Genomic DNA, 56,914 nt, shown 5'->3' on the forward strand with positions numbered 1-56,914 from the left:
GGTGGGAAAGCACCGATGATTGGAATCGATCTCAATGATCCAGTGAACGCTGAGTTTCTCAACAACCCTGAGAAGATGGCGCAGGTGGAGAATACTTTGCAGCCAAGTCAGGTCGATCCATCGGCATATGATGCAATTTTCTATGCGGGTGGACATGGCACCATGTGGGATTTTGCCGACAATAAGGAGTTGGCTAGCATTGCAGCCAGCATCTACGAACGAGGTGGTGTAGTTGCCGCAGTGTGTCATGGCCCGGCTGGGTTGGTCGATATCCGACTTTCAAACAATGATTATTTAGTAGCGGGAAAAACAGTGTCTGTCTTCACTAACGAAGAAGAAGCAGCAGCGGGCTTGACCGACATTGTGCCCTTTCTGTTAGAAGCGAAGTTGATTGAGCGGGGTGCAAAAGTAGACAAAGCACCGAACTTTCAGGCGAAAAGTGTGGTGAGCGATCGCTTAGTCACTGGACAAAACCCAGCCTCAGCCAAGGGTGTTGCGGAAAAGATCGTGGAACTGCTGAAACAGCAAAGTCCTAGCCTTGCTTCAACCGGAGGTTCGGCCGGCTAGAAGATTTCTCAGTAATCATAGGGAAGAATAATCATTATGGTGAGAAAGGGGTTACCGTCGGTAACCCCTTTCTCACCATAATTTTCTCTGAAAAAATAGAAATATTTTTGTAACATTTTGGTGTTGCTTACGATCGAGGGAAAGCGGATGATCCCATTGAGTTTGACTATTTTGCTGCCAAAGAAAATTAAGATTTAGGAGCGATCAAAGCGCCGTGAGAGCTAGTCTCGAAGCTGGAGAAAGTCCTTTTTCTTGCACGCTCTTGACAAATGTGCGATTACCTTAATTTCTCATGAATGACGCCACTCCTACTTTTATAAGTACATTGAGAAACCACATCGAAGTTCTATATAAAACGACCTTAGGACAGAAGTATTTTTAGAGACTTATGTCGTAAATAATATATCAATCAAGTTGATTCATGTAATCTTTTTAACTTGGAAAAATTCCTCAAATACTATAAATTGATTATCAGGCTAATAAACTGTCGTATTAGTTGAATAAATTTAGTGTTTTTTATTAAAAAAAACATGGGAATTATACCTTTGATCGTTCTAGTAATAATAGTTACTAGTTTACCTATCTATTTTCTACTCACTTCCAAGAGTAGATGGCGAAAAAAACAGAGAATTGATTCTCTGCTATCTAAACCACTGGTATCGAGGTTTCACAAAGCGATGATAATTGGGGCGATAATAGCGATCGCCATCATCGCTGGAAACACTGTATCAGCGCAAGTTGCACGACCTCTAGCTCCCCTGAAAACAGTCAAAGTTCAAGAACCTGACAATCTGACAGACTTCGTGAAGAACAAAGCTGCCGCAATCAAGTTAGGAAAAGCCCTGTTTTGGGATATGCAGATCGGTAGCGACGGCGTGACCGCTTGTGCAAGTTGTCACTTCCATGCTGGTGCTGACAATAGATCCAAAAATCAGATTTCTCCTGGACTATTGCGAGTTAACGCCGATAAAACAGCAAATCCAGATACAGTTTTTGATGTTGGAGGCGCACCCAACTATCAACTTAATCGGCAAAATTTTCCCTTTCACCAGCTATCAAACCCGAATGACCCCACGACCGTTATCTCCGATCGTAATGATGTTGTTTCTTCCCAAGGTGTCTTCAATAGCGAGTTTGTGGATGTTACGCCCGGTAATGCCGTAGACCAAGTAAAGTATTTGCCAGATCCAGTATTTAACGTTGGCGGTAAAAATGTGCGCCGTGTTGAACCACGTAACACACCAACTGTAATCAACTCCGTATTTAACTTCCGTAACTTCTGGGACGGTAGAGCGCAGGAAATCTTCAATGGAGTGAATGAATTTGGGTTGAGAGACCCGAATGCTTATGTTGTTAAAGCAACTACTCCTAGCTATCTGGAATCTGTGAAAGTTAGTATCAACCATGCGTCTTTAGCTTCTCAGGCTGTTGGTCCACCAATCAGTTCTTTTGAGATGTCTGCTGATGGTCGCACCTTTGCAGAAATTGGTGATAAGTTCGGGGCAGTCGATCCAAAAACTCACAGTGTTAGCAAGGGTAAGAAACTACCCAGAAAAATGGGGAAAAAGTTACTTCCCCTTAGACCACTAGGTAAACAGATAGTAGATCCCCAAGATAGTGTATTAGGCACAGATAGTAGGTCACCCCAAACGGGACTGCATACTTTAACCTATCAACAACTAATTGCCCAAGCATTTAAACCTGAATGGTGGGCATCCAATCGCATTATCCAAGTGAATCCCGACGGTAGCAGAACTTTCGTCAAAAAGCCAGACCGTTCTGTACAAACCAATGAGTACACACTCATGGAGTACAACTTCCCGCTGTTCTTTGGACTCGCGGTGCAGATGTACGAGTCTACACTCATTGCTAGCGATACACCTCTGGATCGCTTTTTAGATGGAAAGGCCGATGCTCTCAGTGACCAACAGAAACTAGGAAAAGAATTATTTGAAGGGAAAGCTGCATGTACTACTTGTCATAATGGAGCAGAACTCACGAGAGCTTCAGTTAGTGCTGTACAGGAACAACGTATCGGGATACTTACCGTCCCGAACTTTCCCAGAATTATTTTTGACAATGGCTTCTTCAATATTGGTGTCAGACCCACTCTCGAAGACCTTGCTGTCGGTGGTAATGACCCCTTTGGTAATCCACTGTCAGAATCACGATTATCTCTGTTAGGTACTTTTAGGCAATTGCTTGGTTCTGATGCGAATACTACTGTTACTTCCAATGACTTGTTAATTGCGGACGGTAGTTTCAAGACACCAGGACTACGCAACATTGAACTTACAGCCCCTTACTTCCACAATGGTGGCTACTTGACTTTGCAACAAGTTGTGGACTTTTACAATCGTGGCGGAGACTTTCGCCAGCAAAGCGCCCTCGCCCCATTAAATCTAACGGAAGAGGAGAAAGCAAATTTAGTGACATTTCTCCAAGCCCTCACTGATGAGCGAGTTCGCTATGAAAAAGCTCCCTTTGACCACCCACAATTGTTTGTTCCCAATGGTCATCCGGTTAACTCTAACTCCTCTGTGACCGACGATGGTACGGGTAAAGCTACAGATAACTTCCTAGAAATTCCCGCTGTTGGTAAGTTTGGTGGCAATGGTACACCTAATTTCTTGGCAAATCAGTAAATTACCGAAGTTTTTTAAATAGCTAATATCTTAGTACTAACCCAATACTTTTCGGTTAAACCCAATAATCTCTCTTTTGGTCTGGGGAAAGGTTAAAGGGTAATGGGGAAAGGGAAATTCAAACCCTTTCCCTTTCCCCCTTAACCGAAAAGTATTGAGTACTAACCCTGTATTTAACAGGGTTTTTCTGTAGAAATTATGCTACCCCCTCAGAACCAGACTGTTTTGATTAAAACTCAGTACGGTTCAGTTAAGGTTAAAACTTTTTATCAAAGTTATTTTTTTAACGAACCACAAAGGACGCAAAGGACACGAAGAAAGAAATGCTTAACTGAACTGTATTGGATTAAAACTGTATTCATTTAGGGATTACCAAGAAATAAATTATCCAATCTTGTGGGGTGGGCGTCTCGCCCGCCCTTGGCACCCCACAAGAAAAATTGGATGTTTTTTTATTTGTCAGTCCCTTATCTTTTAAACCAATACTTATGGTTATTCAGTATGTGTTATGCCATATTAATTAAAACTCAAAATCTACTAATCCATTAGGCTTTAAGCCTCTAAACCGTATAAAGGCTCTTTAAATTGAGTTAGTTAAAAACTGATATTTTTTGTCTGGCATGGGTTTCGAGTTTTTTAGAACGTAGATTTAGCATCCCAAGTACTGAAGAACCATACTTATTATCTAATTGTAGAGAATTAATGCTAAATTCTTAATGCTCAATTCTTCCTCCTAAATCATAATTTTTTATCTCTATTAAATCTTTTATCAATCAGCCTCAAAATTCAACTGTCTCTACTGCTAATATCTCACGTATAGGAATGCTAAATGAGTTACGAACAAAAAGACCCCTGATTTCTTGCATCAGCCGGGGATCTCAGCCTCTCATAGTGTTAGCGCGAAACAAAAAATTATAATTAACTGTCTGTGTATACAGAGGTATGAATGAGGAAATCCGCAACGAAGCTGGAAGTTAGTGTTATTGCTATTCCTGAAACTTTGTGCAACTAATTCATAGTTAATTAGGTGAAATATTATATATTATGAAAATTTCTGCTACTGCAATTTTTACTTTAGCTACTTTGGCTGCTGCCAATGTTACTCAGCAAGCAACGGCTGCACCTGCTAAAGCCGTTACTCCAACTACAAAAACTGATAATTTAGTAGTGCCAGTAATTGAAGATACTCCGACGCAGATAGAAACAATTGCTGCCCCAGAAACTATAGTTGCACAACAATTTTCCCCAAATCCCGCCCCAGTGCTAACAGTTCTTAACAACAACTCCGCAGTAGTCTTAAAACCAGTAGACAAGGCAACATTGAAACAAAAAGACAAGAATTCTTCAGTAATAATCCCCCTCATCTCCTCATCCCCTACTACAAACAACGATTTAGTAGTCACAGCTACAGATGTACAGATAGTGGGAAGTAATCAAGAATTGCAGCAAATCATTCGCAAAGTAATTAAAACACAGGCGGGTGGAGAAACCAGCCAAAGCCAGCTACAAAGAGATATTGGAGCAATTTTAGATACAGGTTTATTTAGCAGTGCCAGTGTAAATAGCCGCAGTACCCCTGCTGGATTAAATGTAGTTTACCAAGTGCAACCGGTGATTGTGCGATCGCTACAATTATCTGGTGCAAAAGTACTCACCTACCAAATAGCCCAAGAACGTTTGCAATCTCAAATCGGAAACACCATTAGTCCCACTGGACTCCAGCAAGCAGTGGCACAAATTAACAAGTGGTACGCTGACAATGGTTATAACTTGGCACGGGTGCTATCACTTAAGCCAAGTCCTCAAGGCATTCTGACTGTGAATGTTGCTGAAGGTTTGGTGAGTGATATCAAGTTTCGCTTTGTCAATGACGAAGGTAAAACCGTTGATAGTAAAGGTAACCCTGTGGTAGGACGCACTAAACCAGATTTTCTGCAACAGCAACTCAAGCTTAAACCTGGTCAAATCTTCCAAGAAAATGTCGTCAAACAAGACATACAACAGTTATATGCCACTGGCTTATTTCAAAGTGTAAATGTTGCCTTAGAAGGAGATGCGACAAAACTTGATTTAGTCTATCAACTGAAAGAAACTGGGGCGCGTGGTGTTAACTTGGGTGGTAGTTACAATGCCGATCAGGGGTTGATAGGCACTATCAGCTATCAAGATCGAAATGTTGGCGGTATTAATGATAATTTAGCGGTGAATGTTGGCGTCAGTAGCCGAGATTTACAGTTTAATACTAAATATATCAGTCCCTATCGAACAACAAACCCCGATCGCTTGGGCTACACTGCGAACGTTTTTCGTAATCAGGAACTTTCGGAAACCTTTGATGACAAAATTAATTTAGCTAATGGCGATCGAGTGCGAGAAAGTCAGATTGGCGGTGGTGTCAGCTTCCAACGACCGATTGATGACTGGAATACCTCTTTAGGATTTAACTATACCCGAACTAGCATCCGCGATCGCCAAGGTAATATTACCCCAACCGATGCTCAAGGCAATCCCCTATCTGCTAGTGGAACTGGCATTGACGACCTAACTACTGTATCCTTCACCGCCACCAAAGACCAACGAGATAACTCCATCAATCCAACTAAGGGTTCTGTTTTGAGTCTGAGTACAGAACAATCTATACCCCTTGGTGAAGGTAATATTTCCCTCAATCGCCTGAAAGCCAACTACAGCCAATATTTACCAGTGCAGTTATTTAACAGCAAACAACCACAAGTATTTGCAGTCAATCTCCAAGCTGGGACAGTTATTGGCAATTTACCGCCCTACGAAACCTTTAACTTGGGTGGTTCCAATTCAGTGCGCGGTTACGATTCTGGAGATGTTGGGAGTGGTCGCAGTTACGTTTTAGCTTCCGCAGAATATCGTTTTCCCGTTTTACCAATCGTCGGCGGTGTCTTATTTGCTGACTTCGCTTCCGATTTAGGTTCTGGCGATACCGTATTGGGAAATCCCGCAGGTGTACGAGATAAACCAGGTTATGGTTTTGGTTATGGGGCTGGAGTGCGAGTAGATTCACCTTTGGGTTTAATCCGCGCTGACTACGGCATTAACGACCAGGGAGAAAGCAAAATACATCTAGGTATTGGTCAGCGATTTTAACACAGATATTCAACTAGCCTTGGCTTCATCCCCAGAAGCTTCAGCCACAGCAGCCAATCTATCTGCCGCAGCTTGGACGATTTGAGCCACTTGGCCTAAAGGCATATGCTGAATTTGTCTCAGAATCAGACTCAAATCTGAGGTTTCTGGAATTGGTTTACCATCTATGCAGCTGATTAACTCTTCCATTGTGTAGCCTGCTTTGGATGCAATTTGAGCCAAATTTTCTGTATCTGGCACCTTCACACCTTTTTCCCACATCTGAACAGCAGTAGCAGATACTCCCAAAAGCTTACCAAATGCTCGCTGACTCATTGAACCGCGAGCTAGTTTAATAATTTCAATCAGTTTTTGTTTGGTTTCGATGTTCACTGCTTGTATAGCTAGCCAACTGTATTTACAAGTTTACTTTCAATATTACAAGTTTACTTTTATATTGACAGCCTTGTATTTTAGTACTAAACTATATCTCTGGTTGTAAATCGGCAACTACAGGCATCAAGCTAGTAGAATAATCCATCTATCTTTGAATCAACCCTAAAAACTTAGTTTGCTACGGCAGTTCGGCTAGTAGCTCAACTTTGCTGCGAAGAAATAATATCGAAGGTGCATCATGTTTCCCAAGCCACGCAAAATTAATCAATATCGCCGCAAAGGTAAAAACCTGATAGCCACTAATAAAATTAAACCAGAAAAGTGGAATATTTCCGAGGCTGAAACCAAAGAAGCTTTAAGAGTTAAAGGCTATGATGTGAAGAAAATCAAAAAAATCTGCTGTTTGAAGCATCAGGCGTGTATTTCCTACTGGGATGCAAAAGGAAATATATGCAGCAGCTTTTTTAGTTACCGAATTTTTGCGCGTTGGCAAGAAGAAGCAGAAAAGTTAATTTATACTTGCCAAACGCTAAAAGAATGGGCAAAGCTAAATTACGTAATGAAATACGAATTTGCTTATTACCATTATCCCAGTGAAATGGAAGATGCACTCCAGGGGACATTAGAAAACCACCTGACTGTGCTAAAAGAGACATTACAGCAAGTGGTTTTACAGTAATTTTAATAGCAAAAATTAGTTAGCGGCAGCAGTCGCTAACTCCGCGAGACGTTCTTGCTGGTCTAGAGAGATACAAGATTGGATAAGGGTCTCTAAATCACCTTCCAAAACCGGGGTCAGAGAATAATTTTGACCTAACCGATGATCGGTAGCCCGGTTATCTTTATAATTATAGGTACGAATTTTTTCCGATCGCGATCCAGTACCAACTTGCGATCGCCGCATAGAAGTTACAGCCGCTTGTTGTTCGCTTAACTTGATGTCATACAACTTCGCCCGCAGAATTTGCATCGCCCGTTCTTTGTTTTGTAACTGGCTGCGTTCTTCTGTACAAAAAATACGTATTCCTGTCGGTTTGTGCATTAAGTCAACGGCTGTTTCCACTTTGTTGACGTTTTGTCCGCCAGCACCGCCAGAACGAGCTGTAGTCATTTCAATATCTTTCGGGTCAATGTGAATTTCTACATCATCCACCTCTGGCATAATCGCCACGGTAGCTGTAGAAGTATGAACCCGTCCCCCAGATTCAGTTGCAGGCACCCGCTGCACGCGATGTACTCCAGCCTCAAATTTTAACTGGCTATAAACGTCATTACCTTTAATTTCGAGAATGACCTCTTTCCAGCCACCCATTTCTCCACGAGATTCGCTCACTAGAGAAACTTTCCAACCTTGAGTTTGGGCATAGCGGGTGTACATCTGCATCAAATCGCCAGCCCAAATACTTGCTTCATCGCCACCAGTACCAGCGCGAATTTCCAACATGATATTCTTTTCATCATTGGGGTCGCGTGGTAGCAGTAAGACTTTCAAGCGAGACTCTAAATGTTCTATTTTTTCTTCAAGTTCTTTTACTTCCAGTGATGCCATTTCTTGCAACTCTGGGTCACTTGCAGATTCTTTGTAAACCTGACGCGCTCCAATCAAGTCTTCTTGGGCTGTTTTCCAAATTTCGTAGGTATCAACTACTTCTTCCAAAGAAGAACGAGACTTAGCAATTTCTTGATACTCATCAGGATTGCTAGCGGTATCGGGGTCGCCAAGACGACGTGTTAATTCATTAAAGGTTTGTTCAACGGATTTTAGTTTGTCCAGTAAGTATGATTCAGCCATGACGAGTGCGATCGCTCCTTAAAAAATAACAAATTGGCTCGAGCATATAAATGAAAATCGACCCAGCTGATGCAGGGCCGTCGTTAACAGCAGAGCCAACCCGCTACTTTTTGTTTTGATCGTCGCCAGATGTTTGAGTGCTGCTCATGCCATACTTACGCAGGAAGCGCTCTACTCGACCCTCAGTGTCAATAATCTTCTGAGTGCCCGTGTAAAAAGGGTGATTTCCAGACCAAACATCTACATGCAATTCTGGCTTAGTAGAGCCAATGGTCATAACAACTTGACCGTTGCAGTAAACTTTAGCATCTGGATACCACTTGGGATGAATATCAGATTTAGCCATTGTTCCTTTTGTGGTGAATCTATATTAATTATAACTTTCAGCGTTCAATTGGGGCTAGGCATTGGGGACTGGGGACTAGGGATTGGGGACTGGGAAAGAGATAAAAAACTGACTTTTCTTAATGCCCAATCCCCAATACCCAGTACCCAGTCGCTTACCGCTTAGAGTACTGAGGAGCTTTCCGAGCTTTATGTAAACCATATTTTTTCCGCTCTTTTGCTCTTGGATCGCGAGTTAGGTAACCTTCGGTTTTCAAAGGTGGACGGTTGTCGGGGTCTAGTTGGCACAAAGCACGAGCAACTCCCAAGCGAACAGAATCAGCCTGTCCGGTCAAGCCGCCGCCTTCTGCTTTCACCAAAATGTCATATTCGTTTTCTAGTCCCAGAGTTTCTAGGGGTGCTTTGATCACTCCCAAATAATTGGCATTGAATTGGAAATACAAGTTTCCATCTTTACCATTAACAGTCAGTTGACCGCTGCCTGGTACTAGACGGACTCTGGCGACTGCGGACTTGCGACGACCAGTACCCCAGTACACGGCGCGACCGCTATTGGCTTCTGCTACTACCATTAGATTTCTTCTCCAGGAATTGTACTAATTTTTAGTTCTTTGGGTTTTTGAGCATCGTGAGGATGGGTAGGTCCAGCGTAAACTTTCAGCTTGGTGAACAAGTGCTTACCTAGACTATTTTTAGGTAGCATACCTTTGACAGCATGTTCTAAAATCCGCTCTGGTAAACGCTGTTGCAGTTTAGCGAAGGTTTCTGTTTTCATCCCACCAGGACGCCCAGAATGGCGACGGTAAAGCTTTTGAGTGCGCTTTTTGCCTGTGACTGCTACTTTCTCAGCATTGATGACAATTACGAAATCACCTGTATCTATGTGGGGTGTATATTCGGGTTTATTCTTGCCTCTGAGGATTTGAGCGATTTCACTAGCGAGGCGTCCGAGACGTTTATCGGTGGCATCTACTAAGTACCACTCATGCTCAAGGGATGCTTGAGAAGGAAGGTATGTTTTAACTGTTGTCATTTGCTATTTGTCCTTTGTCATTTGTTATTTGTCATTTGTCAGTTGTCATTTGTTATTTGTCCTTTGTCATTTGTTATTCACTAATGACCAATGACTAATGACCAATGACTAATGACTAATGACCAATTTTGGCAGGGTGTCGTACCAAATCTCTGGCGGAAAGGGAAAATCCGGATAGCCAACTCGCAACAAGCACAAACCTTGGGCTGGTGCGGAGTGTTTGACTTCTTCGCGGCGTTGTTCTTTCCAAAGTTCGGTGAAGTTAGAAAGTGTCCGTTGCCCAGAACCCACTTGTACCAACATCCCTACCAATAGCCGTACCATGCCATACAAAAATCCATCTGCCTGTATTTCAATATGGATAAATGGCCCACTGCGATGACACTCTACTGCTTGTACCTCTACCCAGGAATGCGATCGCTTTGATCCGGCTCGTTGAAAAGCAGCTAAGTGATGCTTTCCCAAGAGAGGTTTCAAGGCAGCTTGAATTAAGGATTCATCCAGGGGTGCATAATAATAATGCCAACTGAAGGGTCTCACGAACAAGTTAAGTCGATCTTCAGTGTATATTGTGTAGCGATACCGTCGATAGGCTGCACTAAAGCGAGCGTGCCAACGGTCATCTACACTAGCTGAAGCCCTGATTAATATATCTGGCGGCAGATAGCTGTTGAGGATTGTTGCCCACTTCTGAGGCGGAATGAAACCTGTTGCTTCAAAATGGGCTACTTGAGCAGCAGCATGAACTCCAGAATCGGTTCGCCCAGCACCATGTAATGTCACATGATGCCCAAGAATAGTAGCGATCGCAATTTCGATCTCTTCTTGGACTGTCCGCTGGTTTTTTTGCCTTTGCCAGCCGTGAAAATGAGTGCCCAGGTATTGAATTACCAAGGCTACTCGATGAGTTTGTGTAGGCTGGTGGCTTTCTAACATAGAGATTTTGTCCTTTGTCCTTTGTCATTTGTCCTTTGTTATTTGTGAATAACCAATGACTTAATGACTAATGACTAATGACTTAAACCAATTCCAGTATTGCCATCTCGGCATTATCACCCCGACGAGGTACAGTATGCAGGATACGGGTATAACCGCCCTGACGATTACCATATCGAGTGGGAGCTTGCTCAAATAAAGCGTGAACGAGTTGTTTATCGAAGATGTAGCCCAAGGCTTCACGGCGTGCTGGCAAGGAGCCGTTTTTAGCTAGGGTAATCATTTTATCGACTTCACGTCGCACTACTTTAGCGCGAACTAAAGTGGTGGTAATCTTACCATGACGGATCACCTCGGTGGCGAGCGATCGCAGTAAAGCACGGCGTTGATCGGCTGGTTTACTAAGTTGTTTGACGCGACAACGGTGACGCATAATTAGGCACTTATGAACTACAAACGGTTTTGATAATCATGTCCGCTAATCACTTACCAAAAAAAACTCTCCCCATCAGAGTGTCTGTCTAAATGATAAGTAATCAACCAGACTTGATATGATTTAAGGGTGTTTAGAGCCTCTTTCCTGAGGCAAGGTAATGCCCAAACGTCGCTGTAAAGCTTCCACAACTTCTTCTGCCGACTTTTGACCAAAGTTTTTAATCTCTAGGAGGTCTTCTTGGGTATAATCCAACAAGTCGGCCACAGAGTTAACTTGTGCGCGTTTGAGACAGTTATATGCCCGAACAGAAAGTTGCAATTCTTCGATGGGTATTTGGGCGGTTGGATCGTCTGGAATATCCGAACCTGTGTCTGTTGGTTCTAGGGAGATATCTTTCAATGGGTTGAATAAATCTACCAAGATCCCAGCAGCGGAAGATAGTGCTTCTTGGGGAGAAATACTACCATTCGTCCAAACTTCCAACAGTAGTCGGTCTTTTGGAATCAAGCCTTCCCCACGAGATTCTTCAACACTATAGTTGACTTTTCGCACTGGCATAAATATCGAGTCGATTTGCAGAAAGTCCAATGATGTGGCTTCCTCACGTCCTCGCTCTACGGTGCGATAACCTTTACCTTTCTCGATCCGAAATTCCATTTCCAGCTTTCCACCTTCGGCGATGGTAGCTACATACTGGGTCGGATCGATGACTTCTACTTCACTAGGCAAATCAAAATGCGCCGCCGTGATTGTTGCTGGCCCGCTAACAAGTAATCTACCGATTTGGGGTTGCGAGGAATAGTTTTTCAGGATAACTTCCTTCATTTTCATGAGGATTTCCAGCACGTCTTCCCGCACACCCGGAACTGTAGCAAACTCGTGTGAAACGCCCGCAATCCGCACCGCTGTAACTGCTGTACCCTCTAGATTCGACAGTAAAACCCGCCGCAGCGCGTTACCAACCGTTGTTCCTTGACCGCGCTCTAGAGGTTCCAGAACAAATTTACTGTAATGGTTGCGGCTTTCGTCAGTATTAGACTCTACACATTCAATTTGAAACTGCGCCACCGATTAGCCTCCCTTTTTTTAAGGTGCTGCTAGCAGACAAACCAATTGCCTCCCGAATTGAGTGCCAATTTTCGATTTTTGATTTTTGATTCTACTTTTTCGGTTTAAACCAAGCCTTTTGTAGGCGGAAAAAATCTCAAATCGCAAATTTCAAATCTAAAATTGATTAATAGTGTTTTGGGTTCCCGGAAGTTTAACAGCTTTCCATAAGAGAAAATCTGAGGCACTCCCGATCGTCCAAAGTGTCCAAAGTTTATCAGTCTTAAATAAATGAAGTTTGGACAACTAGATGTCTAAGCTTCATTGAAAGTGACTTGATTTTACTTTGACTGTAAATGCTCGTCCTCACTGCCCAAGTTTTGGTATTTAAACTCGACGGCGCTTGGGGGGACGGCAACCATTATGAGGAATCGGTGTAATATCCCGAATCAGGGTAATTTCTAGTCCTGCTCCTTGGAGTGCCCGAATAGCAGTTTCTCTACCCGCTCCTGGACCACTGACCATTACCTCAATTTGCCGCATTCCTTGATCGATCGCTCGACGAGCTGCACTTTCAGCAGCGGTTTGTGCTGCAAAGGGAGTTCCCTTTTTTGCTCCCTTAAAACCGCTAGAACCCGCACTAGCCCAGGAGATGACATCTCCATTTTGATCGGTAATGGTGACAATGCTATTGTTGAAAGTAGACTGGATGTAGGCCATCCCATTAGGGACATTCCGCTTCTGCTTCTTGCTCCCGGATTTTTTAGTTGGTTGTCTCGCCATACTTGTTTAGTTGATTTAAGGTAAAACTTGCTCTGTTTGGCAAGCATCGTGAAATTATTTCCCTGGTGCCTTCTTCTTCCCAGCCACTGTCTGCCTTCTGCCTCGACGGGTTCTGGCGTTGGTGCGAGTTCTTTGTCCTCTTACGGGCAAGCCCATACGATGACGACGCCCTCTGTAAGTGCCAATATCAACTAAGCGCTTGATGTTCATAGACTCCAAGCGCCGCAAGTCCCCTTCAACTTGATAGTTGGTTTCTATCTCTCCTCTGAGGGCTGTTACATCGGCGTCACTTAAGTCTTTAACGCGGGTGTCTGGGTTCACACCCGTAGCCGCTATAATTTCTTGCGCCCGCGATAATCCAATTCCGTAAATGTAAGTCAGACCAATTTCGACGCGCTTATCGCGTGGAAGGTCTACTCCGGCAATCCGTGCCACAATGAACTCTCCCTATTGTTCTCGCAATTATTGGTAGTTAGAAAAACGTGATTAATCGCGTCTTTTCGTTTTAATAATCATATGCGTGTTGCAACCGACTCTGTAGGACTCTGTTGGGAAGAGTGTTATCCTTGACGTTGCTTGTGCTTGGGGTTCACGCAAATTACCATAACGCGACCACGGCGTTTGATCACATTACATTTTTCACAGATTTTCTTGACTGAGGCTCTGACTTTCATGCCTTTTTTACTTTGACTCCAAATATTAAATTATAGCATTTCTAGGGAAATTAATCCAGTTAAATGACTAAAAAACAGTCAAAAAGATGGGTTTATGGTAATATTCTCTACATATACTTACTTTTTACGCAAGCGATAGGTAATTCTGCCTTTGGTCAAGTCGTAGGGAGTTAACTCCACCTTGACGCGATCGCCAGGCAAAATCTTGATATAATTACGGCGAATCTTACCGGAAATGTGTGCTAGCACGTTAAATCCATTGTCCAAGTCAACCCGAAACATCGCATTGGGCAAGGACTCTGTAACCGTGCCTTCCATTTCAATCAAATCTTGCTTAGACAATTTGTTTTTTCCTCAACTCAACAATTTCGTGTTCAGTTGCAGCGGTTCACCTGCAAAGACACACATTTTAAGAAATATATCAATAGTTTATTAATATATCTTAGCTAAAATTGATCTGTTTATTGGTAGGGGGCATTGGGCGTTATCAGTGCTGTTAGCGATAGCGGGGCGTTTAGCCCGTGCTGAGTTAGAAGTTAAGAGTTAGGAGTTTTGTTTATCTCCTTGTTCCCTCATGCCGCTAATCTTAAGCAATGACCTTTTGCAGTTCAACAGTGACTTCTTCTTGGGACTGATTGCCATTGACTGTTAGGAGTTTTTGGCGATCGCGGTAATAATCAATTAGAGGTTCAGTTTCAGCGCGGTAAACTTCTAAACGACGACGAATTACTTCTTCGTTATCATCTTTTCGTCCCCGTCCAAGCAAACGCCCGACTACTACCTCATCTGGTACTTCCAGACTGATTACTCTCTCACCAGACTGGTCTAGTTGTTCTAGTAATTCCTCAAGAAAAACTGCTTGTTTTACAGTTCGAGGAAAACCGTCGAGAATCCAACCTAGCTTCGCATCTAGCTGATTCAGTCGTTCCTGTACCATTTCCTGTACTAGAATGTCTGGCACTAGTTCCCCTTTATCCATATAACTTTGAGCTTTAATGCCCAAACGGGTTTGCTTTTCTAATGCTTGGCGCAATATATCACCCGTAGAAACATGGGGAACATGCCAATGGTCAGCTAGTGTTTTAGCTTGTGTTCCTTTACCAGCTCCAGGCGGTCCCAAGAAGATTAGTCGCGTCACTATTGTTTCACCATTCCTTCATAACGCTGAGAGATCACGTAAGTTTGGATTTGTCTTGCCGTATCGATCGCCACACCAACTAGAATTAACAAAGAGGTAGCACCCAGTCCCTTAAAAGTGGGTACTCCTAAAGCACTTTCTACACCGGTTGGGATAATCGCAACTAAGCCCAAAAATATCGCACCCAAAAAAGTCAGTCGGTTCGACACTCGTTCGATATATTCGCTAGTTGCCTTACCAGGACGAATACCAGGAATACTAGAACCCATTTTCTTCAAGTTTTGCGCTACATCAACTGGGTTGAGAATCAACGAAGAATAGAAATAGCTGAAGAAAACGATCGAGACCATGTAAACCAAAGCATAGACCCAGGAACTAGAACCGCTGGGACTGAGATAAGTGTTAACTATATTGGCCAATTCGGCATTTTTGGTGAAATTGGCAATTAACAGTGGCAAACTGAGGATAGCAGCGGCAAAAATAATTGGCATAACGCCGCCCTGATTTAGCCGCAAGGGTAGAAAGCTACGTTGCTCTGCCAAAACTCGCCGACCTACTTGGCGACGAGCCGAAATAATTGGGATGCGACGCATTCCTTCTTGCACAACAACAATACCAACAATTGTTGCCAGGAAAACTAAGATTAGCACGATCACGCGGCCTACTGTTTCCCGACCGCCTACTTGCACTAAATCGATGGTATCGCCTAAAGCTTTTGGTAATGACGCGACAATATTGACAAAAATCAACAATGATGCACCATTGCCAATACCTCGTTCTGTAATTAGTTCTGATGCCCACATGACGAACATCGAACCCGCTGTCAGGGCGATCGCGGTTTCAGCTACGAAGAATGGACCTGGCTTTAAGGCAAATTGCTGGAGGAATAATGCTGAAAAAGCTGTACTTTGGATAATTGCCCAACCTACAGTGACATAGCGGGTAATTTGGGAAATTTTCCGCCGCCCCGCTTCGCCTTCATTTTTCTGTAAATTTTCTAAAGATGGTATTGCAGCGGTGAGCAATTGGATGATAATGGACGCATTAATAAAGGGCAAAATTCCTAAAGCAAAGACTCCCAAAGTCGAAAGTCCTCGCCCGGAAAATATATCCAATAAACCGAATATGGAATTATTGCCCGATATGGCATCGTGAAACCGCCCTCTATCAATCCCTGGTACTGGCAAGAAGATACCAAGACGAACCAAAATTAAAATACCCACAGTGACAAGCAGCCTACCTCTCAGCCCGGCTGCTTGTGCCATCTGCATAAAAGTTTCTTGAGCCGTTGGGGCTTTGTCTCGACTGATCATAGAGTGTTACCTTTATAGTGAACCAGGCGCTGGCAGCGAGTTGGCTTGCATTTAAGTGCGCTGTTCCGGCTCACTCATAAGACTTCACAACTACCACCAGCTGCTTCAATTTTGCTACGAGCTGTACCTGTGAAAGCTGCCGCTTGTACTTTCAGCGGAATGCTCAATTCCCCGTTACCCAAAATTTTCAATTGACCTTTACCACCAGTGATGATACCTGCTGCTTGCAAGGAGGCCAAAGTTACTTCTGTATTGGCGGGAAGGGAGGCTAGCTTTTCTACATTAATCGTAGTGTAAATCTTCCGATTCACAATCGGAAAGCCCTTGAGTTTGGGTAGGCGGCGGTACAATGGCTGTTGACCACCTTCAAAACCTGGTCGAGTTCCGCTACCAGAACGAGATTTTTGACCCCGCATACCTAGACCAGCACTAGCACCTTGACCGGCAGAAATACCTCTAGCTACACGCTTCTTGCGTTTCTTTGAGCCTTTTTGCGGCTTAACATCATGGAGTCTCATAAGCTAAAAATGTCATTTGTCATTTGTCGTTTGTCATTTGTCATTTGCCATTTGTCATTTGTTCAGAACAAAGGACTGTTGACTTGGGACAAATGACTAGTTAGATGTAGAGATTTTGAATAGGAATACCACGATCTTCGGCGACTTCAGAAAGGGTACGCAGTGTAGATAAGGCGTTAACTGCGGCTCTAGCATTATTGAGCGGATTGTTGGAGCCAAGTTGCTTAGCTAGGACGTTGCGAACTCCAGCCAATTCCAATACAGTCCGTACAGCACCACCGGCAATTACCCCAGTACCAGGCGCGGCTGGGCGCATAATTACCTTTGCCCCACCACCGACACCGTCAATGGGATGAGGGATGGAGTTAGATTTGGTGATTGGGATATCAATCAGGTGTTTTTTGCCATCGGCTACACCCTTTTTAACCGCACCAATTACATCTGAGGCTTTCCCTACGCCGACACCAACTTGACCGCGTTCGTTACCTACAACAACGATCGCTCGGAAGCTGAGTTTTTTACCTCCTTTAACGACCTTGCTGACGCGTCGGATCTGAATTACCCGCTCTTGCCAAGTAGTTTCTTCTTTTTTGGCACGCTTTGTTCTACTTTTACGCTCTGTTGCCATAATCAATGCTCTGTTAATGTCATTTGTCAGTTGTCATTTGTCAGTTGTCATTTGTCTTTTGTCATTTGTCCAATAACTAATGACCAATGACTAATGACTAATGACTTTAGAAATCTAAACCAGCTTCGCGGGCTGCATCAGCTAGGGCTTTGACACGACCATGATATAAGTTGCCGCCGCGATCAAACACTACTTTTGTAATGCCTTTTTCTAGCGATCGCACTGCGATCAACTTGCCAACTTGCACTGATGCATCGCGGTTGGCGCATGAAGCTAAACTAGATTTCAACTCTGGTTCTACAGTCGATGCTGCCACGATGGTTTCATGCTTGGTATCATCAATTACCTGGGCATAAATATGCTCATTAGAACGAAATATCGCTAAACGCGGACGTTCTGGCGAGCCAATAACTTTGCCACGAACGCGTCGATGACGACGTTGTTTTGATTCTCTACGAGTAAGTTTCATTTTTACTTCTTACCACTCTTACCAGTCTTACCAGCTTTCCGTCTTACCACTTCACCCGCATAGCGAATACCTTTACCTTTGTAAGGTTCAGGTGGACGAACGGCACGAATTTTCGCTGCTGTGTTGCCGACAATTTCTTTGTCATAGCCACTGACAATGACGTTAGTGGTACCTTCCACTGCAAACTGAATTCCTTCTGGTGGTTCAATTTGCACTTGGTGGCTGTAACCCATATTTAAAACTAGGTTACGACCTTGAAGTTGTGCCCGGTAACCAACCCCTTGAATTTCCAAACGCCGTTGAAAACCTTGGGAAACTCCCTCAACCATGTTGGCGACTAAAGTCCGGCTCAAGCCGTGCAGTTGCCTTGATGTCCGGGTTTCATCCCGACGGGTTACATGTAATATTTCTCCTTCTTGGGAGACTGAAACATTCGCGGCTAAAGTGCGAGAAAGTTCTCCTTTCGGGCCTTTCACCACAAGCTTAGTGCCATCGATCGCCACTTGTACTTTCGCGGGAATAGTAATTGGACGTTTACCAATACGAGACATGACTTTTTGTCCTTTGTTATTTGTCCTTTGTCCTTTGTCTTTTGCCTTTCACTAATGACTAATGACAAATGACTAATGACCAATGACTACCAAACGTAACAAAGCACTTCGCCACCCAAGTTCTGACGCCGCGCTTCGCGGTCAGTCATAATTCCACTGGATGTAGAAATAATGGCAATGCCGATGCCGCCTAGTACTCTTGGTAATTCTTTTCTGTTGGAGTAAACACGCAAACCAGGTTTACTGACCCGCTTTAAGGCGGTGATCAGAGGTTGGCGATTTTTACCTTTGTATTTCAGGGAAATCACTAGGTTGTGTTTTACCCCTTCTTCTGCTTCTTCGATTTCAGCAATAAAGCCTTCCTCCCGTAGCACTTTGGCAATGCTTCGAGTCATTTTTGTCGCTGGCACTTGTGTAGTTTGATGCCGCGCCAGGTTGGCATTGCGGATGCGCGTCAGCATATCTGCAATTGTGTCGTTAGCCGCCATCGTTCCCTCTATAGATGAACTTATTGATCGCGAAAGGGCATTCCTAATTCTTTAAGTAAGGCGCGACCCTCTTCGTCGTTTTTTGCTGTGGTGATGATGGAAATATCCATCCCACGCACTTGATCGATGCTGTCGTATTCGACTTCTGGAAAAATTAGCTGTTCTCTCACACCCAGAGTATAGTTACCCCGTCCGTCAAAGCTTTTAGGGCTAACGCCACGAAAATCTCGAATTCTGGGCAGTGATAGGCTAACCAGTCGGTCATAAAAGGCATACATCCGTTCGGCTCTGAGAGTCACCATGATCCCTACAGGCATCCCTTGGCGAATCTTAAAGCCAGCGATCGCCTTTTTCGCCCGTGTCACCACTGGTTTTTGACCAGTGACTAAGGCAATTTCGTTGATCGACGCCTCTAATGCCTTGGCATTTTGAGCAGCTTCACCCAAACCTCGGTTAATAGTAATTTTTACCAACTTCGGGACTTGATGAACGTTGGTATACTGAAACTGATTGGTCAGCTTGGGGACGATTGTCTCTTGATATAAGGTTTTGAGTCTTGTTGTCGCCATAGTTTTTTGTGCTGATGTCCCTGGGCTTGGTCAGGGAACAAAGTTATGAGTTATGAGTTATGAGTTATGAGTTATGAGTTAAATTTAATTCCTAACTCTTAATTCCTAACTTCTAACTATTTATCTAGAATTTCGCCAGTCTTCTTGAGTTTTCTGACTTTCTTACCTTCTGAGGTAAAGGTATAACAAACACGACTAGCAACGTTTTGCTTGGTGGAATAAAGCATGACGTTGGAGCTATGAATTGGGAATTCTTGGGTGACAATGCGCCCTGATTCCCCTTCTTGCTGGGGTTTAACGTGCTTGGTTTTCAGATTTACACCTTTAACGATTACTTTACTCAGTTGGGGAAGTGCCTGAGTAATTTCGCCAACTTTTCCTTTGTCTTTGCCAGCAATCACTTGTACGGTGTCGCCAGTTTTGACGTGCATTTTGTGGAATACTTTGGGCGTACCCTGTTTGGTTGCCATTACTACAGCACCTCCGGAGCCAGAGAAACAATTTTAGTAAAGTTTTTATCGCGCAGTTCCCGAGCAACCGGACCAAAAACCCGTGTACCTCTGGGATTACCGTCTTTGTTAATGATTACAGCGGCGTTATCGTCAAAGCGAATACTCATACCACTGTCACGATTTACAGCTTTCCGAGTCCGGACAATTACTGCTTCGACTACATCCGACTTTTTGACAGCCATGTTGGGTGTAGCATCTTTGACAACAGCAATAATCTTGTCGCCGATAAAACCATAACGGCGGTTGCCTCCACCTAAGATGCGGATGCACATTAGCTTTCGGGCGCCGCTATTATCTGCAACATTTAAGTAAGTCTGGGATTGAATCACGATTTGTCTTCCTTAGGATGTTGTTAGAAAACTAACATTAAGTAGGTTTGACGTTGAGGACTTCTGTTACTTTCCAGCGCTTGGTTTTACTCAGAGGTCTAGTTTCTTGAATGCGGACGCGATCGCCAACTTTGCAAGTATTTTCTTCGTCGTGAACTTTATAACGCTGGGTGTTGACTACAATCTTGCCGTACTTGGGATGAGGAGCGCGGTTTTCGACGGCAACTACTACCGTTTTTTGCATTTTGTCGCTCACTACCAAGCCAACTCGTTCTTTGACTGCCATAATCTCCTATTTCTCTGCTTGTGGCGGTTGATTTGCTGCTCGTTTGCGTTCTCCCTCTACCGTCAGCAATTGGGATAGGCGGTGCTTAGCGTGTCGAAACTGGTGAGGTTTCTCTAGCTGTCTTGTGGCTTTTTGCAAGCGCAACTGAAATAATTGCCTTTTAACAGCGAGAATTTCGTCAGAAATTTTCTCGTCACTTAATTCTCTAGCTTCTGAAATTTTGGGAAGAGGCATAACCTACTCCTGCTCCTGTGGTTGAGAGCGCACAATAAATTTGGTTTTGATTGGCAACTTAAATGCAGCCAAACGCATAGCTTCACGGGCGATTTCTTCGGAAACCCCGGCGATTTCAAACATAATTCGCCCTGGCTTGACTACAGCCACCCAAAACTCTGGCGAACCCTTACCAGAACCCATCCGGGTTTCAGCGGGACGCATGGTTACAGGTTTATCAGGGAAAATCCGAATCCAGATTTGTCCACCCCGGCGAATATAACGGGTCATTGCTCGACGAGAAGCTTCAATTTGCCGGGAGGTAATCCACGCAGGTTCTTGAGCTTGGAGGGCAAAATCACCGAAATTAAGGGTACTGCCACGGGTGGCTAGTCCTTCCATCCGTCCGCGCTGTTGTTTGCGGAATTTAGTTCTTCTTGGGCTTAACATGATTGGCTACTGGGTACTAGGTACTGGTGATTAGGGATTGGGGATTAGGGATTGGGGATTGAGAATTCTTACCCAGTCCCCAGTTCCCAGCCCCCAGTCTCCATTTACCCTTCATTTGAGCGGTCTTCAAATTGTTGGCGACGACGTTGTTGTTGACGGCGACGAGGTTCTTGATCGCGATCGCCACGTTCGCGATCGCGTTCCCGAGCTGCGGGTGGTGGTGGAGTTTGTTCCTGTCCAGGAATAATTTCTCCCTTAAATACCCATACTTTAATGCCCAAAATGCCGTAAACAGTTTTGGCTGTGCAATAAGAGTAGTCAATGTCAGCCCGTAAGGTATGTAGAGGTACTCTACCTTCACGAGTCCATTCTGTCCGGGCAATTTCTGCACCGTTGAGTCGGCCACTGACTTGGATTTTAATCCCTTGGACACCAGCGCGTTGGGCACGCTGAATGGCTTGTCGCACTACCCGCCGAAAGGAAACCCGGCGTTCTAATTGTTGAGCAATGTATTCGGCAATTAGGTAGGCATCAGCATCAACTCGTTGGACTTCAACGACGTTAATGCGAATTTGGCGATTACTACCCAATAGTCCTTGGAGTCCGGTACGTAAGGATTCGATACCTTGTCCACCACGACCGACTACCACCCCTGGTCTAGCTGTGCGTACTTCTAAGTCGATTTGGTCGGCTTTGCGCTCAATCCGCACTTCGGAAATTCCGGCGTTGTTTTGAGCAAGTCTACCCAGCTTTAGTTCTATGTATTTACGGAGTTTGTGGTCTTCTTGGAGAAGTTCTGGATAGCGTTCAGGAACAGCAAACCAACGGGATTGATGTTCATGTGTGATACCCAGGCGAAAACCAACTGGATGAATTTTCTGTCCCACGAATGCTTCCTCTAAAATTTCTTACTTTACGCAATTTTTCGTCGTGTCTAAAAATTATTTTTCTGGGGCGGCTCCAACAGCCACAGTAATATGACACGTCGGCTTGCGAATTTGGTAAGCTCGACCTTGCGCTCTTGGTTGGAACCGTTTCAATACTGGTCCTTGATCGGCGTATGCCTGAGTAATCACTAGTTGAGTCCGATCTAACCCAGCGTTGTGTTCAGCATTCGCAGCAGCACTTCTGAGAACCTTCAATATGGGTTCTGTGGCGCGATAAGGCATGAATTCCAAGATAATTAGCGCTTCTCGATACGATCGCCCCCGGATTTGATCGAGTACACGACGTACTTTAAAGGGAGAAATGCGTATAAAACGCGCGATCGCTTTCACTTCATTAGTATCAGTAGCCATAACCTTCTCCATTTTTGTCATTTGTCATTTGTCCTCTGTCATTTGTCCTTTGTCGAAAGCTAATGACAAATGACCAATGACCAATGACTACCTACCTGCTTTTTTGTCACTTTTTCCATGACCTCTGTAGGTGCGAGTTGGGGCAAATTCTCCCAACTTGTGTCCTACCATTTGTTCATTTACAAAAACTGGAACGTGTTGGCGTCCGTTATGAACAGCTATAGTATGACCAACCATTAGAGGCAAAATTGTTGAAGCTCGTGACCAAGTTTTAATAACTTCTTTTCTGTTGTTGTCGTTGAGCTTTTCAATTTTCTTTAAGAGATGATCCGCGACAAAGGGACCTTTTTTTAGAGAACGACCCATATTTTTAAGTACTGAGTGCTAAGTTTTGAGTTTTAAGTTTTGAGTTGCGAGTTTCAAGTTTTGAGTCTTGAGTTTTAAGTGTTGAGTTGGAAAATTCCACTCAGCACTCGTTACTCGGTACTCATTACCGATTAAGACTCACGACCACCGCGACCGCGTTTAGAAGACTTACGGCGACGACGCACAATTAATTTACTGCTAAGTTTCTTCTTGTTGCGTGTCTTGGCACCCAAAGTAGGTTTACCCCAAGGTGTTACAGGACCCGATCTACCGATAGGCGCCCGACCTTCACCACCACCATGTGGGTGATCTACCGGGTTCATGACGCTACCTCTAACCTTAGGACGGCGACCTTTCCAGCGATTCCGTCCAGCTTTACCTGCACTCAGGTTTCTCGCATCGGTGTTGCCTACTTGCCCAATGGTGGCGTAGCATTCGCGCCGAATCAACCGGACTTCTCCTGAAGGCAACTTCAGAGTTACGTAATTACCTTCTTTGGCTACTACTTGAGCGCTAGCACCAGCTGCACGCACAATTTGACCACCTTTGCCAGGAGTCAGTTCTACGTTGTGAACACTAGTACCCAAGGGAATATTTGAGAGTGGTAACGCATTACCATTTTCAAAGGGAGATTCCGGACCGGCAATAACGGTTGTGCCAACTTTCAACCCGTTTGGTTGGAGAATATAGCGTTTTTCGCCGTCTTCGTAATGCAAGAGGGCAATCCGGGCATTACGGTTAGGATCGTATTCAATCGCTGCGACTTGGGCAGGAATATTACGTTTATCCCGTTTAAAATCGATGATCCGATAAAGCTGTTTGTGTCCGCCACCCCGACGCCGACTGGTAATCCGCCCTTGATTATTCCGACCTTTAGGGCGATGTACCGATTCCGTTAGAGATTTCTCTGGCTTGCTTTTAGTGATTTCCGCAAAGTCAGAAATCGTAACTTGGCGAGTACTGGGGGTATAAGGGCGATAAGAACGAGTACCCATATTTTTTAGTGCTGAGTGCTGAGTGCTGAGTGCTAAGTTTTCAGTGCTAAGTTTTGAGTGTAATAACTCCTAACTCTTAACTTTTAACTTTTTTAGACATCTGGGAATAGAACTTGTCTAATCTTGTCTTCATCCCCAGCTGCGACGGTAACAATGGCTCGCTTATATTGGGGCTTATAACCAACAAATTTCCCAACACGACGCTTTTTACGAGGTGGTAGGGCAGTATTAACTTTTACAACCTTGACTTGAAATAAGTCTTCGATCGCAGCTTTAATTTCTGGCTTAGATGCCTTTGGAGTTACTTCAAAGGTGTATTTGTTTTGCTCCATTAGGATCGTCGCTTTCTCGGTGACAATTGGGCGACGGACTAAATCGGCAAGATCGCGGGGGTCAAAGCTAGGCACTGTAGACCTCCTGAATTTTTTCTAAAGCTGATGTTGTCAACACAATCTTGTCAGCGTGTAGTAAATCGTAAACATTTAGCTGGTCAGCGGCAATTAGCCTTAAATTCTCTATGTTGCGGGCTGACAAATAGACGTTTTCAGGAGACTCAGACAATATTAATAGGGTCTTATTTTCTGGTGCTGCTCCCCAACGAGCCAATGCTGCTACTAAATCTTTGGTTTTCGGACGTGATAGCTCTTGGCTAAATTCTTCTACCACAATCAAATCGTCAACGCGACCGACCAGTGCTGTCCGCAGGGCTAAACGCCGCTCTTTGCGGTTCAGCTTCTGGTTGAAATCTCTGGGCTTTGGTCCAAAGATCACACCACCACCACGCCATAGTGGTGAACGAATAGACCCGGCACGAGCGCGACCAGTACCTTTTTGTCGCCAAGGTTTGCGACCGCCGCCTCTCACTTCTGAACGAGTTTTTGTACTGGCATTTCCCTGACGAGCATTGTTCAATTGTCGTACTAGGGCGCGGTGTACAATATGCGATGCTGTTGTCTCTTTGGCAACTCGCAACTCGAAAGTCGTTTCACCGACTTGTTCTCCTTGCCAATTTTTAACTACACTTTCAACCATCTTTGTTATCTGTCCTTTGTCATTTGTCATTTGTCACTTGTCTTTTGCCATTTGTCCTTAGCCAATGACTAATGACTAATGACTTTTGACTAATGACTTTGACTATCCCACTAGTTTTGCAGGTACAACACTTACTAATGCCCCTGGTTTGCCAGGAATGGCTCCTTTAATTAGCAATAAGTTGCGTTCTGCGTCTACTCGGATCACAGTCAATTTGCGGATTGTGACACGAGTACCGCCTAAACGTCCTGCCATCCGCTTACCTGGATAGACACGACCTGGGGTAGTACCAGCACCAATAGAACCTGGCGCTCTATGGTTTTTAGAACCGTGTGACATGGGTCCTCGGCCAAAGTTGTTGCGCTTTTGGTTACCCGCAAAACCACGACCAATACTTGTACCAACTACATCGACAATTTGACCTGCACTAAAAATATCTGCTTTAATCTGCTGACCTAAAGCATAATCGTTAGAGCTATCGGTGTGATACTCATTTAAATGACGCAATGCTGGGGCAGATGATTTTGCCAAGTGACCCAACAGTGGTCTGTTTAGTGCCTTTGGTTTTACTTCGCCATAACCAACTTGAATGGCAAAGTACCCATCGGTTTGTTTTGTTTTAACTTGTGTAACAGTGCATGGCCCCGCTTGGATGACAGTTACAGGAATAGCTACTCCTGCCTCGTCAAATATTTGGGTCATGCCCAGCTTGGTGCCGAGAATACCTACAGACACAGTAACTGGTTCTCCTTTCTACTTGCTGACCTTGGAATTGGACTCTAGAGGACACGCTTTGTACGCGTCAGTTTCGGCTATAGCCTGGTAAATTTGAAATGGTCTAAACCACCCCAAATGCTTTAGGACACAACAAATCGTGTCCTTACTGCTTGGTGAATCTGTTTAGTTTGACTCACTAGATCACCAGAACAGCCACAAGTATCTTCCCGTGGGGAAGAAGTAACTTCTGGAATCAATGCAAGGCGCTACAGCTTTAAGCTGTGTGCAGCAATGCTTTCGTCCAAGCAATTGCTCTGGCACTTTCTGGAGGCAGTGTTGCCGCTGGGTTTTTAGATTCGTATCTACCCTGATGACGGCTTTCCTGAGGTTGGCGACTGCCTTTTTGCAGTTGGACTTAAGCGGTTTTTACCACCCAGTATCCATTTACTGAGACTGACGTAATGCGATGAAACCAACATTGCGGCTCAGTTTTCACTTCCCTAAACACCTTAAACTATTGTTTAAGATTTTGCCTTCTTTTTCAGAGGCGCAGGAGTCAATGTCGTCTGAAGCTGAGGATTGGCTTTGGTTGTTTCTCCACAAGCTTCAATTTTCACCTGAAAGCTTTCCTAGTTTACCAGCCTATGAACAATCTGAGTTAGATTATTCTTTTTGGATTGAGTCATCAGTTCTTGATGCTAACGCTATCTCAGAATGACACTAGAAAAGCAATCTAATTTGCGCGATTGGTCACAATCTAATAATATAAATTATTTATTTAGCTTTGTCTACTAATTTTTAGAGTGTTTTTTTGCTTTGAGGTAGTGGGGGCTAGGCGGATGAGGAAGTGAAGGGGAAACAATGCCTAAAAAAAATGCTTTATCTATCGGATCGCGGTAAATAATAGAGATATCTAAGTGGGATAAGACGAAAATCTATGGCACTAATTACCACTGGCAACGGTTTAATCAGAGATCTGGAAAAATTTGGCGCTTTGGGAGTGTATGTTCCTCTTGAAGGAGGTTATGAAGGTCGCTATCAGCGGCGACTACGTGCAGCTGGCTATACGACTCTACACATCACCGCTAAAGGACTGGGCGATCTGGCTGCCTATCTCACAAGAGTTCATGGAATCAGACCTCCTCATCTGGGCAAAAAAAGTACTGGTAGCGGTGCAGCGGTAGGTCATGTATACTATGCGCCACCAATTCTCAGTACTCACTTAGAACAGCTACCACCAAAGTCAAAAGGGCTAGTCTTGTGGATTATTGAAGGGAATATTCTTTCCGATGAGGAAATTGAGTATTTAGCGAATTTGCCTCAGCTAGAACCACGGGTGAAAGTAGTTATTGAAAGGGGTGGCGATCGCGCTTTCCGTTGGACTTCTCTAGAAAAGACTCTCTTAGCTAGCTAGTCCTTTGTCATTCGTCATTAGTCATTTGCTCGTAAGTAATGACTAATGACTCAATTCAATTAACATTTCGATAGTGCTAATGCGAAAACCACAGGATGTAAATAATCGCCGTGCAGTTTCGTTTACATTTGCTGTATCTAACCGAATTTGCTTGACGCCCATTTGATGAAAATGTTCAACACTTTGCATTACTATTTGTCGGGCAATTCCTTTCTGGCGATGTTCTGGCTCAACCCAAATATCATGAATAAAAGCAAATTCTTGTAAACGGTAAATTGGGATTTCTGCTTCAACTGTTGCTACTATAAACGCTACAAGTCGCTGTTCCTTCTCACATACCAGAAATAGGCTACGCTCTTGATTTACTAGACGTGTCAACCATTTTTCATAACGCTGTTCTGGATGGCTTAGAAAACCATATTTAGCAGAATCCCAAGACTCATGCAAAGCACAAATTTTGGCAACCATTGGTAAAACTGCGGGTACATCAGTTGTAGTAGCAGGGCGGATTAGCATAAGTTTTCAAGTACAAAAAGCACAAAGAAAATAGACGTAAAGTTCCTAATCCTGTTGGTGAGCAAATTTATAACTACCCCAGAGAGAAAGAGCGATCGCAATTACTAACAAAATCGGTATGCTATACCAAGGAAACTGGGACAAGGGTAAATGAGCCGCTGCACGCAATCCAATACTGGCGTAGGTTAACGGTAACAGGTAAACTACAGCTTTGAGGGCAACTGGTAATGTACCAGGGTCAAAGAAGGTCGCCCCTAAGAAAGACATGGGGATAATTATAAAGTTGTTGTAGAGTCCGACTGATTCGAGCGATCGCACACTCAATCCCACAATCACCCCTAACCCAGCAAATACAGCAGAATTCAGCACTACTAACAGTAAAAATAGCGGATTGAGAAAATTCCAGTTTCCTGTCAATAGTAGCGCTACTAAAATTACGGAACCAGATGTCATCAAGCCCCGCACTACTCCCGCTAGCATTTTGCCGATCTGCAATGCGAAAGGATGTATAGGAGTTAACAACAATTCCTCAAAAGTTTTGCTAAATAATCTGTCTCCACAAATCGAAAATGTCGTCCCACCAAAGCTAATGGTCATCGACGACAGCGCCACCATCCCTGGTAATATAAATTCCAAATAGTTGTTATAGCTACCACTAATTGCTGAGCCAGGTTTAATGGAACTACCCAAACCTAAGCCAAAAGCTAAAATATATATCAGTGGGGATATTAAGCCTGATGCAGCAACTTGTACAAGTCTCACACGTAAGTCTAGCCAATCTCCCCAAAAAATAGTTAGACTATCAGCTAGGAGAATTTGAAATTGTGAAGTTTTGAACTTCTTACCCGATAATAACGCTCTTTGAAATTTCACGTGCTTCTACTTACGTATTAAAATTGTATTCAAGGTTAATTTACATTGTTTAATACATCAATTACTAGGGGTAATAAAAATCTCTAAAACTAAAACTTTTATCCCAATTAAATTTACTTTTAATTTAGGCTATCTTGGGATACTAAAAATATGTTATAATTCAACTAAAAATATTATTTTATGACTGAGTATAATTAATCTGTAATTTAAAATTGAAAAACCATAAGCTTAATAACTAACATTTTTTTGATCGCCAAATAAATAAAAATACTCGCAAATTTGTGAAGATGGAAACAACAATCGATAAAGTTTGAACTATATCTAGATAACTTATGCTTTTTGTCATTGAGCAAGAATCTTACAGAGAAAGTCCAAGGCAATTACAATCAAGACTAGACATACTGAAATAGAAAGAAAACTTTAGACCACTCCCTACCCAATTGGCGTGAAGGTTATTAAGAAACGATGAGACGTAAATCTACTGGTAGATCGACTACTACTTCTAAGCCCTCAGTTTTCCAATCCCCTATGTTTAACCTCTTCACTATTGCAATTATGGGAGGGGTATTGATTTTGGGGATTGGAATTGGCATTGCTTTTAGTTCTACAACCACTTTAGCTCCATCAAATGTGGCTTCCCGTGAATTCATTGATACCAAAGCACCGAATCCTGAAATTTGTGTGCAGTACGGAGCTAGTGCTATGGTGATGGACGCTAGACTGTTCGTTACTCTCAACCCTTTTAATGTCTATGTTGCTCAGCCGAGTATGCGTCCTGGATGCGTAATCCGACAAAATAACTGGGCACTTTTAGAACAACGTAAGTTGGTGACATCAGATCAGGTAAGAGATTGCAAAAATCGCCTAAACACATTTGGCTTTACGGGTAACTTAGACAGTGACAAACCTGATATTAGATGTATATATCAGAATGAAGCAGCCCAAAACTTCTTCACAGCTCAACCAGGAGCAGTTGGAACACCTCAGGAAACGGATAGGTTTTAGATAGGAGATGGGGTATGGGGCATTAGAAAGAAGCAGAGGCGCAGACTTGCTACTCTGCTTCCTTATCTCTTGATTCCCATTCCCTATTTACTTTTAGGAAATAGGGTGGTTTCATACGAAAAAAGAAAAATACATAAGTCTTGATTGATCGTTTTGTAGCATGGTTTTTTCCCTCTCTCCAAACCTCTCCCCCAGGGGGGGAGAGGCTTTGAAACCCAGTTTTAGTTTTTCTCTGCTTGTATGAAACCACCCTGCCTATTTACTTTTAGGAAGGGGTTGCCCAAACTCAATGACTGGCGGATTGGCAACATTGGGGACTGTTGGGATTGGAGACTCAGATATACCAGAAGTAGGAATACTATTTAATTTATCGGGTTGATTTGGGAAAGAAGGAGGGGGAAGAATAAAACTTGGTTGTTGAGGTTGAGATGGTGCATTGGGAGTCAAGGGAGGTACAGTTACAAAAGGCTGCCCTGACTTAGTAGTAAGTGTTGAGGGCAGTTGACTTGATGGAGATGGAAATGTGAGTAAGGGTAGTTGTGAGTTAGTAGTATTTACCGATGGGTTAGTTGCCGGTTGTGAGTTAGTAGTAGCTATCGGTGCCTTAGTTGGCGGTTTTTGAGGTGATTTTTTTGAAGGTGTTGAATTTGCTGGTTTGATAGCAGTACTTTTACCAGACATAACAGGACGTAAAACCCAGCGAGTGGGGTTTTTTCGGGAAATGGGTTGCAGTTGTACTTGCTTTGGATTGAAAACAGTTCCTGGTGCTAAATCTAGGACAATCCTTGTGGCGTTTTCATTCAGTTGAGAAACGCGAATGCTTTTGATTGCTCCAGAATAATTTTGTTGGGTAGTAACATGGCCTAACTTGGTATTCGGTAAATCTACAACTAAGCGAGGTGGTTGGGCAAGGTAGAAATAATGAGGAGTTGTAGCTGTTGAGAGAGTAATTTCGAGTTTCTGTGTTTTGGGGGAAAAACTCCAATTATCTAGCTTTGCCAGTGGTGTAGCAGCGATGGTGGAACTTTGAAGGGCGATCGCTGTATATAAACCAAATACACTGAAGCTAAGTAGCTTTTTACTCCAGTGACAATCCCAGGTCTTTAATCTCTGAGCCATTTTTAATTATGCCTTTTATGTTGAAATCTGAGAAATTTCTAGTATAAGTTATGAATTAAATTATACTTTTAAGTTTTTATTCCTCAGTTCTGACTTTAAATATATACACTTACTTGTTTAAGTAGCCATGATGAGGTAAGTAGAGTAGAGAGTGGGGGACAAAGAATAACCTACGATCAATGCCCCATAACCTTTTAATGACTGTTAGATTTCTGAGATTTTTCCTCAACTTTTTCTGGCACAGCGGTAAGTTTTAGAGTCTGTGGAATGCTATTTACGGTTAATTGACCTGTGGTATTACCTCTATCAACAAGTTGTATTTGAATTGTGATTGAGTTAAGAGGATCATTTTGGGAATGAGGGATGTTGCAAAGAATTGATCTGTCAATTTTTCCAGATAAATTTAACTGTTGATTTGTTAAGAGACCTGTAAGAGAGTGCTTTTCGTCAATATCAGCGTTGGCGTTTGCTGGTAAAACAGAGGCATTTAAGTAAATACCTGACTGCTGAATGTTTAAGAGCAAAGTGTCTGATTTTTCACAGTTTGGTAAATTTCCAGCTAGGGTTAGACGATAGCGATCGCTAACTACAGGAGGAGCCTTAAGATTATTTTCTCCATATACTGTTACAGTTTTAAACAGAAGTAGCACTGAACTGATGGCTACTCCGTAAAAAGCTAAAGATTTGAAGTTGAAATGATTCACGATCTCAACTCCTGAGTTGTTGGTTCTTCAGTGCTAATCTCAGGAAGTAAGGAAGCCAGATGAGCAGTAACTTGACTATAACGACGAGTAATCAGCAGAGAAGAGCAGCATTGGATGACTAGTTGATCTGTATATCTTCCTAAGGTTTGACGCTCAATACCCCAAGCGCGGCTAGTACCAGCAATTGTCAAATCTACACTTTTTGAGGCTTCGACTACGGTTTGGATGGGATCTGTGCCTTGGACAAGTTTAATTTCTATGCGATCGCTTACACTACTTGGTAATTGCTGGATCATCATATCCAGTTCATGACTCAATTCATCTTTGAGGCGATTTTCTGGTAGAACGTGTAAAACCTGCAACATACAAGTTTGATGATTGATTAAAAGTCTCAAAGCAAGTATTAATGCCAAATCATCGTGGATATTTGCCGAATAAGGCACTAACAACTTTTCTAATCGGTTACTTCCTCGGTCTACAAACACTGCTACATCCACTGGCGCAGTGCTGAGAATTTGACCAACTCTTCCACCCAAGCGATTGCTACTAAAAGCTGGGCGATGCCATCCTACGAGAATTAAATCAACTTGGTCTAATGCGGCAATCTGTGCTGTTTCCCGTGCGACATTGCTGGATATGCGAACGATGGGATGCACGTAAGAGCGTGTTTCTGGAGGTTCGAGAGTATTAATTAATTCTTCTAGCTGTTGACGACGCTGGGCAATTAATCGGTCTGCTTCAACTGGGGTACTCTCAAAAGCATAGTCTTCTTGAAATTCAATCAAACTCAGGGGATGAACAACAGCCTGTTGTCGGTAGTTGAGAGCAATGCCGACGGCGGGCTGTGCCAACGCTACTGCCAATTGTACTAAACCTTTTTGGGTTCCGGGATTAGCGACTGGCACTAAAATTCGGAAAGGATCAGGGTAAGTTTGACCTTCAACAGATGTATTTATATCGGTTTCTGCTTCCGACTCTGGTTCAACTATATCTAACCTGATCAGCTTTTTCGGATATGTCCATTCCAACAGGGGCGAGGTCATAAATGTAGTTACCAAAGCCATAATTACCAGCATGGTAAATATTAATGGGGAAATTACCCCTAACTCCAAACCAATATTTAGGACTATCAACTCAGTCAAGCCGCGAGTATTCATTAACCAACCGAGTGCTGAGGCTTCTCGCTTATTAATGCCACTGACGCGAGCCGCTACATAAGTGCCAACATATTTTCCGGCGATCGCTACTGCTAAAACCAATCCACACAATAGCCACAATTCTGGACGGTTGAGCAAACCAATCTGCGTCCGCAAACCACTGTAGGCAAAAAATATTGGTAGCAAAAATATCAGAACAAAATCTTCAGTTTTGACTGCCAATTCCCGCACTAAATCTTCATGCTTGGGCATGGCGGCTCCCAATAAAAATGCACCAAAAATTAAGTGAATGCCAATTAGTTCAGTAATTAGTGCAGACGCAACCACTGCCATATAAATCCCAGCTAGCAGCAATTGGCTGAGCCGTCTCGCACGTTGGTAATGTGTGGCCAGCCGTTGGAGAAACCAACGTCCCACCGTCAGCATAAAGCCGATGTAGAGTAGGCTGAAAATAATTGTGGGTATTGCACCAGCAAAATCGCCAGTTCTCGCTACAGCGATGGCTACTGCTAATAAACACCAAGCCGTCACATCATCCACCGCCGCACAAGTTAGTGCTAAGGTTCCCAAGCGTGTTCCTTGTAAATTGCTCTCAGTAATGATTCGCGCCAATACCGGAAAGGCAGTAATTGACATCGCCGCCCCCAAAAATAAGGTGAAAGCGGTAAACGATACACTAGCGTTGGAAACCAACGGATAAAGCAGCACCGCTAGTAATGTTCCTAAGGAAAACGGCATCAAAATACTGACATGAGAAGTTAAAACTGCCACTTCTAACTGACCGCTCAGGTATTTTGGATTTAGTTCTAGCCCAATCAGAAACATGAAAAATATTAGTCCCACCTGAGACAAAACATTTAAAAAAGGAATAGTTTCTGGTGGAAACAAAGTAACTGCTACATGGGGAGCAACTAAACCAAGTAAGGATGGACCCAGCATAATCCCAGCGACAATTTCACCAATTACCAGCGGTTGCTTAATAGAACGGAATCCTAGTCCTACTAGCCGTGAAAGTCCAATAACAATCAGTACTTCAACCAGAACGAGAATAACTATGTGCATGGTTTCCTCAAAAGTAACTATCTGGTTTCTCTAAGATGATTCTTTAAAATATTAGAAAGTCTCAACCCCTGCTCTTGCCCAGACACTAGATAAATGGAGGATTCAAAATTCCCACCTTACCATGTTTATAAATAAATTTTTAGGTTTGTATGATTAATTTTGAATTACAAATTATCAGGTCAATTTATGCTTATTTGTGATGTCATTTGTCTTGGTGAGAGAGGAAATAGTGACTAGGGACTAGTCTAGTTAAATTAATTGAAAAGTGCTGTTAGTACTAATGTAACTAAATTAGTATTTCATCGTCAGAGTTTAAGCTGGATAGTTCAATTAGTTATTACCAGCTATTAATTCTTAATTATCTATTGAGATTGAGTTAAGCAGGAAATTTTTCATAGATTGTACCCTTCAATAAAAAGGTAATCAGAGGTGATGCCATAAGTGTGGTAATCACAGCCATAATAACCATGATAGTGAATAAAGTTGGGGTAATTATACCTTGTTCGAGGCCAATATTGAGGATGATTAACTCCATCAAACCGCGAGCATTCATCAGAGCGCCGATAGTTGCTGACTCCCGCCAATTTTCTCCCCCTAATTTTGCTGCAAACATACACGCAACGCCTTTACCAAGAATTGCGATCGCTAAAATTAAGAAGGTAATTCCCCATAATGCAGGTGTATTTACTAGTCCAATTTGAGTGTTCAATCCAGAAAATACAAAAAATATCGGCAGCAGAAAAGAAGTAGTCAAAAACTCGGTGTATTGGCGAATTTGTTGGGCAAATTCTCCCCGTGGTGTCACTGCTCCCAACACAAACGCACCGAAGATTGCATAGATACCTGTGATGTCGGTAAACCAAGCACAAAACATCAAAATTATCAACAATAAAGTTAGAGTTTGTCTATTGACACCTCCATCGCGTTTTGTCATACGGGTGAAGATTTTAAGTGCAGGTTGTCCGATGAAAATTGCAAATAATACGTAGCAAATACCGCCGCCAATTGCTAATATGGCGATGTTTATGGAGTTTTTCACACTAGCAAGCACGATCGCCAGTAAACACCAAGCAACTCCATCATCTACTGATGCCGCACCTAAAGCCAAAGTACCAAAGCGAGTTTGTGCAAGTCCGCGTTCGTAAAGAATCCGAGCTAACATCGGAAAAGCGGTAATTGTCATCGATGCACCAAGATATAAAGCTGCTGACCACGGAACTACTTTTGGTTGAAAAAAATCTCCATTGTGATATAACAAAAAAGAAGCGATCGCTCCTAAAATAAAAGGGGTAATAATGCCAGCCGCAGATAGCAAACCTGCACTTTTAATATGGTGTTTTAAGAGTTTGGTGTTGAACTCTAAACCAATTAAAAACATGTAAATTACCAACCCGATTTGGCTGATGGCATATAAAATCGACATCGATGGATTGGGTATCTTGTTTCCTAAAGTAGTGATAATAGGAAGCTTAGGAAATAACCAATGCTGAAAATCTGGTGCAATCAAACCTAAAAGCGATGGTCCTAACATGACACCTGCAATCATTTCGCAAACAACATCCGTTTGCCCAAGATAGCGGCGTCCTAAAATCGTCACAATACGACAAGTGGCTAAAATTACTGTGAGTTGCAGAAATAACTGAATAACCAGATCAAAATTAGACATTGTACTTTCTTAAGCAGAAATTAAAATTATCAAATTTGAGAGGATCTTTACAGCAGATTTGAGAATGGGCTACGCCCCGTTGCCCTAACAGAAGTAAAATAGGCTTTGAAACTTAGCTTGTGTACTTCACTTTCATTGAAATCTGCTGTCAGAAGTATAAAATACTCTTTTGATTCCCCTGCAAAAAAATCTCTTTTCTAGGTATAACTCAATACGGTTGAGTTACACCTAAAAATCTTTGTTAAAGGTAACAGAGGAATTGTTGGAGGCAGTTTAAATACCCATATAACACCCCTCCTATTCCCTGTTCCCTGTAAAACTCAATTAGATATAGGGATTTCCAACTAAAAAAATATTCCATCATTGTGTATACAGAGGAAGCAGAGGAGAAAGAATCTGCGACTATGAAAATGGGATAATTTATTTTCTGGAAGTCCCTTACTTAGTAGCACTGTTTGCTCTGCTATCGATGTACAGCACTCCTCACTCTTTTTGAGGCCAGCGCCAGTTATAGCGATTCCATTCGTAGATTCCTTGAATTTCATACTCAGCGCCGTTGAAGAAGCGGACGACGCAATTAGTAGAGGAATCATCACGATTGCTAATTTCTTCTACCTGAATCACCATACAGGGAAACCATTCCCGCTTGCAAGGTCCATCTTCTTGCACCCATTCCCACAATGCATTGGAAACTTCAATGCGATCGCCTATTCTCAGTTTTAATGCATCCTCAAAATAAGAATACTTATCAAAATGACATGATTCAACACGATTGAGCCACTGTAAACCGTAGCGTTGGCGGATAAATTGTACTGTTCCAGAGTCATTTTCCAGCAGCCAATCATTGAGTAATTGCACTTTCCAAGTGCGGTTACGTTGTTCCTGGGTCTTAACAAACTCTAAAAATACTTCTAACTCTTCTGGGGTAAGTTCGTCTAAGGGATTAGCAATATCTGACGCCCCAGAGTTAGAATTTCCCTGAATTTGCTCAACTACTTGCAGTAATATCTCTTTCTGGGCGTCAGTGAGAGGACAGCCTACAGCATCACAACTATTAAAGGCTGTTTGCATAGCTGTTTCAATCTCATCTGGAGTCATAAAAGTTAATAGCAATTTAGGATTTGTTTACCTAATTATTACAAATGTTAAATTAAAGTCTCTAATCCTCCTGTAGTCAAATATGGACATAATTCTGGTAGTTGAAGTCGTCAGTTCCGGAATTGAGAACCGCAGTGGTGATTACCGTTATAAACGCACGGAATACCCAGCTAGAGGCATTACTGAATACTGGATTGTCGATTCGGACTTAAAACAGATCACTCTTTGCAAGTGGGTGCAAGGACAGTATGAAGATATTGAAGGGTACGGCGACCATTGCATCAGATATAGTACCCAATTGGGAATTGAGAGTCGAGCAGGTGTTTGCAGTTGTGAATCAATGAGAGAAGTAGAGAATAGAGAGTCGGGGTATGTTGTAAGCTGAGGTTATAAGTTACATCATTATTAGATTAAATCACGGGGTCTTTTATGCGGTTGCGCTCACTCACAGTCGTTTTTATTTCCTGCCTAATCGCTTTTTTCTCGTGGGTGTTTACTCCCTCGGCTCTAGCGCTAACACCGATTAAACTATTTGATATTTCCTATAAAGATTGTCCACCAGAACTGGCAAAAGGGGCTGTTATCAGCAGTGGTAGCGCCGCTGCCAATTGCTTTATTGTCATTGGTAAAGCAGAAAATACTACTAATAAAACAGTCTATGATGCAGATATTTTTGGACGCATCTATGATGCCAACAATGACTCCGTAATGCAAAATCGCACACGTCTTGGTTTGATTACCGAAGTACCACCAGGCATTAGCGATTTTGAATTAAGAATTTCTGTGCCTGCAAGTCAACCTACTCCATTGAAACTCAAGCAGTTTAAAGCATCTGGATTTAGCGCTCAAGTGCGTAAGTAATATCTATAACAGAGAAAATATCGGTAATTTATACGCCATAAAAACTGTAGAGACGTTTTTACAATTTACGTCTCTACAGTTTTTATTTAGGGTAAGGATCAAAATCCCTGTACGATTGGCAAATGAGTTAGGGTTCTCAGAAGCTCACCGGCTAAATTTAGCACCAAGAAAGCTAAGATCGGAGAAAAATCAATTCCTCCCAATGCGGGAATAATTGAGCGAAACAGATTCAAATAAGGGTCGGTGATCTGACCTAAAGCGGCAAATGGCTGGTTATACCAGTTAATTGTCGGGAACCAGGTCAATAAAACCCGAATAATTAGCAAATAGCTGTAAAAGGTGATGAAGGTAGCTAGTGTTGTAATCAGTAAATCCAGAGGATTCATGGATATTTGGTTTCCTACGAAGTGTTAAAAGCGGTCTTATGATTGATTTTAATTTAGTCCATGTCATCATGTCTGTGGATTTAGCACTTACCACACTTAACGCTTTTACCACGCCTGAAAAAACTTTATTGTTCTTTGGTGAGGGAGCGATCGCTAAGTGACTGCGATGAACCACCATTCACATTTCCCAGTTGCTTTCGCACTTCATCAATTGTGGCATTTAGCTGGGCAATTTTATCTTCTAGCGATCGCCTGGCTGTTTCTATACTAACACTCTCATTTTCTGAGGCTTTCATCTGACGTCGCTTTGCAGCTATTTTCTTAGCTTCGGTTTGGCTATCCGTCAGTTCTGTCTGCTCTTCTGCTAGCAATTCGGGATCGCGTCGAGAAGCAATCAGCGCCCCGACAACACCACCAAATAGGCCACCGACAAATGCCCCTGCGAAAAAACCACTGGCAAAACCATCTCGCTGACTCATATTTTTACCGCCTTCAACAAAGCTTGTAACTCTTACAGTAGTTATGCCATGAATCTATCCTAGCTGCATACTAACTTAAGTGCCAAAGATGCGATCGCCTGCATCTCCCAATCCCGGTACAATATACCCCTTGTTGTTCAGTTTTTCGTCAATCGTTGCTGTGTAAACTATTAAACCTGGATAAGCAACACTTAGTTTTTGCAAAGCTGGTGGAGCCGCTACCACACAAACAATCCGTATCAGGCTTGGATTTGCACCCCGTTGTGTTAATTCTTCCATTGCCACCATAATTGACCCTCCGGTTGCCAACATCGGATCGGTAATTAACACTCGCGTTTGCGGGTCAAATTTTTCTGGTAATTTGTTCAGATAACAATGAGGTTGCAGTGTCTCTTCGTCTCGTGCTAATCCCAGATGATAAATCGATGCCAAGGGTAGTAAAGTCTGCGCTCCCTCAAGTAATCCTAGCCCCGCCCGCAGAATCGGTACTACTGCCATTGGTATCAGTGGATCGATCACAGTTGCTGGACAAGTAGCCAAGGGACTCTGCACCGTTGTTTCTTGGGTCGGTAACCAGTCTCGTGCAGCTTCATAAGTCAGCCATCTTCCCAACTCAGTCATTGCACTGCGGAATAATACCGAAGGAGTACCTGCATCACGGGCGACTGCCAGCCAGTGTTGTATCAGGGGATGGGGTGGTACATAAACGCGCAATTGTAGCGTCATAGCCGGAAGTAAGCGCCTTTTTAATTTTATTAGAACCGAAACACCCACCATAATACTCTTTCCGGTATCAGGCTGTCATCGAACAGGACAACGGCAATACAGTTCAGATAAGCCCAAAATACTGGTAGAGACGGCAAATTTATCGCGTCTTCAAAAACCAATTATCTACACCAATAACCCTTAAACCAAGCGTATTAGGGACACGGAGACACGGGGAAGAGTGAAAATTTCTCGTCCTCTTGAATAACAGCTAAAATTAAGCTCATCAAGTTTATTGATAAATATTTGCATTAGTACTTGACATCAATTTTCAAGCAAGGTTATATTCTTATACAGTGTTCTCCTCTCTTTAAGGATCGGCAGACGGGATTAGCCAGCAGCAGCAGGCTTATCCCTCTTTTTTTTGATTAGTCATTGGTCATTAGTAAATTTGATTGACTCCATACAAAAGACAAGGGACAATTACTTCGACTTACCTCGGCTACTTCGGCTTTGCGGTAGTTGAGCGTAGCGAAACTCAGTACAAGTCTGCCCGGCACGAGTCCCTCAGTACAAGTAACAAAGGACTAATGACAAAGGACAAAAGGACATATGGCAATTGACGTAATTGTAATTGGGTCTGGGATTGGGGGTTTAGTAACAGCCACCCAGTTAGCAGCCAAGGGAGCAAAAGTCCTGGTACTGGAACGTTATTTGATCCCAGGTGGTAGCGCTGGTTATTTTGAACGCCAAGGCTATCGATTTGATGTTGGGGCATCGATGATTTTTGGGCTGGGGCAAAACGGCACTACTAACTTACTCACCCGTGCATTATCAGCCGTGAGTGTCAGCCAAGAGGCGATCGCCGATCCAGTGCAAATTCACTATCATTTACCCGCAGGTTTAGACCTGAAAGTAGATCGGGTTTATGAAAAATTTTTGCAAAATCTTATTGCTCATTTTCCCCATGAAGAACAGGGGATTCGTCGCTTTTATGACAAATGCCAAAAAGTATTCAAGTGCCTCAATAGTATGGACTTGCTGTCGCTGGAAGAACCTCGGTATCTATTGCGAGTCTTTTTCCAGCATCCTTTGGTTTGTCTTGGTTTAGTTAAGTATCTGCCCCAAAATGCTGGGGACGTGGCGCGGCGCTACATCAAAGATCGGCAATTATTGAAATTTATCGATATCGAGTGTTATTGCTGGTCGGTGGTTCCATCGGACATGACACCAATGATTAATGCCGGAATGGTCTTTTCTGATAGGCATTACGGCGGAGTTAATTATCCCAAAGGCGGGGTAGGACAAATTGCCCAAAGACTTGTGGAAGGTCTAGAGAAGGCTGGAAGTAAGATTCAGTACCAAGCTAGGGTGACGAAAATTCTCATAGAACAGGGAAAAGCAGTAGGTGTACAGCTAGCTAACGGTAAAGTATATCGGGGTAAACGCATAGTTTCTAATGCTACACGCTGGGATACATTTGAACAATTAATACCAGCAGGAAGAATGCCACTTAATGAGAAAAATTGGCAACAAAATTACCAAAAATCACCTAGCTTCTTGAGTTTGCACATGGGGGTAAAAGAGTCAGTTTTACCTGCGGGGACAGAATGCCACCATATTTTGCTGGAAGATTGGGAAAAGATGACAGCAGCAGAAGGCACAGTTTTTGTTTCTATTCCCACATTGCTTGACCCAGATTTAGCACCAAATAGATATCACATCATTCATTGCTTCACGCCTCACTGGATTGATGATTGGTTAGAACTTTCTGCAAGTGAGTACGAAGCGAAGAAAGAAGAGGCGGCTTGGCGAATTATTGACCGTCTAGAGAAGATTTTTCCCGGTTTAGATGCCGGATTAGATTATTTAGAGGTGGGGACACCTCGCACCCATCGCCGCTTTTTGGGTCGTGAAGATGGCACATATGGGCCAATTCCCCGACGCAAGTTGCGGGGATTGTTGAAGATGCCCTTTAATCGCACTGCTATTCCAGGACTTTATTGTGTAGGGGATAGTACCTTTCCCGGTCAGGGGTTGAATGCAGTAGCTTTTTCTGGGTTTGCTTGTGCCCATCGTATTGCCGTAGATTTAGGATTTTAACCTGTATTAATTAATCAAGGTGATTTAGTAGGTCGGCGCAATTAAAACTAACTGGTAGAACTTTAATTTGTCCTTTGTCATTATTCATTGATAAGGGTTTTAAGCATGTTTCACAACAGAATTTAGTTTATTTCTACCGCCTCACTTACAAGAATAGCCTACGCAGAAACACTAGTAAGCGGATAGCAAAATCTATATATACCTGAGTTTGACGTGCAGTCTGGATTTCGTGTAATATTTTCTGCATCTCTGCCCGATTTTCTGGATTAATTCCGATGATAATAACCTTTAGAATCGCGGCTCTTACCTTATCGATAGTACGTTGGCATTCGCTAATCGCTAACTCGAGCTTGGTTACTTCCTCCCATTTTTTTTGCTCTCGTGCATTGACAAGTTCAAATTCAAGCTGAAAGAGAATATTTTGTAATTTTTCTTCTGTACTATTGAGTTGTTCTAATTCAATTTGATTTCCAGGAACTTCTTTCAGCTGAGAAATGATTTCTGCAAAATTATCTAAAATTTTATTGTTAGCCATAATTTATATATTCAATTAACTTGGTAAGTATTATTGATGATTATTAGCGTGTATCATACATGTTTGTAGTAAGGACTTTAGTCCTTAGTTTTTTAAGCACTTCAGTTCTTACTAGGAACTTATCAAAAGTTTTACAATACTAGTTAGACTCTAAATATTATTGACATAATTGAGAATTTGCTGGTTGCATCTGTCTATTTTTAACAGAGATTTCTTTCATAAATTCCTTCAAAATTTGATCTTGATTAATTTGGTTTTGAAGAGTATTAATTTTTGTAATGATTGAATTGTAGTTGTTGCCACTTAAACTGGTAGCTACCCCCACAATCTGAGTAACTCTAGCAGCAAGAACTTCAAAGCTAACATTAGGATAGTCATCAATCAGTTCTGAGAGTTTTCGTCCAGTGTCAGCTGCTACCAAAAGCTTCAAGATAGATTCATTCAAACTTTGTTGTTCAAAAAAATTAACTTTTCGCCACTCATCTATCTGTTTAGCAACTTGACGCTTAATTTCTTCTTGTTTAGCAACTTGAAGCTGAATTTCTTCTGCTTGTGGTTGTGAGGATATAGTTAAATTTCTATATTCGTCAGCGAGACGCTTTAACTCAATGCTGATTAGCACCCGTTCCGGATCGTTTGGTCTTGGTGGTCTTTCCTGAATTCTTTTGGCTAAAAGTAGCATTTTTACTGTTAAGCATCGTGCAGGTTTGGCAGTTTCAGCAACTATCCTGGCACTTTCGTAATCAATTGTTTCAATTTTGTTAAATACCTCGACTGCTGTATCATATTCTAATTGCAATGAATCGAGTGCTTGATCGACATCTGATGAGTGGATATTTTGCTGACTTTTTCCTGTGATAATTGTATTTACTTCTCCAGGAATTGCGAATTGAATACTAGTATCATTTAGTAATCGGTCGATCGCTGAATTATCATTTGTGGGTAAATCATGAAGTTGATAGATTTGTTTCACCGATGTAATCGCGTCAGCTGCTCTATCGCGGAAATTTTCCGCAGTTACTCGCAGCATGGCTCTTTTTTCAGGTGTACAACCGCTGAGGGAGAAACTAATAGTACAGGCTACTATACAAAATTTCCATAAGCTGAATTTATTAATATGGCAAGCTTTTATAGACATACTGGGAATAATTTGTAATTAACTAAGGAGAGTAAGCTGTTACATATTTAATTTGTACATTTACCTGATGACTGATGGTCGTTGACTGAAAACCCGTCAACAGTCAACGACCATCAAGAGTGCTTATATACTTTAGACGCGCATCAGCTTAGCACGTAATACTCATATACTGATTAAATTAAACACTCGTAACAAATGCTTTTTCGTATAAGCACATAATTTACAAAACTTTTGATAATTATGCTTTAATAGTGGGCGGTTTTTGTTTTTCAAGAATCTGACTCACACACAAAGCGATCGCTCATGCTCCTCACACACAAAGAAAACATTTTAAAATTTACCTGGCTTCTATCCAGCTTCTTAAGCTTGTTCCTGTTTGGCTCTACTGTCAAAGCTGCTACGATCGCCAATTGGCATTTTGATAGCAATCGCAATCATCTGGACTTCACCACAGATGAGAATGTTCAACCGAAAGTGCAATTACTTACCAACCCTACCCGTCTGGTAATTGATTTACCTGGAGTTACACTCGGATATCCACAGACTAGTCAAAGGGTGGGGTTAGTAATTCAAGAGATTCGCATCCAGCAGTTTAATGCAGAGACTACCCGTATGGTAGTTACTTTAGCGCCTGGTTACACCTTTGACCTAGCACAGGTAAAACTGCAAGAGGAATCTCCCAATCATTGGTCTGTGCAGTTACCCAAGCCAGTACCATTGACTGCAACCCAGCCGAAATCTTTAGAAATAACTCCGACTGAATCGAATATTTCGCCGACAGTGAGTGATTCTCTGTTTGCTGGCGTGGTTCCGATGCATTCACCGATGAAAGGACTTGAACCTCAAGTTAAAGCCTTGATGAGTCGCTACAGTTTTCTGACAACAGGAATGTTTTTCATCGATCTAGATACTGGCGATTATCTGGATATTGGAGGCGATCGCGTTTTCCCCGCTGCTAGTACGATTAAACTGCCAATTCTCATCGCCTTTTTTCAGGATTTAGATGCTGGTAAAGTCACCCTCAATGAAACGCTAACCATGCGCGGTGACTTGGTAACCAATGGTTCTGGAACAATGCAATACGAACGAGTTGGCAAGAAATACAGTGCTTTGGAAACCATCACTAAGATGATTACCATCAGTGACAATACCGCCACCAACATGATTATCGATCGCTTGGGTGGCGCGGCGAAACTGAATCAACGTTTCCGCACCTGGGGACTGAAAGACACAGTAATTCGGCATCTTTTGGCTGACTTGAGAGGAACCAACACCACCAGTTCTCAAGATCTAGCGCGGGTGCTGGCTTTGTTGGTTAATAACAAACTAGTTTCTTTGCAGAGTCGGGAGCAAGCCTTGGATATTTTGCGTCACACCACAATTCACACCCTGCTTCCCGCAGGTTTGGGGAAAGGTGCAGTCATCGCCAACAAAACTGGAGATATTGGGTTTTTGATTGGTGATGCAGGATTTATAACCATGCCTAATGGTAAGCGTTACCTGGCTGCTATTTTCGTTAAGCGTCCGTATAAAGATTCCAGAGGTAGAGACTTTATTCGTCAAGTTTCCCAACTAGTTTACAATTACCTCAATCAGCCAAACCCAGTTGCTTCTAGTGATTTGCCTTACAGTGTTACGAAGTAGAAGACGCAGGGCTGACACGGGGATGCGAGGACGCTAAGAGATTTTAATAATACAGCGTATTTCAGGTAAAAGAAGTACACGTTTCGGGGCACAACATGTTGTGCCCCTAGGATTATCTGTACCTCACGACTGTTGCAATCTGCTGTAAGTCATTACCCGGACTTAATTGATGCATCGACCTGCACCCAATACTTCTCGGTTAAGGGGAAAAGGGGAAAGGGTAAAGGGTAAAGGGAAAGAAAAAACCTTTAACCCTTACCCTTTACCCTTTTCCCCAAACCCGATTCCGAGTTAAAAATGCAAAACCCGAGAAGTATTGGACCTGCACCTTTAATGCATCGACCTGCAAAAATTAACCTACCCTACTTTAGGGACTGACAAATCAAAAATACTTAAATAACAAGGTGATGAGTGTGACTTAAAAGAAATGCTATTAATCTGTCAGTTAAACAGACTTTTGCCACAACTGTCGATAGATGGCTTCCATCGCTTGGGTATGACTAACAGCATCGCACAGAGGAGAAGCAGCTACTTTTTGGCGGAGATTAGCCCGCACTTGGCCAAGTGTGGGTAAATCGGATGCCAAAGCGACTGCTTTGGCCACATACTCTTGCGGTGTGGAGGCAATTAACTCAGGTAGTCCTACAGTACTCAGCAAGCTAACTGCCACCCGGCTGACATGAGTTTGCCCAGCTAGGGTAATAACTGGAACGCCCATCCATAAGGCTTCGCAAGTGGTGGTTGTACCGTGGTAAGGAAAAGGATCGAGGGCAATGTCAATGTTGCCATAAAAAGCAAGGTGGTGATTGGGGTCTGGAATTAGGCCAATTAACTTCACCCGGCGACTGTCAATGCCACACTCGGCAAACAGTGATAAATAGCGATCGCGGGTTGGTTCATCGTCAAACCACCTGATCTTCAAGATTATCCGAGAATTCGGTACAGATTGGAGAATTTTTGACCACAGGGCAATCACTTCTGGCGTGATTTTGGGCAGGTTATTGAAGGAACCAAAGGTAATTCGCCCCATACTCTTAGCGGGTAAATCCATCACTGCTGGAGCTGTGGGGGAGGGCTGATAACACAAAAAGCAGCGAGGTAGGCGAATGAGTTCTTCGGTGTAATACTCATCCGTCAAACCGGGGGGATCAGCCCAAGTATCGGTGAGGCGATAATTTATGTTCGCTAAACCAGTGGTATTGGGATAGCCCAAATAAGTAACTTGAATGGGGGCGGGCTGGCGCATAAACATCAGCAGACGATTGCTACCAGTATGACCGGCCAAATCTACCAAGATGTCAATGTCATCGAATCGGACTAAATCAGCTAATTGGTCATCGTCCATGTTGTAAACATCCCGCCAGTTGTGGCACAAACCACGAAGGCGATCGGTAACTGCATCTGGGTTGGGCACATTGGCATAGCAAAAAGTTTCTACTTGGGTAGGGTCGTGATGCCTAAGAATTGGCTCGAAAAAATAGTTAACTGAGTGTTGACGGAAGTCTGGCGAGATGTAGCCCACCCGAAGAATTTTGGATTGGGAATCAAGTTTGGATAATGATTTCTGAGGCAAAACTTTCTGCGTCAGACTTGTGACTTGCTGACCCCATTGGCGGTGGGCATCGGCAACTGTAGCGGGGCTGTAGTCTGGGGAATAATTGAGCGCATAGAGCAGATTAGAGTTACCTGGGTGGTAATCTGGGTCAATTCGCAGCGTTTCTTGGAAGCAGGCGATCGCTTCTGGAACTCTGCCTTGGTTATTTAGGGCAAGACCTTGATTGAGGTAGGCCATCGCTAAATTCGGCTGAATTTCTATTGCCCGTAGACAACTGTCAATCCCTGCACTCAATTGTCCGTTTTGAATCAAGGCATAGCCGAGATTATTGTGAGCAATTGCTAGATTCGGGTCGAGTTCTAGTGCTTGCTGTAGGTGCGAGATGGCCTCAAGGTAGCGGCCAAGATTGTTGTAGAGAGTGCCCAAGTAGTAGTGAGCGATCGCTCGATCGGGGTGGCGTTTGAGGTGATTCTGCAACAGAGCGATCGCTTCGGAGTATTTACCTTGAGTTTGCAGTGCTAACAGCAGAGCTTCCCAGATTTTTGGCTCATCGGGCTGAAGCTGCCAACATTGGCGCAGGTGGACTTCCGCAGTACTAGTGTCGCCCTGTTTTTGTAGCAGTTTGGCTAGATGGAAGTGGGCTAAAGTTAAGTCACTTTTCAGAACCACAGCCTGTTTTAAAACTTGCTCTGCCTCCTCAAAATTCTCCAAAGCAATCAACGCAACCGCCAGATTTAACTGAGCTTCAGCCCAGTCTGGTTTCAATTGGAGTGTTTGCTGATAGGCTGCTGCGGCCGATTCGTATTGCTCTTGGGCGGTGAGGGCATTCCCCAGATTGTAGTAAGTCTGTGCCGAGTTAGGTTGCAGTTGCAGTGCTTGACGATGGGAAGTCACCGCTGCGTCTAATTGACCCAGCGCTTTCAGGACGTTGCCCAGATTGGTGTAAGCTTGGGCGGAATCCGGCATTAAGTCAATGGCTTGCCGATAGCAGTCTACCGCCTGAATCAATTTTTCCTGTTCTTGGAGAACTTTTGCCAACTTGAAATGAGCAACACCCAAATTTGGTTTGAGCTGTAGTGTCTGCTTAAAAGCCGATTCAGCCGCTTCTAATTGTCCGATTTCTTGCAGGGCATTGCCCAAATTGAACCAAGTTTCTGCACTTTCCGGTTTTAAGGCTAATCCTTGGCGGTAGATAGCGATCGCTTCTTCAACTTGTCCTAACCGTTTGAGCAGACTTCCCAAATTCGTCAGCGCATCTATATATTTAGGATCGATAGCTAAGATTTGTCGGTAGGTAGTTAATGCGCGATCGAATTGCTGTTGCTGGTGGTAGTTGACTGCTTGGGCAAATAACTGGGCAACATTGGGGGATTGCTGCCTGTTGGTTAGCTTTGCTTTTTTAGGGGATTGACTCCCAAAGCCCTTAGAAGCAGAGATATGGTTATTGTGCGAATTCGATTTGGGAAGATTCTCCATAAATCTGAACTTTGTGGCGGTAAACGTCAGTTTCGGTGATCTTACCCCTAGTTATCTGATTTTTGTAAGTACCTTGCAAAAATCAATCTGACTAAAATTTAGTCAAAATACGAATATATCTATTTTACTTTCTGATATTATATTGAGTCATTCCATTTGATTTATATTAATTTTTTTCTAAATTAAACAAGATAGAAATAAGACAACAACAAGACATCACACCACTATTACAGACTTTTGAAAAGGAAAAAATGTGACTAAAAATTGTATAACATTGAAATATTTTAAAAATGGATTCTACTAGACATACTAGACGTGAAAATAAAAATTATAAAAGTTTAGTGATCGTGGTTATTCTATGTTATAAATAATATTTAAGGGAGATTGTAAGAATACAAACAACAAAATAGGCACAAAGTTATGAATTAACTTTGCGCCTTCAGCTTGTTGCATAAACCAGCGCCAACTGGTGTATGTGTGTTCTTCTAACTTAACAATGCCTCCGGTTTCTCCTAACTAGAGGTCTTATTTTCGTATCTAAATTATGAAAACTTACTTTTATTGTAGCATATCCAGACTGCAAAATAGTTTGTCTTGTCAAAATCCTAAACCAAAACCACCAAAACTAGTTGCCTTGATCTTGGTACTGAACTTCTTGGCAAGCCTCAATCTTGAGATTACAACTCCAGTTTTTCACTTCAAATCCCAGCCAGCACAGAATTCTGTGGTCGCAATGGTCAAGAAGTTGGTCGCTCAGAAATAATCGATTTTTCCTAAATCACGGTTAAAAAGTGGCTTTTTACTCAAAAAGCCATTTTTTAAAAAATGTAATCTCCTTACAAAATCAAAAATTATTGCAGGGTGTCCCTTTTCTCTGAGAAACGTTGGGTAAAAAGTTTTTTTATTTGATAATGGGCAAACCTCCCTTCTAAATTTCATCTTAGGCGAAGGTAGTAGCTTGAAATTCAAAGATCCTCTGATGCTCAGATAGTGAACTTGAGTGTTACCCATACTAGTAAATCTCAGAAGAAAAACTAATGTTAGAGCTAAAACCCAAAATGAGAAAGTGTGGGAATAACACCAGTGAATAACAAGATTAAGGAGTAGTGAAAAGATGTTACGAGTAAAAGTTACACCTGAGGACTTCGAGGAGTCTGCCTCTGATGGCTGGGTTGACGGTCAAGTTCAAGGAAGGTCAGGGATATGGGTATATGTAGAATTAGGGAAAGAAGTTGAATATAGCCCACGTCCGAGCGATGACCCGAAAACAGACTACAAATGCTTTAAAGGCTGTGGTGTTTTTTACGGTAAAAGCCAAGAAATGCTAGAAGAAGAGGAATGGCTGTTTACTGATGAAAACATCACAGTCATTATCTATTGCTGAACTGCAACGTTCTCAACCTCAGCCAACTTCCTTCTCAGCTTTCCTCGGCGCTTGACGTGTTGAACTACTATGTTTTCTTCATTCTCTTGAATGAACTGCTCTAAGTCTTCTACGGCGACTTCGACAGTCTCACCATTTTTTAAAAGTGCAGTAGGCATAGAATTAATCTCTGTTCACTGGCTGTAATAGGATCTTACTCCACTTTATTCTAGGAATGTTTCTATCTGCTTAACTTTTACTCACGATGAAGTTCCTTAATACAGTTCCAAAAAATAACTAGTATTGTAGGGTGCGTTACGGATTTCATCCTAACGCACCATTCATAAGGATTTGGTGCGTTACGCTGTCGCTAACACACCCTACGTATCTTTTGAAAAATCAAATAGTAGTCCTAATTATGATGTATTTTTCATTTTGAGAATTTTGGCATTATGTTGCCAAGGCTGGACGATCGCCAATCCAAGGTTTAGCCGCTTCTAATTGTGCTGCTAGGCTGATGAGTGTCGCTTCAGCCGCAGGTTTACCAATTAGCTGCACGCTGATGGGTAAACCATTACTATCAAAACCTACAGGAATAGCGATCGCTGGTTGTCCAGTTGCATTGGCACCCGGACAAGGGGCTACCCATTGAATAATATTTTGGAATATCTCTTCTGGACTCAGATTAGCCCATTCTCCAACCCGAATGGGTGAATGTAAATAAACTGGCAATACCAGCACATCTACAGTATCGAAAAACGCCACAATTTGCCTTGCCGCTACCTGCATTTGGGCAACTGCTTGCAGATATTCACTAACGGAACCAGTGCGTGTAAATAGCCAGCGATTCATCGGCTGCAAGGCTTCCAGAGGAAGTCCTGACGCCGCTACTCCAGCTTGCCAAACGATTTGAAATGGTTCAATTAAACCGCTAAAATCTGGGGATTTCTGTTCAACTTGATGGCCGAGTTGTTCTAATAATTGGACTGTTTGCTGAACGCCTTGCTGACAGTTGGCGTCAGCTTCTCCCAAAGGAGAAATGCTAGTGTCAAAAGCAATTCGCAAAGCACCAGGTTTTGTTGTGGTAGCAGAGAGAAATGATCTTTCCGGATCTGGTAACCAGTAAGGATCGCCTGTGACATAGCCAGATATGGCATCCAAAAGAGCCGCAGCATCAGCCACAGTCCGGGCAATGGGGCCGTTGACGGCAATTCCAGCGAGGCGTTCGCCTACGGGTGCTTTACTCACCCTACCTCGTGATGGTTTCAGTCCCACCAAACCACAACAAGCCGCAGGCCCCCGAATGGAGCCGCCACCATCAGAACCTTGAGCGATCGCACATAATCCCGCTGCTACCGCCGCCGCCGCGCCACCACTAGAACCACCAGGGGTGTATTCTAAATTCCACGGATTTCTCGCTGGCGGAAAACCCGTAGGTTCGGTATATGGGAATGAACCTAATTCCGAAGTGGCTGTTTTACCGAGAATAATAAACCCAGCTTGCTTAATCTTCGTCACAACCCCATCATCATAGTTAGGGATATTATTCAACAACGCTGGATTCCCATAAGTACACGTAACACCCGCTACAGCATTCAGGTCTTTAATAGAAATCGGTACACCAAAAAACGGTGGTAGTTCTGAGGTAGTTGTGAGTAATTCTGTTTTGGCTTTGGCATCTGCGATCGCTGAAGAAGCCGTCACTGTAAAATAACTTCCCAATTGGGGATTCAACTGCCCAATACGTTCTAAATATATTTCCACCAACTCTAGGGGTGATACTTCCCGGCGATGGATTAATTTGGCTAACTCTAGTGCTGGGGTAAATGCTAAATCAACTTCATTCATACGTTAGTGAATGGGTAGTTTTGTCTTTGTCTGGATCTTTAAACTGAGATTGTTACTTTAATCCAATTTCCGGGAACTATATATTCTATAGTTCCAGAAATTTGTCATTCATTTAGGATACTCAGATGCAATAGAGGTGTTTATGTTCTTACTCAAGCCATTTTAATTGTTTCGCATAAACTTTCGACAAATCCCTAAGGGGTATTTATGGCTAACCTAGAAATACTTGTTAGTGAACTGCCAAAACTGATTCAGAGTCTGAAGCTGACTATTGGCGATTCTAATGAAATCATGGAACAAATTATCATCATCGATAATGCTCAGCAACAACTCAGGAATATTCAAAAATTAATTGTTCACGAATTAAGATTTGACAATATTAAAAATTCGGCGATCGCTACACTCTCTCGAACTGATACAGTAGTTGGTTTGTTTCTACCTAGCATTGGATTAGTCGATCCAGCCATTGCAGCAAAATTCGGCAATTCCGAAACTAAACTTTCATTAACTGACTTACAAAAAAAAATTGATTCCTGGATTGAATGGGGTTATTTTTTGCAAGCAATAGCTGCTGATATTCTTAGTGATATGAAGTTGCTCGACCAACTAAATTCTGATCGTAATCATGTAAGCCTACCCATTAGTTTTAAAGTAATTGTCGAAAACTTAAATAGTAAATTGTTTTTAGTTAACTGTAAGGATTTACAACATCAAATTCAAAAGTTTGACAATTATCAAAAAGAGTTATTAGAGTTACAACAAAAACTAAATTATATTTTTACCACTATCAAAAGTAGTAATAGTTTATTGAATGTATTATTAGGAGTATCTGCTTTTTGTGGTAAATCTGGATTTACTTTAGAATGGTTAGATGACGATCATGAGTTAATTATATCAAGTGATGTTAAATTCCAAGAATTGACAGATATTCTCAATGATTGTGATATTTTTCAAGAAAAAATTGCTGCTTTAATTATTCAGGGTGAAACTTTAGGGAACGAGGCAGAACAAGCCCTGAAGAAAATGGAACAGGAAAATACTAAGGAAGCAATTATTAGCCATAAAGTAGAAATAATTGCCAAATTTTCGAGACAAAAAATACTACGTTCAGCTTTTGTCATCGTTTCAAGTTTATTAGTCTTGGGTTTTGGTGGTTGGAAAATTAAAGACCAAACTCGACAATTACAGACTCAAAATTTAACTGTGGAACAAAGAGCGATCGCCAATTTTAAATATGCTCAAAAATTTGGGATGGAGGCTTCTTCTCTAGTTCAAAATCCGCCACATTCTCTACAAGTTTGGCAACAAGCAAAAACTAAATGGCATCAGGCAATAAACTTATTAGATAGTATTCCTAATCAAACATCTGTTTATGACCGAGCAAGAAATAAATTGGTTCGTTATCGGATTAATTATCATGCTATTAGTCAAAGAGTATTAACTGAGAAAAAAGCAGCTGCGAACTTAGAATCAGCCCAAAAACTAGCAACAGAAGCTACTTTCTTTGTCCAGAATTCACCTCATTCAGTATTAGCTCATCAGCAAGCAAAAGACAAATGGGAGCAAGCAATTAATTTATTACAAGCTATTCCAGAAAGTACCTCTGTGTCTATACAGGCTAAAGAAACACTTGTTATTTATGAAACTAATTATGCAGCTATCAGATAAGATACTCCAAAATTGATACCAGCACTTAAGCTTTTAAATTGCATTATTTAGAAAGAAAGGGAGTCCGTATGAAACAAGTTTTACAGGAACTTGGATAATAGAAGGCTTTACTCTGCCCTATACTGCCTTCTACCTCCTGTCTCCTGATTGAGTACAGTGATTCTACTAAATTTAATTTTTTATTTATTTTCTCTGGTAATTACCGCAGCGATCGCCCAAATACCTGCAAATCAAAGTTTTTTGATAAATCGTTTGCGTTTACTGTTTAGTAAGATACATCAAAAATGATCCTTACAATACTTTTCTATTCTACTAAAAACTATATATTTTGCACATCTAGCACAGTAGGAAACGCTGAGAGAGAGACTGGGTAAAAGGTACAAGGTAAAAAGTACAAAGTAATAAGGTAAATTTCCTTCTTCATTTTTGCCCGCTTTCTATCCTTGTGGCGCAACCATTTTCCCTGCTCTATTTCAGCGTTTTAATTTTTCCTTCGTCCGCCGCAGCAAGTTCACAACAGCTGCGACGGATTTTTGGTTTTTTTGGTTTTTGTAAACCTTGCTGGTATTTAAGTTAATAACCTTGATTTCTTAATTTGTCAATACCTTTGTAAAAAATATTTTATCTAAAAATTTGGTAATTCTCAAATTTGTGAGTTCAAAGCTTAGATATTGGTGTTTTTATTTGAAGATGATGGGCGTTAGGCTAGCACAGATAGGCATGCTAACCTACGAATTGTCATCGTTACACTAGCTCCTATTAACCATTACTATTGTTGAATTTACGTTGCAATTGTTTTAATAATTGATACATATCAGGGAGGCGACGATAAATAGCAGATGCCTTGAGATATGTTTTGTGAGGCATTGCGGGAGTTCCTGAAACAATTTCTCCGGGTGCAACATCACTGAGAATTCCTGCTTGGGCGGATACGGTCACTCCATCTCCCAACTTCACTTTATTGGCGATTCCTGCTTGTCCAGCTAAAATAACGCGATTCCCCAGTTTGACACCCCCGGACAAGCCAGCCTGACCTGCTATTGCACACCCAGTACCTATTTGACAACCGTGACCTATTTGCACTAAGTTATCAATTATTGTATTGCAGCGTATCCGTGTTTCTCCTACGGCTGGACGGTCAACGGCACTGTTACAGCCAATTACCACACCGTCTTCTAAGACTGTATAGCCGGATTGTTCCATTTTGAACCAACCAGTACGGGTAGGAACAAAACCAAAACCTTCTGCACCAATAACAGCGCCACTATGAATTACGCAATCTGCACCGATGTGGGTGCGTTCGTGGATGGTGCAATTGGCGTGTAAGATAGTGCGATCGCCTATTTTGACATCTGGATAGACCACTACATTCGGATGGATGATTGCACCATTACCAATTTCCACTTCTTGTTCAATGACAACATGAGCGCCAATAGAAACATCACTACCAATTTTTGCCGTAGAGTGAATCACAGCGCTAGGATGAATTTCTGCAACAGGGCGATATGGTTGGTAAAAAATGGCGATCGCTTTCGCAAACAACAGTCGCGGCTCTGGAGTTGTTAGCCAAACAACACCGTGTTCTTGTGCAAGGGCCTGTAATTTTTCATCCTGGGGCAAAATTAACGCACTAGCATTGGTTTTACCGATAAAAGACCCAAATTTAGCTCCCTCCACATAGCTGACAGTACCGATAGTAGCTTCATCAATGGCTGCTACTCCTATAATTTCTGGATCTTGGTCTGTGTTAGTAGTTAGACTGTGGTTAGTGACAGCGTTGCCAAGTTGGTGTATGATTTCGCTGAATTTCATTATTGAGTATTTAGTGCTTTTAATAGACTCATCCACAAAGAAGTAAAAAACACAAAGAAAGTTCTAAGGTTATTACATCAGTAACAGGTTAAGATACCATTGCGTTTGTCAATACGCAATTCTGCTACAAGAATGTAGAAAAATCACATAAACATTACGAATTACCTGAGCGTACTCCTGCAAAGAAGCAAGCTACGCGCAGCGTCTCGTAGAGAAGCAGGACGTAGCCCATTAGGAATTTTTAGCCAGTCTGCAATCCTTGACTCTAGATTTTCAGGAAAATGTTACGACTTTATCATTTACTATTAGGTTCTATCTTGCTGGTGTCAATCCCAGTGGGAGCAAAATTTATTTTCCCGCAATTTTCTCCAACCAAAGCGCCAAAACCCCCCGCGATCGCCAAATCTTCCAACCCTAGTGAAGAAAATATCTGGCAGAAAATTTTGGGAAATACTTATGCTCCAACTAACTGGCAAGTTGTTGCATGTAAGGGAAGTACGCTCTTATTGTGTGTCTCCTCTAGAGGACAACTTTTGGGTACAGTTGAGATTAATATTTATCCACTAACAAACAATCAGGATTTTCAAAAGAGACTGATAGCTGCGGGTATTCCAACTGGTTCTCAAATTGACTACCAGAATTCTAACTACCAAAGTGAGGTATTGACAGCGCTTAAGGCTTGGGTTGCAGATAAATACACTACTTTCGCTAAAGATCGTCAGAGTAGATATGGAAAAGAAATTATTTTTTCATCGTATCCAGTGCAATTAGCACCAGTTGGTAAGCTTCAGGGAATCCGCTATGGGTTTGCTGGACTTAAACAACAAGGTGGAATACAAGAGCAATATATTGGTCATGTTGCCTTTGATGGCACTAAACTTTACGTCATTACAACTGCCTTTGACCCAGCAACGCAAACAGGTAAGTTTGAGAAACTAGAAAATTTAGCTATTTTTCAACCTTACCTATATGCGATCGCGGCAGATTTGCATTTACCCTAATGGGCATTGGGCTGAGTGCTGTACATGGATAGCGGGGCGTTTAGCCCGTGCTGAGTTGGGAGTTAGGAGTTAGAAGTTTTGTTTATCCCTTTGTCCCCTTGTCCCCACTCCTCACTCCCCATTCCCCATCAATCTAAATCTCAGCTACCGCCCGTTCAATTAAGCGACGCGCTAAAGTTTGCGTACCTGTGTGTTCATAATAATTTGTTGATACATCCAGGAATGCTGCCAGATAATCTAACTTGTCATCTGCAATATCAACAAAACTTTGCAAGTTGTGGACAACCTTTTGTGGCGTTAAATTATTAGCACTGACTAGCCCACTCATCCAACCTTTTACTGAATCAAAGCTTTCGCCGATAAAGTTGAGTTTCCCAGCGGGGTTGTTACCTGGAATCACATCTTTAATGCCTTGGAAAGTCGAGTTTTGTTCTAACTCCTGTGGATTTGTCTGATTAATCGTAGATAAAGCTTTGCTGATAAAGTCTGGTCCCAAAGGTATCAAACCATCAACACAAACCAATGCCACCATACGAATTAGTGACTCACCGCTATACTCACCCAAAGAGGCGACAAAATCTCCAATACTGTCTCCAGGAATGCCGTTAATTTGGCAGAAAGCCACTAATTCAGCGACTAATTTCAGTGTCAAATCGATAGTTTGGGCTTTGTCAGCTTTGGGAGTGACAGAGTTTAAAAAACCCAATAAAGGAATTTTCTCACCGACTTTGTTAGCTAAAGCGGCTGCACCAAGAGCTCTATCTGTACTGTCAACAGTTTGATATAGCCACAACGCTGTTTGGTATCCTTGGGATTTGTCGTTGAACAAATAAATTGCTCGTTCGCCAATTTGCTGAATTAAATCTTCGTCAGTTTCGCCGGTGACTGTCTTAATAGTGTTGACAAAGCCGACAGTATTTTGCCACTGGCCAGGAGCAACAAAATCGAGTGAGTTTAGCAGAGAAATAGTCAAGCCGCTGGTTGGCAATTGATCGACCAACTCAAAAATTGATTTGCTCACAAAAGTCTCCTGATTTAAGATTTGTTATATTTATGTTGAGAATCGGGTTCATTACAGTTTAGCTAGACCACTGAGGTTAAATTTCTCTAACCAATCTGCGCGATCGCTAGCTTTAAATGACGGATCGCGGGAAAGTACTTTTACTTGATACTTACCTACTAAAATTGCAGTTTGCGTGTTGCCAACTTCTAGTGCGGGATAACCACCTATTTTTTTGGTGCTTTTGGCGAATTTTGCTGCTGCACCAGATATACTGCTGGTATCTGATATAGATAGCATCGCTATATCTTTACCGCCTTTTTTTAACTTCGCTTCAGCAAAACCTTTTTTCTCTTGAGTGTAGACGCGTTGGTAGCCATCACCCGCTTTGGGGAAAAATTTGTTAAATTCACTACCTTGAGTTGCGGTTTTGGTCACGGCTTGACCGCTTTTTTGCCGACTGCTATCTTGTTGCGCTTGGTCAAAACGTCCAGGTGTTTTTGCCGCACAGGATGTTGTCAGTAGTAATACGGACAGCAAAAATGCAGCTAGAACTCTACGGCCACCGTGTAAAATCATTCTTGGGTTCTCCTGAATACTGAGCTTTGAGGCAATTATCTGCGCTACTAGCTATTTTTACCGGAAAAATTTACTTTTTGATAATTATTGCCTAATTTAAAAAATACTCAGCTACTTTTTGGGGGTTGGTCGTCTCGCCATTGGTATTAAGTTAAAGACTTAGGTCAAATGTCAAGTGGTTGCGTTGGTGTCCTTCCATATAACGTTGAGGGGAGCATTCCCAAATGTGCAAAAACCTTGATAGCCCTAATCCCCTAATCCCTTCTCCCATGTTTGTGAGAAGGAAGGGGAACTAGAGTTATGTCTCCCCTCAACGTTATATGGGAGAGGGGCTAGGGGTGAGAGAAAAGATTTAAGCTTGATTGGAATGCTCCGACGTTGAGGCTCTAGTAACCTTCGTAATGAGATTAACTTGTTAGACAAGCTTTGTGGTAGTCTTTTCCCATAGACCAATGCTAAAAGTTCCAATCCAAATATTTACAAAACTTTGAAACCAGTTCTTGCAGATTCTCGTTCAAGTGA

General features: G+C 42.5%; 64 protein-coding genes (1 of these 64 cut by a window edge). 14 read left to right on the forward strand and 50 right to left on the reverse strand.

The window, feature by feature from the left end; translation table 11 throughout:
• The 3 genes from ACFG4S_RS32555 to ACFG4S_RS32565 all read left to right on the forward strand — a co-directional run.
• Positions 1-567, forward strand: partial view of a type 1 glutamine amidotransferase domain-containing protein gene (locus ACFG4S_RS32555; protein ID WP_392532976.1) — the 3' portion only. It extends 147 nt beyond the left edge of the window; 567 of the gene's 714 nt are visible here — the last part of the coding sequence; the start codon falls outside the window, past its left edge; its stop codon occupies positions 565-567.
• 530 nt (positions 568-1,097) lie between these two features.
• Complete coding sequence (locus ACFG4S_RS32560) at positions 1,098-3,212, forward strand: cytochrome-c peroxidase (protein WP_392532977.1); 2,115 nt, start codon at positions 1,098-1,100, stop codon at positions 3,210-3,212.
• A 1,044-nt stretch (positions 3,213-4,256) separates the two neighbouring features.
• Positions 4,257-6,332 (forward strand): BamA/TamA family outer membrane protein, encoded by a 2,076-nt coding sequence (locus ACFG4S_RS32565; protein ID WP_392532978.1) that lies wholly within the window; start codon positions 4,257-4,259, stop codon positions 6,330-6,332.
• Positions 6,333-6,341: 9 nt separating this feature from the next.
• Here ACFG4S_RS32565 and ACFG4S_RS32570 read toward each other — a convergent pair whose 3' ends face one another.
• Positions 6,342-6,704 (reverse strand): helix-turn-helix domain-containing protein, encoded by a 363-nt coding sequence (locus ACFG4S_RS32570; protein ID WP_392532979.1) that lies wholly within the window; start codon positions 6,702-6,704, stop codon positions 6,342-6,344.
• A 241-nt stretch (positions 6,705-6,945) separates the two neighbouring features.
• Here ACFG4S_RS32570 and ACFG4S_RS32575 point away from each other — a divergent pair, with 241 nt between their 5' ends.
• Positions 6,946-7,386, forward strand: coding sequence for a hypothetical protein (locus tag ACFG4S_RS32575; RefSeq protein WP_392532980.1), 441 nt, complete (start codon positions 6,946-6,948; stop codon positions 7,384-7,386).
• Positions 7,387-7,401: 15 nt separating this feature from the next.
• Here the strand turns inward: ACFG4S_RS32575 and prfA are convergent, their stop codons facing one another.
• The 31 genes from prfA to rplC all read right to left on the reverse strand — a co-directional run bounded on the left by prfA (position 7,402) and on the right by rplC (position 25,643).
• Positions 7,402-8,499 (reverse strand): peptide chain release factor 1, encoded by a 1,098-nt coding sequence (prfA, locus tag ACFG4S_RS32580; RefSeq protein ID WP_392532981.1) that lies wholly within the window; start codon positions 8,497-8,499, stop codon positions 7,402-7,404.
• A 103-nt stretch (positions 8,500-8,602) separates the two neighbouring features.
• Positions 8,603-8,845 (reverse strand): 50S ribosomal protein L31, encoded by a 243-nt coding sequence (gene rpmE / locus ACFG4S_RS32585; RefSeq protein ID WP_292759704.1) that lies wholly within the window; start codon positions 8,843-8,845, stop codon positions 8,603-8,605.
• A gap of 154 nt (positions 8,846-8,999) precedes the next feature.
• On the reverse strand, positions 9,000-9,416 hold the full coding sequence (rpsI, locus tag ACFG4S_RS32590; protein WP_392532982.1) for a 30S ribosomal protein S9: 417 nt from the start codon (positions 9,414-9,416) through the stop codon (positions 9,000-9,002).
• Complete coding sequence (gene rplM / locus ACFG4S_RS32595; RefSeq protein ID WP_392532983.1) at positions 9,416-9,877, reverse strand: 50S ribosomal protein L13; 462 nt, start codon at positions 9,875-9,877, stop codon at positions 9,416-9,418. Before rplM ends, rpsI begins: the two co-directional genes overlap by 1 nt.
• A 108-nt stretch (positions 9,878-9,985) precedes the next feature.
• Positions 9,986-10,813 (reverse strand): tRNA pseudouridine(38-40) synthase TruA, encoded by an 828-nt coding sequence (truA, locus tag ACFG4S_RS32600; RefSeq protein ID WP_392532984.1) that lies wholly within the window; start codon positions 10,811-10,813, stop codon positions 9,986-9,988.
• An 82-nt stretch (positions 10,814-10,895) separates the two neighbouring features.
• On the reverse strand, positions 10,896-11,246 hold the full coding sequence (gene rplQ, locus ACFG4S_RS32605; protein ID WP_392532985.1) for a 50S ribosomal protein L17: 351 nt from the start codon (positions 11,244-11,246) through the stop codon (positions 10,896-10,898).
• A gap of 123 nt (positions 11,247-11,369) precedes the next feature.
• The gene (locus ACFG4S_RS32610; RefSeq protein ID WP_392532986.1) at positions 11,370-12,317 is read right to left on the reverse strand and encodes a DNA-directed RNA polymerase subunit alpha; all 948 of its coding nucleotides are present in this window, start codon (positions 12,315-12,317) and stop codon (positions 11,370-11,372) included.
• 366 nt (positions 12,318-12,683) lie between these two features.
• Positions 12,684-13,079 carry a 30S ribosomal protein S11 gene (gene rpsK, locus ACFG4S_RS32615; RefSeq protein ID WP_010998331.1) on the reverse strand — a complete coding sequence of 132 codons (396 nt, stop codon included), beginning with the start codon at positions 13,077-13,079 and terminating at the stop codon, positions 12,684-12,686.
• A 54-nt stretch (positions 13,080-13,133) separates the two neighbouring features.
• Positions 13,134-13,514 (reverse strand): 30S ribosomal protein S13, encoded by a 381-nt coding sequence (rpsM, locus tag ACFG4S_RS32620; RefSeq protein WP_392532987.1) that lies wholly within the window; start codon positions 13,512-13,514, stop codon positions 13,134-13,136.
• 125 nt (positions 13,515-13,639) lie between these two features.
• Positions 13,640-13,753, reverse strand: a complete 114-nt coding sequence (gene rpmJ, locus ACFG4S_RS32625; protein WP_015129703.1) for a 50S ribosomal protein L36 — start codon at positions 13,751-13,753, stop codon at positions 13,640-13,642.
• Between the two features lie 117 nt (positions 13,754-13,870).
• Positions 13,871-14,095 carry a translation initiation factor IF-1 gene (gene infA, locus ACFG4S_RS32630; RefSeq protein WP_006276978.1) on the reverse strand — a complete coding sequence of 75 codons (225 nt, stop codon included), beginning with the start codon at positions 14,093-14,095 and terminating at the stop codon, positions 13,871-13,873.
• A gap of 244 nt (positions 14,096-14,339) precedes the next feature.
• Positions 14,340-14,891 carry an adenylate kinase gene (locus ACFG4S_RS32635; RefSeq protein ID WP_392532988.1) on the reverse strand — a complete coding sequence of 184 codons (552 nt, stop codon included), beginning with the start codon at positions 14,889-14,891 and terminating at the stop codon, positions 14,340-14,342.
• Positions 14,891-16,204, reverse strand: a complete 1,314-nt coding sequence (gene secY, locus ACFG4S_RS32640) for a preprotein translocase subunit SecY (RefSeq protein WP_392532989.1) — start codon at positions 16,202-16,204, stop codon at positions 14,891-14,893. Before secY ends, ACFG4S_RS32635 begins: the two co-directional genes overlap by 1 nt.
• A gap of 74 nt (positions 16,205-16,278) precedes the next feature.
• Positions 16,279-16,722, reverse strand: coding sequence for a 50S ribosomal protein L15 (rplO, locus tag ACFG4S_RS32645; protein WP_392532990.1), 444 nt, complete (start codon positions 16,720-16,722; stop codon positions 16,279-16,281).
• Positions 16,723-16,822: 100 nt separating this feature from the next.
• Entirely contained in the window at positions 16,823-17,350 is a 528-nt protein-coding gene (gene rpsE, locus ACFG4S_RS32650) for a 30S ribosomal protein S5 (protein ID WP_012410709.1), read from the reverse strand.
• Between the two features lie 106 nt (positions 17,351-17,456).
• Positions 17,457-17,819 (reverse strand): 50S ribosomal protein L18, encoded by a 363-nt coding sequence (gene rplR, locus ACFG4S_RS32655; protein ID WP_392532991.1) that lies wholly within the window; start codon positions 17,817-17,819, stop codon positions 17,457-17,459.
• 2 nt (positions 17,820-17,821) lie between these two features.
• Complete coding sequence (gene rplF, locus ACFG4S_RS32660) at positions 17,822-18,370, reverse strand: 50S ribosomal protein L6 (protein WP_392532992.1); 549 nt, start codon at positions 18,368-18,370, stop codon at positions 17,822-17,824.
• Positions 18,371-18,456: 86 nt separating this feature from the next.
• On the reverse strand, positions 18,457-18,858 hold the full coding sequence (rpsH, locus tag ACFG4S_RS32665) for a 30S ribosomal protein S8 (protein ID WP_012410712.1): 402 nt from the start codon (positions 18,856-18,858) through the stop codon (positions 18,457-18,459).
• Positions 18,859-18,878: 20 nt separating this feature from the next.
• Positions 18,879-19,427, reverse strand: a complete 549-nt coding sequence (gene rplE, locus ACFG4S_RS32670; protein WP_392532993.1) for a 50S ribosomal protein L5 — start codon at positions 19,425-19,427, stop codon at positions 18,879-18,881.
• 116 nt (positions 19,428-19,543) lie between these two features.
• A complete protein-coding gene (gene rplX / locus ACFG4S_RS32675) occupies positions 19,544-19,897 on the reverse strand; it encodes a 50S ribosomal protein L24 (protein WP_392532994.1) in 354 nt (117 codons plus the stop codon).
• A gap of 2 nt (positions 19,898-19,899) precedes the next feature.
• Positions 19,900-20,268: a 50S ribosomal protein L14 gene (gene rplN / locus ACFG4S_RS32680; RefSeq protein ID WP_392532995.1), complete on the reverse strand. Its 369-nt coding sequence runs from the start codon at positions 20,266-20,268 to the stop codon at positions 19,900-19,902.
• Positions 20,269-20,305: 37 nt separating this feature from the next.
• Complete coding sequence (rpsQ, locus tag ACFG4S_RS32685; protein ID WP_392532996.1) at positions 20,306-20,554, reverse strand: 30S ribosomal protein S17; 249 nt, start codon at positions 20,552-20,554, stop codon at positions 20,306-20,308.
• A 6-nt stretch (positions 20,555-20,560) separates the two neighbouring features.
• Complete coding sequence (rpmC, locus tag ACFG4S_RS32690; RefSeq protein WP_392532997.1) at positions 20,561-20,788, reverse strand: 50S ribosomal protein L29; 228 nt, start codon at positions 20,786-20,788, stop codon at positions 20,561-20,563.
• A gap of 3 nt (positions 20,789-20,791) precedes the next feature.
• Positions 20,792-21,217 (reverse strand): 50S ribosomal protein L16, encoded by a 426-nt coding sequence (gene rplP / locus ACFG4S_RS32695; RefSeq protein ID WP_392532998.1) that lies wholly within the window; start codon positions 21,215-21,217, stop codon positions 20,792-20,794.
• Positions 21,218-21,321: 104 nt separating this feature from the next.
• Positions 21,322-22,104, reverse strand: coding sequence for a 30S ribosomal protein S3 (gene rpsC / locus ACFG4S_RS32700; RefSeq protein ID WP_392532999.1), 783 nt, complete (start codon positions 22,102-22,104; stop codon positions 21,322-21,324).
• A gap of 54 nt (positions 22,105-22,158) precedes the next feature.
• The gene (rplV, locus tag ACFG4S_RS32705; RefSeq protein WP_392533000.1) at positions 22,159-22,515 is read right to left on the reverse strand and encodes a 50S ribosomal protein L22; all 357 of its coding nucleotides are present in this window, start codon (positions 22,513-22,515) and stop codon (positions 22,159-22,161) included.
• An 87-nt stretch (positions 22,516-22,602) separates the two neighbouring features.
• Positions 22,603-22,881 carry a 30S ribosomal protein S19 gene (gene rpsS, locus ACFG4S_RS32710; RefSeq protein WP_012410721.1) on the reverse strand — a complete coding sequence of 93 codons (279 nt, stop codon included), beginning with the start codon at positions 22,879-22,881 and terminating at the stop codon, positions 22,603-22,605.
• Between the two features lie 131 nt (positions 22,882-23,012).
• Positions 23,013-23,876 (reverse strand): 50S ribosomal protein L2, encoded by an 864-nt coding sequence (rplB, locus tag ACFG4S_RS32715; RefSeq protein ID WP_392533001.1) that lies wholly within the window; start codon positions 23,874-23,876, stop codon positions 23,013-23,015.
• 92 nt (positions 23,877-23,968) lie between these two features.
• A complete protein-coding gene (locus tag ACFG4S_RS32720) occupies positions 23,969-24,283 on the reverse strand; it encodes a 50S ribosomal protein L23 (protein WP_392533002.1) in 315 nt (104 codons plus the stop codon).
• Entirely contained in the window at positions 24,276-24,908 is a 633-nt protein-coding gene (gene rplD / locus ACFG4S_RS32725; protein WP_392536137.1) for a 50S ribosomal protein L4, read from the reverse strand. Before rplD ends, ACFG4S_RS32720 begins: the two co-directional genes overlap by 8 nt.
• A 102-nt stretch (positions 24,909-25,010) precedes the next feature.
• Positions 25,011-25,643 (reverse strand): 50S ribosomal protein L3, encoded by a 633-nt coding sequence (gene rplC / locus ACFG4S_RS32730; RefSeq protein ID WP_392533003.1) that lies wholly within the window; start codon positions 25,641-25,643, stop codon positions 25,011-25,013.
• 541 nt (positions 25,644-26,184) lie between these two features.
• Here rplC and ACFG4S_RS32735 point away from each other — a divergent pair.
• Both ACFG4S_RS32735 and ACFG4S_RS32740 read left to right on the forward strand, forming a co-directional pair.
• Complete coding sequence (locus ACFG4S_RS32735) at positions 26,185-26,343, forward strand: hypothetical protein (protein WP_392533004.1); 159 nt, start codon at positions 26,185-26,187, stop codon at positions 26,341-26,343.
• 219 nt (positions 26,344-26,562) lie between these two features.
• Entirely contained in the window at positions 26,563-27,039 is a 477-nt protein-coding gene (locus tag ACFG4S_RS32740; RefSeq protein WP_392533005.1) for an NAD(P)H-quinone oxidoreductase subunit N, read from the forward strand.
• A gap of 42 nt (positions 27,040-27,081) precedes the next feature.
• Here ACFG4S_RS32740 and ACFG4S_RS32745 read toward each other — a convergent pair whose 3' ends face one another.
• Positions 27,082-27,555: a GNAT family N-acetyltransferase gene (locus ACFG4S_RS32745; protein ID WP_392533006.1), complete on the reverse strand. Its 474-nt coding sequence runs from the start codon at positions 27,553-27,555 to the stop codon at positions 27,082-27,084.
• 45 nt (positions 27,556-27,600) lie between these two features.
• The gene (locus tag ACFG4S_RS32750; RefSeq protein WP_392533007.1) at positions 27,601-28,428 is read right to left on the reverse strand and encodes an ABC transporter permease; all 828 of its coding nucleotides are present in this window, start codon (positions 28,426-28,428) and stop codon (positions 27,601-27,603) included.
• Positions 28,429-28,893: 465 nt separating this feature from the next.
• Here ACFG4S_RS32750 and ACFG4S_RS32755 point away from each other — a divergent pair, with 465 nt between their 5' ends.
• Positions 28,894-29,433, forward strand: coding sequence for a DUF3172 domain-containing protein (locus tag ACFG4S_RS32755; protein ID WP_392533008.1), 540 nt, complete (start codon positions 28,894-28,896; stop codon positions 29,431-29,433).
• Positions 29,434-29,688: 255 nt separating this feature from the next.
• Here ACFG4S_RS32755 and ACFG4S_RS32760 read toward each other — a convergent pair whose 3' ends face one another.
• The 5 genes from ACFG4S_RS32760 to ACFG4S_RS32780 form a co-directional block, all read right to left on the reverse strand.
• On the reverse strand, positions 29,689-30,552 hold the full coding sequence (locus tag ACFG4S_RS32760) for an AMIN domain-containing protein (protein ID WP_392533009.1): 864 nt from the start codon (positions 30,550-30,552) through the stop codon (positions 29,689-29,691).
• A 194-nt stretch (positions 30,553-30,746) separates the two neighbouring features.
• Positions 30,747-31,256 carry a hypothetical protein gene (locus ACFG4S_RS32765; protein WP_392533010.1) on the reverse strand — a complete coding sequence of 170 codons (510 nt, stop codon included), beginning with the start codon at positions 31,254-31,256 and terminating at the stop codon, positions 30,747-30,749.
• Positions 31,253-33,475, reverse strand: a complete 2,223-nt coding sequence (locus ACFG4S_RS32770; RefSeq protein WP_392533011.1) for a cation:proton antiporter — start codon at positions 33,473-33,475, stop codon at positions 31,253-31,255. The genes ACFG4S_RS32765 and ACFG4S_RS32770 overlap by 4 nt, the downstream gene beginning before the upstream one ends.
• A 376-nt stretch (positions 33,476-33,851) precedes the next feature.
• Entirely contained in the window at positions 33,852-35,141 is a 1,290-nt protein-coding gene (locus ACFG4S_RS32775; protein WP_392533012.1) for a cation:proton antiporter, read from the reverse strand.
• 483 nt (positions 35,142-35,624) lie between these two features.
• Positions 35,625-36,239, reverse strand: a complete 615-nt coding sequence (locus ACFG4S_RS32780; protein WP_392533013.1) for a hypothetical protein — start codon at positions 36,237-36,239, stop codon at positions 35,625-35,627.
• A gap of 82 nt (positions 36,240-36,321) precedes the next feature.
• Here ACFG4S_RS32780 and ACFG4S_RS32785 point away from each other — a divergent pair, with 82 nt between their 5' ends.
• The gene (locus ACFG4S_RS32785; RefSeq protein WP_392533014.1) at positions 36,322-36,624 is read left to right on the forward strand and encodes a Uma2 family endonuclease; all 303 of its coding nucleotides are present in this window, start codon (positions 36,322-36,324) and stop codon (positions 36,622-36,624) included.
• Positions 36,625-36,668: 44 nt separating this feature from the next.
• Complete coding sequence (locus tag ACFG4S_RS32790; protein ID WP_392533015.1) at positions 36,669-37,100, forward strand: biotin carboxylase; 432 nt, start codon at positions 36,669-36,671, stop codon at positions 37,098-37,100.
• 98 nt (positions 37,101-37,198) lie between these two features.
• Here ACFG4S_RS32790 and ACFG4S_RS32795 read toward each other — a convergent pair whose 3' ends face one another.
• The 3 genes from ACFG4S_RS32795 to upp all read right to left on the reverse strand — a co-directional run bounded on the left by ACFG4S_RS32795 (position 37,199) and on the right by upp (position 38,691).
• Positions 37,199-37,477: a YggT family protein gene (locus ACFG4S_RS32795; RefSeq protein ID WP_392536138.1), complete on the reverse strand. Its 279-nt coding sequence runs from the start codon at positions 37,475-37,477 to the stop codon at positions 37,199-37,201.
• A 134-nt stretch (positions 37,478-37,611) separates the two neighbouring features.
• Positions 37,612-37,965: a hypothetical protein gene (locus ACFG4S_RS32800; RefSeq protein ID WP_392533016.1), complete on the reverse strand. Its 354-nt coding sequence runs from the start codon at positions 37,963-37,965 to the stop codon at positions 37,612-37,614.
• A 75-nt stretch (positions 37,966-38,040) separates the two neighbouring features.
• On the reverse strand, positions 38,041-38,691 hold the full coding sequence (gene upp, locus ACFG4S_RS32805) for a uracil phosphoribosyltransferase (RefSeq protein ID WP_392533017.1): 651 nt from the start codon (positions 38,689-38,691) through the stop codon (positions 38,041-38,043).
• A gap of 591 nt (positions 38,692-39,282) precedes the next feature.
• On the opposite strand from upp, the gene crtH reads away from it, so the two are divergent.
• Complete coding sequence (gene crtH, locus ACFG4S_RS32810) at positions 39,283-40,773, forward strand: carotenoid isomerase (protein ID WP_392533018.1); 1,491 nt, start codon at positions 39,283-39,285, stop codon at positions 40,771-40,773.
• Between the two features lie 145 nt (positions 40,774-40,918).
• Here crtH and ACFG4S_RS32815 read toward each other — a convergent pair whose 3' ends face one another.
• On the reverse strand, positions 40,919-41,308 hold the full coding sequence (locus ACFG4S_RS32815) for a hypothetical protein (protein ID WP_392533019.1): 390 nt from the start codon (positions 41,306-41,308) through the stop codon (positions 40,919-40,921).
• A 157-nt stretch (positions 41,309-41,465) separates the two neighbouring features.
• Positions 41,466-42,338, reverse strand: coding sequence for a hypothetical protein (locus ACFG4S_RS32820; protein WP_392533020.1), 873 nt, complete (start codon positions 42,336-42,338; stop codon positions 41,466-41,468).
• A gap of 411 nt (positions 42,339-42,749) precedes the next feature.
• Here ACFG4S_RS32820 and ACFG4S_RS32825 point away from each other — a divergent pair, with 411 nt between their 5' ends.
• Entirely contained in the window at positions 42,750-44,090 is a 1,341-nt protein-coding gene (locus tag ACFG4S_RS32825) for a serine hydrolase (protein ID WP_392533021.1), read from the forward strand.
• Between the two features lie 445 nt (positions 44,091-44,535).
• Here ACFG4S_RS32825 and ACFG4S_RS32830 read toward each other — a convergent pair whose 3' ends face one another.
• Positions 44,536-47,121: a tetratricopeptide repeat protein gene (locus ACFG4S_RS32830; protein WP_392533022.1), complete on the reverse strand. Its 2,586-nt coding sequence runs from the start codon at positions 47,119-47,121 to the stop codon at positions 44,536-44,538.
• 1,114 nt (positions 47,122-48,235) lie between these two features.
• Here ACFG4S_RS32830 and ACFG4S_RS32835 point away from each other — a divergent pair.
• Positions 48,236-48,505 carry a hypothetical protein gene (locus ACFG4S_RS32835; RefSeq protein WP_392533023.1) on the forward strand — a complete coding sequence of 90 codons (270 nt, stop codon included), beginning with the start codon at positions 48,236-48,238 and terminating at the stop codon, positions 48,503-48,505.
• Here ACFG4S_RS32835 and ACFG4S_RS32840 read toward each other — a convergent pair.
• Both ACFG4S_RS32840 and ACFG4S_RS32845 read right to left on the reverse strand, forming a co-directional pair.
• Positions 48,496-48,663 carry a hypothetical protein gene (locus ACFG4S_RS32840; RefSeq protein WP_392533024.1) on the reverse strand — a complete coding sequence of 56 codons (168 nt, stop codon included), beginning with the start codon at positions 48,661-48,663 and terminating at the stop codon, positions 48,496-48,498. The genes ACFG4S_RS32835 and ACFG4S_RS32840 overlap by 10 nt on opposite strands.
• Positions 48,664-48,934: 271 nt before the next feature.
• The gene (locus tag ACFG4S_RS32845; RefSeq protein WP_392533025.1) at positions 48,935-50,332 is read right to left on the reverse strand and encodes an amidase; all 1,398 of its coding nucleotides are present in this window, start codon (positions 50,330-50,332) and stop codon (positions 48,935-48,937) included.
• Between the two features lie 207 nt (positions 50,333-50,539).
• Between ACFG4S_RS32845 and ACFG4S_RS32850 the strand changes: the two genes are divergently transcribed.
• Positions 50,540-52,000 (forward strand): hypothetical protein, encoded by a 1,461-nt coding sequence (locus tag ACFG4S_RS32850; protein ID WP_392533026.1) that lies wholly within the window; start codon positions 50,540-50,542, stop codon positions 51,998-52,000.
• A 759-nt stretch (positions 52,001-52,759) separates the two neighbouring features.
• Here the strand turns inward: ACFG4S_RS32850 and lpxD are convergent.
• Positions 52,760-53,812, reverse strand: a complete 1,053-nt coding sequence (lpxD, locus tag ACFG4S_RS32855) for a UDP-3-O-(3-hydroxymyristoyl)glucosamine N-acyltransferase (RefSeq protein ID WP_392533027.1) — start codon at positions 53,810-53,812, stop codon at positions 52,760-52,762.
• A gap of 281 nt (positions 53,813-54,093) precedes the next feature.
• On the opposite strand from lpxD, the gene ACFG4S_RS32860 reads away from it, so the two are divergent.
• Entirely contained in the window at positions 54,094-54,813 is a 720-nt protein-coding gene (locus ACFG4S_RS32860) for a hypothetical protein (RefSeq protein WP_392533028.1), read from the forward strand.
• Positions 54,814-54,946: 133 nt separating this feature from the next.
• Here the strand turns inward: ACFG4S_RS32860 and ACFG4S_RS32865 are convergent, their stop codons facing one another.
• Positions 54,947-55,834 (reverse strand): hypothetical protein, encoded by an 888-nt coding sequence (locus ACFG4S_RS32865; protein ID WP_392533029.1) that lies wholly within the window; start codon positions 55,832-55,834, stop codon positions 54,947-54,949.
• Positions 55,835-55,885: 51 nt separating this feature from the next.
• Positions 55,886-56,392 carry a hypothetical protein gene (locus tag ACFG4S_RS32870; RefSeq protein WP_392533030.1) on the reverse strand — a complete coding sequence of 169 codons (507 nt, stop codon included), beginning with the start codon at positions 56,390-56,392 and terminating at the stop codon, positions 55,886-55,888.
• Positions 56,393-56,914 lie beyond the last annotated feature (522 nt).

Origin of the sequence: Nostoc sp. C117, from assembly GCF_043099735.1 — a bacterium.
Lineage (GTDB): Bacteria > Cyanobacteriota > Cyanobacteriia > Cyanobacteriales > Nostocaceae > Nostoc.

Bases quoted from the DNA above. Each gene is read 5' to 3' on its own strand.
- lpxD (WP_392533027.1), bottom strand. From the start codon at position 53,812: ATGAAATTCAGCGAAATCATACACCAACTTGGCAACGCTGTCACTAAC.
- ACFG4S_RS32735 (WP_392533004.1), top strand. From the start codon at position 26,185: ATGTCGTCTGAAGCTGAGGATTGGCTTTGGTTGTTTCTCCACAAGCTT.
- rplF (WP_392532992.1), bottom strand. From the start codon at position 18,370: ATGTCTCGTATTGGTAAACGTCCAATTACTATTCCCGCGAAAGTACAA.
- rplE (WP_392532993.1), bottom strand. From the start codon at position 19,427: ATGGCGACAACAAGACTCAAAACCTTATATCAAGAGACAATCGTCCCC.
- rplX (WP_392532994.1), bottom strand. From the start codon at position 19,897: ATGGCAACCAAACAGGGTACGCCCAAAGTATTCCACAAAATGCACGTC.
- ACFG4S_RS32560 (WP_392532977.1), top strand. From the start codon at position 1,098: ATGGGAATTATACCTTTGATCGTTCTAGTAATAATAGTTACTAGTTTA.
- upp (WP_392533017.1), bottom strand. From the start codon at position 38,691: ATGACGCTACAATTGCGCGTTTATGTACCACCCCATCCCCTGATACAA.
- ACFG4S_RS32835 (WP_392533023.1), top strand. From the start codon at position 48,236: ATGTTACGAGTAAAAGTTACACCTGAGGACTTCGAGGAGTCTGCCTCT.
- ACFG4S_RS32840 (WP_392533024.1), bottom strand. From the start codon at position 48,663: ATGCCTACTGCACTTTTAAAAAATGGTGAGACTGTCGAAGTCGCCGTA.
- rplO (WP_392532990.1), bottom strand. From the start codon at position 16,722: ATGAGACTCCATGATGTTAAGCCGCAAAAAGGCTCAAAGAAACGCAAG.
- ACFG4S_RS32780 (WP_392533013.1), bottom strand. From the start codon at position 36,239: ATGACTCCAGATGAGATTGAAACAGCTATGCAAACAGCCTTTAATAGT.
- ACFG4S_RS32815 (WP_392533019.1), bottom strand. From the start codon at position 41,308: ATGGCTAACAATAAAATTTTAGATAATTTTGCAGAAATCATTTCTCAG.
- rplB (WP_392533001.1), bottom strand. From the start codon at position 23,876: ATGGGTACTCGTTCTTATCGCCCTTATACCCCCAGTACTCGCCAAGTT.
- ACFG4S_RS32565 (WP_392532978.1), top strand. From the start codon at position 4,257: ATGAAAATTTCTGCTACTGCAATTTTTACTTTAGCTACTTTGGCTGCT.
- rpsI (WP_392532982.1), bottom strand. From the start codon at position 9,416: ATGGTAGTAGCAGAAGCCAATAGCGGTCGCGCCGTGTACTGGGGTACT.
- rplM (WP_392532983.1), bottom strand. From the start codon at position 9,877: ATGACAACAGTTAAAACATACCTTCCTTCTCAAGCATCCCTTGAGCAT.
- ACFG4S_RS32825 (WP_392533021.1), top strand. From the start codon at position 42,750: ATGCTCCTCACACACAAAGAAAACATTTTAAAATTTACCTGGCTTCTA.
- crtH (WP_392533018.1), top strand. From the start codon at position 39,283: ATGGCAATTGACGTAATTGTAATTGGGTCTGGGATTGGGGGTTTAGTA.
- rplP (WP_392532998.1), bottom strand. From the start codon at position 21,217: ATGTTAAGCCCAAGAAGAACTAAATTCCGCAAACAACAGCGCGGACGG.
- ACFG4S_RS32800 (WP_392533016.1), bottom strand. From the start codon at position 37,965: ATGAGTCAGCGAGATGGTTTTGCCAGTGGTTTTTTCGCAGGGGCATTT.
- ACFG4S_RS32770 (WP_392533011.1), bottom strand. From the start codon at position 33,475: ATGCACATAGTTATTCTCGTTCTGGTTGAAGTACTGATTGTTATTGGA.
- rpsK (WP_010998331.1), bottom strand. From the start codon at position 13,079: ATGGCGAGACAACCAACTAAAAAATCCGGGAGCAAGAAGCAGAAGCGG.
- rplV (WP_392533000.1), bottom strand. From the start codon at position 22,515: ATGGCTACTGATACTAATGAAGTGAAAGCGATCGCGCGTTTTATACGC.
- rpmJ (WP_015129703.1), bottom strand. From the start codon at position 13,753: ATGAAAGTCAGAGCCTCAGTCAAGAAAATCTGTGAAAAATGTAATGTG.
- truA (WP_392532984.1), bottom strand. From the start codon at position 10,813: ATGTTAGAAAGCCACCAGCCTACACAAACTCATCGAGTAGCCTTGGTA.
- ACFG4S_RS32755 (WP_392533008.1), top strand. From the start codon at position 28,894: ATGAGACGTAAATCTACTGGTAGATCGACTACTACTTCTAAGCCCTCA.
- rpsS (WP_012410721.1), bottom strand. From the start codon at position 22,881: ATGGGTCGTTCTCTAAAAAAAGGTCCCTTTGTCGCGGATCATCTCTTA.
- prfA (WP_392532981.1), bottom strand. From the start codon at position 8,499: ATGGCTGAATCATACTTACTGGACAAACTAAAATCCGTTGAACAAACC.
- rpsQ (WP_392532996.1), bottom strand. From the start codon at position 20,554: ATGGCAGTCAAAGAACGAGTTGGCTTGGTAGTGAGCGACAAAATGCAA.
- rplR (WP_392532991.1), bottom strand. From the start codon at position 17,819: ATGAAACTTACTCGTAGAGAATCAAAACAACGTCGTCATCGACGCGTT.
- ACFG4S_RS32790 (WP_392533015.1), top strand. From the start codon at position 36,669: ATGCGGTTGCGCTCACTCACAGTCGTTTTTATTTCCTGCCTAATCGCT.
- ACFG4S_RS32845 (WP_392533025.1), bottom strand. From the start codon at position 50,332: ATGAATGAAGTTGATTTAGCATTTACCCCAGCACTAGAGTTAGCCAAA.
- ACFG4S_RS32740 (WP_392533005.1), top strand. From the start codon at position 26,563: ATGGCACTAATTACCACTGGCAACGGTTTAATCAGAGATCTGGAAAAA.
- ACFG4S_RS32850 (WP_392533026.1), top strand. From the start codon at position 50,540: ATGGCTAACCTAGAAATACTTGTTAGTGAACTGCCAAAACTGATTCAG.
- ACFG4S_RS32870 (WP_392533030.1), bottom strand. From the start codon at position 56,392: ATGATTTTACACGGTGGCCGTAGAGTTCTAGCTGCATTTTTGCTGTCC.
- rpmE (WP_292759704.1), bottom strand. From the start codon at position 8,845: ATGGCTAAATCTGATATTCATCCCAAGTGGTATCCAGATGCTAAAGTT.
- ACFG4S_RS32745 (WP_392533006.1), bottom strand. From the start codon at position 27,555: ATGCTAATCCGCCCTGCTACTACAACTGATGTACCCGCAGTTTTACCA.
- ACFG4S_RS32860 (WP_392533028.1), top strand. From the start codon at position 54,094: ATGTTACGACTTTATCATTTACTATTAGGTTCTATCTTGCTGGTGTCA.
- rpsH (WP_012410712.1), bottom strand. From the start codon at position 18,858: ATGGCGGCTAACGACACAATTGCAGATATGCTGACGCGCATCCGCAAT.
- ACFG4S_RS32820 (WP_392533020.1), bottom strand. From the start codon at position 42,338: ATGCTGCGAGTAACTGCGGAAAATTTCCGCGATAGAGCAGCTGACGCG.
- rplD (WP_392536137.1), bottom strand. From the start codon at position 24,908: ATGGTTGAAAGTGTAGTTAAAAATTGGCAAGGAGAACAAGTCGGTGAA.
- secY (WP_392532989.1), bottom strand. From the start codon at position 16,204: ATGATCAGTCGAGACAAAGCCCCAACGGCTCAAGAAACTTTTATGCAG.
- ACFG4S_RS32830 (WP_392533022.1), bottom strand. From the start codon at position 47,121: ATGGAGAATCTTCCCAAATCGAATTCGCACAATAACCATATCTCTGCT.
- ACFG4S_RS32785 (WP_392533014.1), top strand. From the start codon at position 36,322: ATGGACATAATTCTGGTAGTTGAAGTCGTCAGTTCCGGAATTGAGAAC.
- ACFG4S_RS32760 (WP_392533009.1), bottom strand. From the start codon at position 30,552: ATGGCTCAGAGATTAAAGACCTGGGATTGTCACTGGAGTAAAAAGCTA.
- rplQ (WP_392532985.1), bottom strand. From the start codon at position 11,246: ATGCGTCACCGTTGTCGCGTCAAACAACTTAGTAAACCAGCCGATCAA.
- rpsE (WP_012410709.1), bottom strand. From the start codon at position 17,350: ATGGCAACAGAGCGTAAAAGTAGAACAAAGCGTGCCAAAAAAGAAGAA.
- ACFG4S_RS32775 (WP_392533012.1), bottom strand. From the start codon at position 35,141: ATGTCTAATTTTGATCTGGTTATTCAGTTATTTCTGCAACTCACAGTA.
- rpmC (WP_392532997.1), bottom strand. From the start codon at position 20,788: ATGCCTCTTCCCAAAATTTCAGAAGCTAGAGAATTAAGTGACGAGAAA.
- ACFG4S_RS32575 (WP_392532980.1), top strand. From the start codon at position 6,946: ATGTTTCCCAAGCCACGCAAAATTAATCAATATCGCCGCAAAGGTAAA.